This window comes from Tenacibaculum sp. MEBiC06402 (genome assembly GCF_049239625.1).
Taxonomy (GTDB): Bacteria; Bacteroidota; Bacteroidia; order Flavobacteriales; family Flavobacteriaceae; genus Polaribacter.
This window is the reverse complement of sequence record NZ_JBMKKT010000089.1, coordinates 115343-173013: the sequence shown is the minus strand read 5'-3', so window position 1 is coordinate 173013 and position 57671 is coordinate 115343. Positions and strand designations below refer to the sequence as shown.

The 57671-nt window shown below is 31.4% G+C and carries 55 protein-coding genes and 1 tRNA gene (2 of these 56 running past the window's edge); 28 read left to right on the top strand and 28 right to left on the bottom strand.

Annotated features, from left to right (window positions below; translation table 11 throughout):
• Together ACOSP6_RS05705 and ACOSP6_RS05700 are read right to left on the bottom strand one after the other, a co-directional pair.
• Positions 1–2534, bottom strand: the 5' portion of a protein-coding gene (locus ACOSP6_RS05705) for a CHAT domain-containing protein (protein WP_422094918.1). Its footprint begins 166 nt before the window's first position; 2534 of the gene's 2700 nt are visible here — the first part of the coding sequence; it begins with the start codon at positions 2532–2534; its stop codon lies beyond the left edge, outside the window.
• A 38-nt stretch (positions 2535–2572) separates the two neighbouring features.
• Positions 2573–3139 carry a DUF3109 family protein gene (locus tag ACOSP6_RS05700; protein WP_422094919.1) on the bottom strand — a complete coding sequence of 189 codons (567 nt, stop codon included), beginning with the start codon at positions 3137–3139 and terminating at the stop codon, positions 2573–2575.
• A gap of 83 nt (positions 3140–3222) precedes the next feature.
• On the opposite strand from ACOSP6_RS05700, the gene ACOSP6_RS05695 reads away from it, so the two are divergent.
• Both ACOSP6_RS05695 and ACOSP6_RS05690 read left to right on the top strand, forming a co-directional pair.
• Complete coding sequence (locus ACOSP6_RS05695; protein WP_422094920.1) at positions 3223–3804, top strand: MarC family protein; 582 nt, start codon at positions 3223–3225, stop codon at positions 3802–3804.
• Positions 3804–4415: an NAD(P)/FAD-dependent oxidoreductase gene (locus tag ACOSP6_RS05690; RefSeq protein WP_422094921.1), complete on the top strand. Its 612-nt coding sequence runs from the start codon at positions 3804–3806 to the stop codon at positions 4413–4415. Before ACOSP6_RS05695 ends, ACOSP6_RS05690 begins: the two co-directional genes overlap by 1 nt.
• A gap of 234 nt (positions 4416–4649) precedes the next feature.
• Here the strand turns inward: ACOSP6_RS05690 and ACOSP6_RS05685 are convergent, their stop codons facing one another.
• The 3 genes from ACOSP6_RS05685 to ACOSP6_RS05675 all read right to left on the bottom strand — a co-directional run bounded on the left by ACOSP6_RS05685 (position 4650) and on the right by ACOSP6_RS05675 (position 6698).
• A complete protein-coding gene (locus ACOSP6_RS05685) occupies positions 4650–4979 on the bottom strand; it encodes a hypothetical protein (RefSeq protein ID WP_422094922.1) in 330 nt (109 codons plus the stop codon).
• Between the two features lie 340 nt (positions 4980–5319).
• Positions 5320–6012 (bottom strand): LytR/AlgR family response regulator transcription factor, encoded by a 693-nt coding sequence (locus ACOSP6_RS05680; protein WP_422094923.1) that lies wholly within the window; start codon positions 6010–6012, stop codon positions 5320–5322.
• Positions 6009–6698, bottom strand: a complete 690-nt coding sequence (locus ACOSP6_RS05675; RefSeq protein ID WP_422094924.1) for a sensor histidine kinase — start codon at positions 6696–6698, stop codon at positions 6009–6011. Before ACOSP6_RS05675 ends, ACOSP6_RS05680 begins: the two co-directional genes overlap by 4 nt.
• 484 nt (positions 6699–7182) lie before the next feature.
• Here ACOSP6_RS05675 and ACOSP6_RS05670 point away from each other — a divergent pair, with 484 nt between their 5' ends.
• Both ACOSP6_RS05670 and ACOSP6_RS05665 read left to right on the top strand, forming a co-directional pair.
• On the top strand, positions 7183–8064 hold the full coding sequence (locus ACOSP6_RS05670) for a thioredoxin family protein (protein ID WP_422094925.1): 882 nt from the start codon (positions 7183–7185) through the stop codon (positions 8062–8064).
• Between the two features lie 16 nt (positions 8065–8080).
• On the top strand, positions 8081–8467 hold the full coding sequence (locus tag ACOSP6_RS05665) for a DUF1573 domain-containing protein (protein ID WP_422094926.1): 387 nt from the start codon (positions 8081–8083) through the stop codon (positions 8465–8467).
• A 51-nt stretch (positions 8468–8518) separates the two neighbouring features.
• Here ACOSP6_RS05665 and ACOSP6_RS05660 read toward each other — a convergent pair whose 3' ends face one another.
• The 5 genes from ACOSP6_RS05660 to ACOSP6_RS05640 all read right to left on the bottom strand — a co-directional run bounded on the left by ACOSP6_RS05660 (position 8519) and on the right by ACOSP6_RS05640 (position 14378).
• Entirely contained in the window at positions 8519–9643 is a 1125-nt protein-coding gene (locus ACOSP6_RS05660) for a DNA helicase PriA (protein WP_422094927.1), read from the bottom strand.
• 20 nt (positions 9644–9663) lie between these two features.
• A complete protein-coding gene (locus ACOSP6_RS05655; RefSeq protein ID WP_422094928.1) occupies positions 9664–10776 on the bottom strand; it encodes an SPFH domain-containing protein in 1113 nt (370 codons plus the stop codon).
• Between the two features lie 127 nt (positions 10777–10903).
• Positions 10904–11650, bottom strand: coding sequence for a succinate dehydrogenase/fumarate reductase iron-sulfur subunit (locus ACOSP6_RS05650; RefSeq protein ID WP_422094929.1), 747 nt, complete (start codon positions 11648–11650; stop codon positions 10904–10906).
• Between the two features lie 10 nt (positions 11651–11660).
• Complete coding sequence (locus tag ACOSP6_RS05645) at positions 11661–13676, bottom strand: fumarate reductase/succinate dehydrogenase flavoprotein subunit (protein ID WP_422094930.1); 2016 nt, start codon at positions 13674–13676, stop codon at positions 11661–11663.
• Between the two features lie 12 nt (positions 13677–13688).
• Complete coding sequence (locus ACOSP6_RS05640; protein ID WP_422094931.1) at positions 13689–14378, bottom strand: succinate dehydrogenase cytochrome b subunit; 690 nt, start codon at positions 14376–14378, stop codon at positions 13689–13691.
• A gap of 220 nt (positions 14379–14598) precedes the next feature.
• On the opposite strand from ACOSP6_RS05640, the gene ACOSP6_RS05635 reads away from it, so the two are divergent.
• The 6 genes from ACOSP6_RS05635 to ACOSP6_RS05610 all read left to right on the top strand — a co-directional run bounded on the left by ACOSP6_RS05635 (position 14599) and on the right by ACOSP6_RS05610 (position 18474).
• Entirely contained in the window at positions 14599–15444 is an 846-nt protein-coding gene (locus ACOSP6_RS05635; protein ID WP_422094932.1) for a helix-turn-helix domain-containing protein, read from the top strand.
• Positions 15445–15606: 162 nt separating this feature from the next.
• Positions 15607–15933 carry a hypothetical protein gene (locus tag ACOSP6_RS05630; RefSeq protein WP_422094933.1) on the top strand — a complete coding sequence of 109 codons (327 nt, stop codon included), beginning with the start codon at positions 15607–15609 and terminating at the stop codon, positions 15931–15933.
• A gap of 175 nt (positions 15934–16108) precedes the next feature.
• A complete protein-coding gene (locus tag ACOSP6_RS05625; protein WP_422094934.1) occupies positions 16109–16312 on the top strand; it encodes a hypothetical protein in 204 nt (67 codons plus the stop codon).
• Positions 16313–16659: 347 nt separating this feature from the next.
• On the top strand, positions 16660–16803 hold the full coding sequence (locus ACOSP6_RS05620) for a hypothetical protein (protein ID WP_422094935.1): 144 nt from the start codon (positions 16660–16662) through the stop codon (positions 16801–16803).
• Positions 16804–17516: 713 nt separating this feature from the next.
• Positions 17517–18074, top strand: coding sequence for a carboxymuconolactone decarboxylase family protein (locus ACOSP6_RS05615; RefSeq protein WP_422094936.1), 558 nt, complete (start codon positions 17517–17519; stop codon positions 18072–18074).
• 37 nt (positions 18075–18111) lie between these two features.
• On the top strand, positions 18112–18474 hold the full coding sequence (locus ACOSP6_RS05610) for a cupredoxin domain-containing protein (protein ID WP_422094937.1): 363 nt from the start codon (positions 18112–18114) through the stop codon (positions 18472–18474).
• Between the two features lie 77 nt (positions 18475–18551).
• Here the strand turns inward: ACOSP6_RS05610 and ACOSP6_RS05605 are convergent, their stop codons facing one another.
• Together ACOSP6_RS05605 and ACOSP6_RS05600 are read right to left on the bottom strand one after the other, a co-directional pair.
• Entirely contained in the window at positions 18552–19145 is a 594-nt protein-coding gene (locus ACOSP6_RS05605) for a hypothetical protein (RefSeq protein WP_422094938.1), read from the bottom strand.
• Between the two features lie 30 nt (positions 19146–19175).
• Entirely contained in the window at positions 19176–20087 is a 912-nt protein-coding gene (locus tag ACOSP6_RS05600; protein WP_422094939.1) for an OmpA family protein, read from the bottom strand.
• Positions 20088–20334: 247 nt separating this feature from the next.
• Here ACOSP6_RS05600 and ACOSP6_RS05595 point away from each other — a divergent pair, with 247 nt between their 5' ends.
• The gene (locus ACOSP6_RS05595) at positions 20335–20718 is read left to right on the top strand and encodes an ankyrin repeat domain-containing protein (protein WP_422094940.1); all 384 of its coding nucleotides are present in this window, start codon (positions 20335–20337) and stop codon (positions 20716–20718) included.
• A 91-nt stretch (positions 20719–20809) separates the two neighbouring features.
• On the opposite strand, the gene ACOSP6_RS05590 is transcribed toward ACOSP6_RS05595, so the two are convergent.
• Both ACOSP6_RS05590 and ACOSP6_RS05585 read right to left on the bottom strand, forming a co-directional pair.
• On the bottom strand, positions 20810–21385 hold the full coding sequence (locus ACOSP6_RS05590) for a 50S ribosomal protein L25/general stress protein Ctc (protein ID WP_422094941.1): 576 nt from the start codon (positions 21383–21385) through the stop codon (positions 20810–20812).
• A 17-nt stretch (positions 21386–21402) separates the two neighbouring features.
• Positions 21403–22344 carry a ribose-phosphate pyrophosphokinase gene (locus ACOSP6_RS05585; protein WP_422094942.1) on the bottom strand — a complete coding sequence of 314 codons (942 nt, stop codon included), beginning with the start codon at positions 22342–22344 and terminating at the stop codon, positions 21403–21405.
• 109 nt (positions 22345–22453) lie between these two features.
• Here ACOSP6_RS05585 and ACOSP6_RS05580 point away from each other — a divergent pair.
• The 3 genes from ACOSP6_RS05580 (at position 22454) to ACOSP6_RS05570 (ending at position 26614) form a co-directional block, all read left to right on the top strand.
• Positions 22454–22537, top strand: a tRNA-Leu gene (locus tag ACOSP6_RS05580).
• Positions 22538–22602: 65 nt separating this feature from the next.
• The gene (gene uvrC, locus ACOSP6_RS05575) at positions 22603–24396 is read left to right on the top strand and encodes an excinuclease ABC subunit UvrC (protein ID WP_422094943.1); all 1794 of its coding nucleotides are present in this window, start codon (positions 22603–22605) and stop codon (positions 24394–24396) included.
• 4 nt (positions 24397–24400) lie between these two features.
• Positions 24401–26614: a patatin-like phospholipase family protein gene (locus tag ACOSP6_RS05570; RefSeq protein ID WP_422094944.1), complete on the top strand. Its 2214-nt coding sequence runs from the start codon at positions 24401–24403 to the stop codon at positions 26612–26614.
• Between the two features lie 63 nt (positions 26615–26677).
• Here the strand turns inward: ACOSP6_RS05570 and ACOSP6_RS05565 are convergent, their stop codons facing one another.
• Positions 26678–28216, bottom strand: a complete 1539-nt coding sequence (locus ACOSP6_RS05565; protein WP_422094945.1) for an Rne/Rng family ribonuclease — start codon at positions 28214–28216, stop codon at positions 26678–26680.
• 290 nt (positions 28217–28506) lie between these two features.
• Positions 28507–28797 (bottom strand): HU family DNA-binding protein, encoded by a 291-nt coding sequence (locus ACOSP6_RS05560; RefSeq protein ID WP_100926201.1) that lies wholly within the window; start codon positions 28795–28797, stop codon positions 28507–28509.
• Positions 28798–28931: 134 nt separating this feature from the next.
• Between ACOSP6_RS05560 and mutY the strand changes: the two genes are divergently transcribed.
• From mutY to ACOSP6_RS05535, 5 genes are read left to right on the top strand one after another with little or no spacing between them, the layout of a single operon-like run.
• Entirely contained in the window at positions 28932–29975 is a 1044-nt protein-coding gene (mutY, locus tag ACOSP6_RS05555) for an A/G-specific adenine glycosylase (protein WP_422094946.1), read from the top strand.
• 38 nt (positions 29976–30013) lie between these two features.
• On the top strand, positions 30014–30442 hold the full coding sequence (locus ACOSP6_RS05550) for a single-stranded DNA-binding protein (protein ID WP_422094947.1): 429 nt from the start codon (positions 30014–30016) through the stop codon (positions 30440–30442).
• Between the two features lie 19 nt (positions 30443–30461).
• Positions 30462–31790: a gliding motility-associated protein GldE gene (gene gldE, locus ACOSP6_RS05545; RefSeq protein WP_422094948.1), complete on the top strand. Its 1329-nt coding sequence runs from the start codon at positions 30462–30464 to the stop codon at positions 31788–31790.
• Positions 31783–32334 (top strand): gliding motility lipoprotein GldD, encoded by a 552-nt coding sequence (gene gldD / locus ACOSP6_RS05540; protein WP_422094949.1) that lies wholly within the window; start codon positions 31783–31785, stop codon positions 32332–32334. Before gldE ends, gldD begins: the two co-directional genes overlap by 8 nt.
• Positions 32335–32347: 13 nt before the next feature.
• Positions 32348–33142, top strand: coding sequence for a hypothetical protein (locus ACOSP6_RS05535; protein WP_422094950.1), 795 nt, complete (start codon positions 32348–32350; stop codon positions 33140–33142).
• Here the strand turns inward: ACOSP6_RS05535 and ACOSP6_RS05530 are convergent.
• The gene (locus tag ACOSP6_RS05530) at positions 33134–34159 is read right to left on the bottom strand and encodes a COX15/CtaA family protein (RefSeq protein ID WP_422094951.1); all 1026 of its coding nucleotides are present in this window, start codon (positions 34157–34159) and stop codon (positions 33134–33136) included. The two genes, ACOSP6_RS05535 and ACOSP6_RS05530, sit on opposite strands and share 9 nt — an antisense overlap.
• A gap of 86 nt (positions 34160–34245) precedes the next feature.
• On the bottom strand, positions 34246–34800 hold the full coding sequence (locus tag ACOSP6_RS05525; RefSeq protein WP_422094952.1) for a cation transporter: 555 nt from the start codon (positions 34798–34800) through the stop codon (positions 34246–34248).
• A 90-nt stretch (positions 34801–34890) separates the two neighbouring features.
• Between ACOSP6_RS05525 and ACOSP6_RS05520 the strand changes: the two genes are divergently transcribed.
• A complete protein-coding gene (locus tag ACOSP6_RS05520) occupies positions 34891–35763 on the top strand; it encodes a DMT family transporter (protein ID WP_422094953.1) in 873 nt (290 codons plus the stop codon).
• Positions 35764–35815: 52 nt separating this feature from the next.
• Here ACOSP6_RS05520 and ACOSP6_RS05515 read toward each other — a convergent pair whose 3' ends face one another.
• Both ACOSP6_RS05515 and ACOSP6_RS05510 read right to left on the bottom strand, forming a co-directional pair.
• Positions 35816–37864: a M16 family metallopeptidase gene (locus ACOSP6_RS05515; RefSeq protein ID WP_422094954.1), complete on the bottom strand. Its 2049-nt coding sequence runs from the start codon at positions 37862–37864 to the stop codon at positions 35816–35818.
• 32 nt (positions 37865–37896) lie between these two features.
• Positions 37897–39210: a M16 family metallopeptidase gene (locus tag ACOSP6_RS05510; RefSeq protein WP_422094955.1), complete on the bottom strand. Its 1314-nt coding sequence runs from the start codon at positions 39208–39210 to the stop codon at positions 37897–37899.
• Positions 39211–39441: 231 nt separating this feature from the next.
• Between ACOSP6_RS05510 and rplU the strand changes: the two genes are divergently transcribed.
• Together rplU and rpmA are read left to right on the top strand one after the other, a co-directional pair.
• Positions 39442–39954 carry a 50S ribosomal protein L21 gene (gene rplU, locus ACOSP6_RS05505; RefSeq protein WP_422094956.1) on the top strand — a complete coding sequence of 171 codons (513 nt, stop codon included), beginning with the start codon at positions 39442–39444 and terminating at the stop codon, positions 39952–39954.
• Positions 39955–39978: 24 nt separating this feature from the next.
• Complete coding sequence (rpmA, locus tag ACOSP6_RS05500; protein ID WP_132791640.1) at positions 39979–40239, top strand: 50S ribosomal protein L27; 261 nt, start codon at positions 39979–39981, stop codon at positions 40237–40239.
• 187 nt (positions 40240–40426) lie between these two features.
• On the opposite strand, the gene ACOSP6_RS05495 is transcribed toward rpmA, so the two are convergent.
• Together ACOSP6_RS05495 and ACOSP6_RS05490 are read right to left on the bottom strand one after the other, a co-directional pair.
• The gene (locus ACOSP6_RS05495; protein WP_422094957.1) at positions 40427–41083 is read right to left on the bottom strand and encodes an HD domain-containing protein; all 657 of its coding nucleotides are present in this window, start codon (positions 41081–41083) and stop codon (positions 40427–40429) included.
• Between the two features lie 58 nt (positions 41084–41141).
• The gene (locus ACOSP6_RS05490) at positions 41142–42152 is read right to left on the bottom strand and encodes an aspartate-semialdehyde dehydrogenase (RefSeq protein ID WP_422094958.1); all 1011 of its coding nucleotides are present in this window, start codon (positions 42150–42152) and stop codon (positions 41142–41144) included.
• A 193-nt stretch (positions 42153–42345) separates the two neighbouring features.
• Between ACOSP6_RS05490 and ACOSP6_RS05485 the strand changes: the two genes are divergently transcribed.
• Complete coding sequence (locus ACOSP6_RS05485; RefSeq protein WP_422094959.1) at positions 42346–43395, top strand: rhodanese-related sulfurtransferase; 1050 nt, start codon at positions 42346–42348, stop codon at positions 43393–43395.
• A gap of 40 nt (positions 43396–43435) precedes the next feature.
• Positions 43436–44518, top strand: a complete 1083-nt coding sequence (gene dinB / locus ACOSP6_RS05480) for a DNA polymerase IV (protein ID WP_422094960.1) — start codon at positions 43436–43438, stop codon at positions 44516–44518.
• Here dinB and ACOSP6_RS05475 read toward each other — a convergent pair.
• The 6 genes from ACOSP6_RS05475 to ACOSP6_RS05450 all read right to left on the bottom strand — a co-directional run bounded on the left by ACOSP6_RS05475 (position 44515) and on the right by ACOSP6_RS05450 (position 51313).
• Positions 44515–46458 (bottom strand): tetratricopeptide repeat protein, encoded by a 1944-nt coding sequence (locus ACOSP6_RS05475; protein WP_422094961.1) that lies wholly within the window; start codon positions 46456–46458, stop codon positions 44515–44517. The genes dinB and ACOSP6_RS05475 overlap by 4 nt on opposite strands.
• 1 nt (position 46459) lies before the next feature.
• Complete coding sequence (locus ACOSP6_RS05470; RefSeq protein WP_422094962.1) at positions 46460–47203, bottom strand: LytR/AlgR family response regulator transcription factor; 744 nt, start codon at positions 47201–47203, stop codon at positions 46460–46462.
• Positions 47204–47362: 159 nt separating this feature from the next.
• Entirely contained in the window at positions 47363–48145 is a 783-nt protein-coding gene (locus tag ACOSP6_RS05465) for an enoyl-CoA hydratase/isomerase family protein (protein WP_422094963.1), read from the bottom strand.
• 3 nt (positions 48146–48148) lie between these two features.
• Positions 48149–49561 carry a sensor histidine kinase gene (locus tag ACOSP6_RS05460; RefSeq protein ID WP_422094964.1) on the bottom strand — a complete coding sequence of 471 codons (1413 nt, stop codon included), beginning with the start codon at positions 49559–49561 and terminating at the stop codon, positions 48149–48151.
• A gap of 51 nt (positions 49562–49612) precedes the next feature.
• Positions 49613–50158 (bottom strand): hypothetical protein, encoded by a 546-nt coding sequence (locus ACOSP6_RS05455; RefSeq protein ID WP_422094965.1) that lies wholly within the window; start codon positions 50156–50158, stop codon positions 49613–49615.
• 3 nt (positions 50159–50161) lie between these two features.
• Positions 50162–51313, bottom strand: coding sequence for an ATP-binding protein (locus tag ACOSP6_RS05450; RefSeq protein ID WP_422094966.1), 1152 nt, complete (start codon positions 51311–51313; stop codon positions 50162–50164).
• A gap of 124 nt (positions 51314–51437) precedes the next feature.
• On the opposite strand from ACOSP6_RS05450, the gene ACOSP6_RS05445 reads away from it, so the two are divergent.
• From ACOSP6_RS05445 to ACOSP6_RS05430, 4 genes are all read left to right on the top strand, one after another.
• Positions 51438–51683 carry a FeoA family protein gene (locus ACOSP6_RS05445; RefSeq protein ID WP_422094967.1) on the top strand — a complete coding sequence of 82 codons (246 nt, stop codon included), beginning with the start codon at positions 51438–51440 and terminating at the stop codon, positions 51681–51683.
• Positions 51670–53766, top strand: a complete 2097-nt coding sequence (feoB, locus tag ACOSP6_RS05440; RefSeq protein WP_422094968.1) for a ferrous iron transport protein B — start codon at positions 51670–51672, stop codon at positions 53764–53766. The genes ACOSP6_RS05445 and feoB overlap by 14 nt, the downstream gene beginning before the upstream one ends.
• A 303-nt stretch (positions 53767–54069) precedes the next feature.
• Positions 54070–57447 carry a hypothetical protein gene (locus ACOSP6_RS05435; RefSeq protein WP_422094969.1) on the top strand — a complete coding sequence of 1126 codons (3378 nt, stop codon included), beginning with the start codon at positions 54070–54072 and terminating at the stop codon, positions 57445–57447.
• Between the two features lie 179 nt (positions 57448–57626).
• Positions 57627–57671, top strand: the start of a protein-coding gene (locus ACOSP6_RS05430) for a DUF3575 domain-containing protein (protein ID WP_422094970.1). It continues 432 nt past the right edge of the window; 45 of the gene's 477 nt are visible here — the first part of the coding sequence; its start codon is at positions 57627–57629; the stop codon falls past the right edge of the window.

Below are 57671 nucleotides of genomic sequence, written 5' to 3'. Positions count from 1 at the left end.
TTTAAGTACTCTTTTTTTGCTAGTTGTAATGCCTTACTTTTTGATTTTCCTTTTTTCAAGTAAGCATAAAAAGAAGTCATAATAGTTGAAGTTTCCTTATCTGGAACTTTCCATAAACTTGAAACTGTTGAACCAACTCCAGAAAATGTAAATGCACGTTGTAATGAAATTGGACCTTTATAAGTTTTTGAGATATTTCCGTTTCCGGTATTACAAGCACTTAAAACAGCTAAGTCCGAATCTAGTTTTAATGCATATAATTCTTCAAGATACAAACGCTCGTTATTAAAATCGAAATAACTGACTTGTGGAGTTTCATTATTAATATTAGCATGCATTGCTAAATGAATCATAGAAGCATCTGGAGTGTTTTCAATAAAGTTTTTTTTCGATGATTTTTCTCCATTGAATAATTTATAATCGAAAAATTTTGTGATGTTTTCTATCTCTTCTTTTGTGGCAGATAGTTTCTTGGCCTCCGTATATTCAGGTGTGTAAACTTGAAGGAAGTTTGCTTTGTTTTTTTTGGTATTTAAAGAGTTTGACTTAATGAATATAAGATCAGAAGCATAAGAAATTTCTGTGTCATTTATTAGGTAATTTCCATTCCGTAAAACCAAAGTTTCAAAAGGCAAATAATATAAAATGTCATCAGGAACTACTATGATTTTTCCATAAGTATTTAGGTCAAAAGGGAGTAAAGTTTCTGTTAGTTTTGTGGCGCTGTCAATATCACTTTGTAAGTTTTTAATTGTACTGATATAATTTTTGATATCAGCCTCAAGAGTTTTGTCGAAATTAATATGTATAGTCTCAAGAGCTGATGAGGTAATTTTAAATATGTACAAATCATTCTTTACTCTCTTATACCTTAGTACCACTTCATTGGATTGTAGTTTTTTTTGGAAGTCTTCTATACTAAAAGATACTGACAGTGATTTAGAAATTTTAGGATAGTTACCTTCTAAATAAGAGCGATGTTTTTTTATTTGTTCATTTATGAGTTGTATTTCAGAAGATTCATTTTTCATCCTTGCTTTAATCAAAGCTGTTCTTAATACAAACTCTTTTTTAATGATAGAGTCTGGAATAGATTTTCGAGCATAATTTCTATTGTCTAAAAACTCTTTCCAAGCTAATTTGTTCTCAATGTTTTCTATTTCGTTTAAAATTTGCCTGTAACTTAAAGTTCCGTAACCAAGTTTTTTTGTTTGAAGCAAACCACTGATAATCGAGTTGTAATAGTTTTTAAGTTTATTGCTAAACTCTTTTCCTTCGTAGCAATTTTTAAATTGTTGAAGTCCCATCTTGAAAAATAGCGAAGCTTGTTTTTTTATTAAACTATCATTTGGGAATAACTCCAAGAAGGTTATTGAAGTTTCTACTAAAAGGCCTGTGTGGTTTAAATCAGTACTCGGACTAAAGTTGGTTCCGTCCTTTTTTAGTTTTTCTTTACCATTATGAATAAGGTTTGCTACATAGTTAAGTTCATTTATAGCTTTTTCTTTTTGTCCGCTTTCAGCAAAAATCAAACTTCTTTGCGCATGAAAAAAAGGAATTCTAAAATCACTTGAACCAGCCAATTCCATAAGGTTTTTATTCTCAATTAGAGCCTTTTTAAATTCTTTATTGTACCGTAATTGTTTAACAAGGTTAAACTTTATTTGAATAAGGTTGTCAGGATATTTTTTATGATCAAGATTTTTAAGAGCTTTCAATAAATACGTTCTTCCTTTTTGTAAAGGAGAGTGTTCTTTGAGGCTATCTTTAAAGTTTAAATAAAAATCTCCAACATGATTTAAAGAGATAGCGTAAAAACGTTTTTCAATAGCATTAAATTTGTTCTTTTGTTTTAGCTTTTCAAAGTATTTCAAAGAAGAAAGCATTTTTGTTTCATCACCTTTTCTGCTATATAAGTATATTAAATTATGATTTACAACTACTTCTTTTGAAGCTTGGTTGGACGCTAAGTTTTGTAATTTATCACTGTTTTGCTGATAAATTTTCAACCCTTTTTTTAAATAAAATTCGGCTTCATCAAAAAACCCGTAATAGGTTGCTGTACTGCTCAAGTCAGCATAAATTGAAACTAAATAGTCATGATCAGGTTCTTTTAAACTACTCAATAATTTTTCAGCTTCTTTAACGGTGTTATAAGACGTTTTATAACGTTCTAAAGCGTATTCTGAAAAGGCTTTATCAAATAAAATAATTCCTTTTAGGTTGAGGTTGTCTTCTTGTTGATTTAAAAAACGAATTGCTTCATTTGAAATGTTAATGGCTTCGTTATATTTCTGAACTTCATATAAAGCGTTTGCTTTTACATGCAATATTTTTGAAACCAATAAACTATCGTTTGTTGATGTAGGACTTAATTTGTTTTTAGAAAAGTTAGATGTTACTATCTCTTTGTAAAGCTTCTGTTGAAAATAGTTTTCATGTGTTTTAAAAACACTATCTAAATCAGTTATTTTAGATTGTCCAATTAGAAGAAAAGGGAAAATAAATAAGAGTAAGGAGGTTGATTTTTTCATATGTAATCTTTGAAGATTTACACATGCAATTTAAAAAATTATTTACGCTCCTCAGCCATTTTTTCTAATTCCATATACCAGTTCTCTCCAAACTTTCGTATCAAAGCTTCTTTTACAAACTTGTATACAGGAACCTGTAATTCTGCACCTAAAGTACAGGCATCATCACAAATATCCCATTTATGGTAATTTACAGCAGAAAACTCTGAATAGTCTTTTACACGAACAGGATATAAATGACAAGAAACGGGTTTTTTCCAGTCAACAATTCCTTTATTGTAAGCTTCTTCAATAGCGCACAAAGCTGTTCCTTTATCATCAAAAATAACATAAGCGCATTCCGCATGATTAACTAAAGGAGTTTCTAATTCACCAAAATCACTAGTTACCCAAGTACCGTTTTCTTCGATAGATTTAATTCCTTCTTCTCTTAAAAACGGTTTTACTTTAGAGTAAATCTCTTCTAAAATTTTAGTTTCTTCCTTTTCTAAAGGAGCTCCTGCCTCTCCTTCTACACAACAAATTCCTTTGCATGCAGATAAGTTGCACACAAAATCTTTTTCGATAATATCTTCTGAAACGATTGTTTTTCCTAACTGAAACATAGCGCAAAAATAAAGTTATTTTTATTACATTTAATTCATTTAAGCATACTTTTGCCATTTACTAATTAAAAAACAAACTAGAGATGAGTCTTGATTTCAATGAAATATTTACTGTTTTTATGGTGTTATTTGCCGTGATAGATATTGTTGGTAATATTCCAATTATTATTGATTTACGTAATAAAGTTGGACATATTCAATCTGAAAAAGCGTCTGTTATTGCTGGTTTTATTATGATTTTGTTCTTGTTTGTTGGGCAGCGTTTATTAGGGTTAATTGGAATTGATGTAAATTCCTTTGCGGTTGCGGGTTCTTTTATCCTATTTTTTATTGCCTTAGAAATGATTCTAGGAATTACTTTGTATAAAGATGATGAAGAGCAAGCTATAAACGCTACTGTATTTCCGTTAGCGTTTCCTTTAATTGCTGGACCAGGTAGTTTAACTACATTGCTATCATTGAGAGCGGAATTTGATTTAATGAATATCATTATTGCTGTTTTATTGAACGTAGTTGTAATATATATTGTACTAAAAACTTCATCAAGAATCGAAAAAATGATTGGTAAAAACGGTATTGCCATCATTAGAAAAGTTTTTGGAGTTATTCTTTTAGCAATTTCAGTAAAATTATTTGCGGCAAATATTAAAATGTTATTGGCATAATGAGTTTTGATACATTAATTGTTGGTGGTGGAGTTGCAGGAATGCAATGTGCCTTGGTATTAGGTTCTGCAAAAGACAAACCATATGCAAAAGATAAAAATGTCGGTATTATTTTACATCAAAGAGCCTCTCATTTACAAGATGCACTGTTTAATAATGTACTAGGACTACCGGCAGGAACATTGGGAAAAGATATTTTGTCTGATGGAAAAAATCACCTAAAAGATGTTTATCCTCATGTTCAGCAAATAGAAAATGAAAAAGTGACAGCCGTACTGGATGATGTTTTCGGTTATAAAGTGATAACCAATAAAAATGAGTACCTAGCTAAAAATGTTGTGGTTGCTTTAAATTATGCTAAGCCTTTTAATATTGCTGGACTGGATCAATATATTGAGAGACATTCTCGCGCGAATGCTATGAAGGACAGAATTCAACTTCGTAATTTTAATCACTTAATTAAAGAAGGTTTATATTGTTGCGGAACGATTGCAGGTTGGAGAAGTCAATTTGCGATTGCGGCAGGAAGTGGAGCAAGTGTAGCAACCGATATACTCACTTTATGGAATGATAACATACCCACAAAAGTTCATGATAAAAACAAAAGCTGAGTTTAATTACTCAGCTTTTTTAATTTCTGGTTAGACAAAACCACTTCATTCCCCCGAAAAAAAGGTTTACTAAACCGATTTAAAAGTACTATTGTTTGTTGTTGAATTCGGTGTAAAATTCCTTGAACGTAATTATTTCAGGATAAAAGATCTTTATTCAGTAATGAGTGATACAAAAAAAGCCATCATTTTAAATGATGGCTTTTTCAATATAAATTTGTTAAATGTAAACTCTTAAGCTTTAACTAATTTTAAAGGCATTTTGTAAATTTTACCTTTTACGATAAACTTATTAGAAATAGTTCTATAGTTTAATTTGTTTTTTACATAAGTTTCAACGTCTGAATTGTTTGTATCAACAGTTAAAACGATAACTTCTCCTTTGTTGTTGATCATGAATTCAACATCAGCAGTTAAATCTTGATTAAATTCAAAATTTGCTTTTCCTAATAATTTAATAATTTCAGTTCTAATCTCAGACTTTACTACTTCAGCTGGTCTTGAGTTGTTAGCAAAAATTGTAGTGCTTACTGTAATTGCTAATAATAAAAATAACTTTTTCATCTTAATGGTATTTTATTGTTTTGGGTTTGTTTTTTTGTTTATTAATTACATGCCAAAAGTACCACCACCTACCTTATTATTGACTATTAAAAATGTTAATAAATCATCTCATTTTTGATGTTTTTTGTTAAAGTTCTCTAAAAGTTTACAATTCATAAACATTGAATAATTCACAATAAAAACTAGGTTTAATTAATAATAAATTATAAAAAACAGCTATACAAACGTTTTTAGTATCATATATTCAATATAAAAAATATGAAAAATTCAAAAACAGGAGTTAATTTAAGGTTAGAATCAGTGAAAAAATGGACGTCAGATTTTGGATTTAACGAAGAAATTATCGTTCATTTTTTGGATTGAATTTTTTTATAAATTCTGATTTAAATGTTCGCCCAATTGGAATTTTTTGAGAGTCAATATTAATTTCATTTCCAGAAATGCGATCAATATGATTTAAATTCACAATATAAGATTTATGTACCTGTATAAAACTGTCGGTTAGTTTCGAATTCCAATTCTTCAGTGAATCAATAAAGACGTATTTTTTATTTGGTGTAACAAAGGTTAAGTAGTTTCGATCTGATTCAATGAATAGAATATCTTCGAGTGTAACTTTATGTAAGGTTTTATCAATATTAAGAAAGATATAATGGTTGGTTGGCTTCGTTTGAATTCTATTTAAAGTTTGCTCAACCTTATGAATTGACTTTAAAAAGCGATCAAATGAAAAGGGTTTTACTAAATAATCAACAATCGTATCCAGTTCAAAACTTTCGACGGCATAGTTAGGATATGCAGTTGTTATTATTATTTGTGGCGGATTCTTAACGGTTTTAATAAAGTCAATGCCTAATATATCTGGAAGATTGATATCTAGAAACAGGAAATCAACAGTATGTTCTTTTAAAAATTCATTTGCATCAACAGCCGTTTGAAAGGTTTTAACCAAATTTAAATCAGGAACTTTATCAATGAATATCTTTAAAAGATTTTGTGCTGGTATTTCATCTTCGAGTATAATACAATTCATGAATCCAGATTTAGTTGTAGCGAAACTTTAAAGGTATCTTTTTCCTGAACATTCAAATTATAGTTATTTAGGTAAAGAAGATCTAGTCGTTTCTTCAAATTTGATAACCCAATTGATTCGAGTGAATCCTTTTCTTTAGTAATGATAGCAATATCATTCTGTATAAAACATTCTAATGTATTTTCAACTACCTTAATATTAATGATGATCTCACTATTTGTTGGACTATGTTTAAAAGCATTTTCAATAATGGTAATTAACAGCAAAGGAGCTATTTTGTGTTGGTAGGAATCTATTGAAACATTATAAGAAATGTTTTTAATTCCTTGTGTTCTTATCTTTTGAAAGTCGATATAATTATCTATGTACTGAAGTTCTTTTTCTAAAGAAATATAGTCTTCTGTACTTTCATATAATACATGTTTGAGATTATCTGATAATTTTAAAATTAAATCTGGAGTTTGTTCAGGCTTTTCAATAGAATAAGAATAAACAGTGTTTAAGTTATTAAACAATACATGCGGATTAATTTGTGATTTTAAAAATCGTAACTCTAACTCAGTTCGTTCTTGCAAAGCCTTTTCAATTTCTTCTTCCCGTTCTAAATACTTAAAAAGAATCCATACGAAAGAAAAGAAAATTAGTGGCACGATGGTTTGCCATAAATAATCACTCAAGCATTTCATAAAAGAGCAACCACATTTTGTAAATACATTACAATACAATTGTGTGGCTAAGAATGATATTAGAATGAATAAAATTGCATATAAAACATATTGTTTTCGTTTTACAAAAAACGGAAGAATAATGAAATTGTTGGTATAAACAATAATTACTAGAATAGATAAGTATTGAAGAAAAGGATTCTCTGACCAATAATACTCCGAAAAAACAAAAAGAGATACAAAGGTGAATAGTATCCAAAATAAAAGATGTACTAATGCTTGTGATATATATTTTTTCAGTAATTCCATTTTCGTTCATGAAAATACATAATTATTAGTTTTTGACTTGTACTGAAAGTACAAAATGCACATACCACGTTACGAACTACACATTATACATATAAGATTGTCGTTGGTACTTCTTTACGAGTAACAGATCAAGTTATTTTTTATTCATTGTTTTTAGCTCTTACTTTCGAGGTATCAACTAATTAATTAACAGTTTATGTTTCGAATAGTACTACTTACATTTTTATATGGTTTAGTAACAGTGTGTAATGCACAATTAAATAACATTGTTTCCGATGAAAAGGGAAATAAAATGTTGTTGGGTAAAGTAAATAGAAAAGGATTTAATAACGGCGATTTCGCATGGTTTCAAAAGAATTATGATCAGTACTTAACAAATGATAAAATCATTGATCGATTAAAAAATAAGGTAAATGATTATGAAATAAAAGTATTCTTTGGCTCTTGGTGTGGCGATAGCAAACGGAACTTACCAATATTCTACAAGGTTTTGGAGGAAGCTAAATTCTCTAAAAATAATCTAGAAGTAATCGCGGTTGATATTAAAAAAGAGGCTTATAAGCAATCACCGAATGGAGAAGAAAAAGGTTTGAATATTCATCGTGTGCCGACATTTATAATATATAAAGAGGGTAAGGAGATTAATCGTATTGTGGAATATCCGAAGGAAACTTTTGAGCGTGATTTGTTGAAAATTGTAAATGGTGAAAAATATACTTCTAAATACAGTGCTATTACATTATTAAATAACCTGTTGAAGAATCCTATTGATAGTGTAGTAAAAATGGAAAAACAGTTATTGGCTTACTTACCAGAGGTAACTGTTGGTGCAAAGGAGCTTAATACTTACGGTAATGTACTATTGCGAAAGAAGCAGTATGATAAAGCTGAATATATTTTTAAAATGAATGCAAAGCTGTATCCAAATCACTACGTAACCTATAGCAGTTTAGGTACATTTTATCATGATCAAAAAAGGTATACAGAAGCTTTGGAAGTGTTATATAAATCACTAAGTCTAAATCCTAAATATCAAAAGGTAAAAGATTTAATAGATGAGATCAATAAAAGTTTATAATTTAAAATTAGTTTATATGAAATTACGAGTAACAGTATTAGTATTGTTTTTAACTAGTGTGTTAAACTGCGCTGCACAAGAGTTTAAATTCGAGAAAGAAATCATTGATTATGGTAAGATTGCACAAAGCTCAGACGGAGTAAGAGTGTTTGAATTTACGAACATAGGAGATGCGCCTTTAATAATTAAACATATTAAATCCTCATGTGGTTGTGCAGTTCCTCAAAAACCAGAAAAGCCAATTATGCCAGGTGAAAAAGGTCAGATTTCAGTATCCTATGATACAAAAAGACCAGGAGGTTTCTCAAAAGCAATTACAATTTTTTCGAATGCAAAAAGAGAACGATTAAGTTTAAAAATTAAGGGATTTGTAAATAGAAATACACCAAAAGAAAAAGTGTAGAATGTAGTTTTTGAAGGGTGAAATCTCTCCTAATGATATAGGAGAGGTTTTCTATTGACTATTTTTTACGATTAAAACTATGGATGCTATTAGAATTATTCCTAAAAGAACAGCAAAAAATATTTTCCAAAACGAATATGGTCTTTTTCCATAAATAGTACCTGATTGACCATTTATATAAAAGTAGTATTGTTTGTTCTTGTAAGTGTAAGAAGATATATAAATAGGAAGTAAAATATGTTTAAAAGTTTCTTCAGACAAATTAAAATTTAAGCTATGTACTCTCTGTGTATCTCCACCAATATCATTTCGTGCCCATCTATCGGCAATCCGCCTCGCTTCACCTTTAGATTCTAAATGTCCATTTTTTAAGGAAAGTGTGTACTTTTCAGTTACAAATCCAGCTAGATATTTAGAGTCAAATGTTTCTAACCTGTTTAAATTCCAATTATATACTCGAGAAGGAATTTTACCTTTATGTTGGTTAGATGCGTTGATTAATGTGTCATCGATAAATCCACTTATGTTTCCCGAAGCATATGACCAATCTGTTTTACGAACTTGTCTTGTCTTAGTTACACGCTCTCCATTTTCGTAGGTTGTATAACTTTCATCTTCATAATAATAATCACCTCGTTGTCCAATATAACTTCCATAAAGTTGTGCGTCAAATGTCCAGAAAGGAAGATATAATCCTTTTAATCTGTGAGCCTGCAAAGAAGTTTTTTTTAAGATGTTCGGTGCGAACCATAAACTTTTAATCCATTTTTGAAATATAATAACGGCTTGTTTATTAGAGAATTGAAATGGCAATATTGCGCCAGGTAAAATCCAATCCTCTTCAAAAGACTCTTCAGTAATTAAAGGCTCAGAGCAATAAACACAATGTAGTGATTTATAGTTTTCTTCTACATGTTGATTGGCGCCACAGGATTTACAGTTTAACAAGCTTATTTTTTCTGTATAAGATTGCGAACCCATCTGTTCTAGATAAGGATATAATTCCAGTTCTTGGAATTCGGAAATAGGCTCGGTAATTACTTCCTCATGACCACAATAATTGCATTTTATGTGATTGGTTCCAGGGTTGTATACTAAAGATGCACCACAGTTTACGCAAGCTTTCTTATGCTCAGATTGTTGTATTGTTTTCTGATGTTCTGAATGATCAGTCATTAAAAATCAATAATTTTAACTTATAGGTTAGGTAATGGTGGTGGAGTTGAGTTTAATAAACTTTGTAAATCAGGTATATTTTGTAACATAGACCAGTTAGTCATTCCTTGAGTCCAAATTAAAGTTTGGCCATTAATGGTATGACTAGTAATTAAACTTGCTAATGTTTCTTTTGTAACAGGACCAACTTGTTGGTTATTCACAGCATAAAAATAAGTCACATTAGTATTTGGAATTGGAGGAGGAGCTTGAGATCCTGAAGTATTGGATGTTTTACTAAAGGCGTTACTCATTTGTTGCGCCATTGCAAATCCCATTCCCATTCCCATTCCTTCGCTTGCGGTGGAAGTGTTGCTAGCCGCTTGCTCAATAGCTTTTGCTGCCTTGAATTTTGTGAGCTGATCTAAATCAATTTTATTTAACCTACTATATTCAAAAATCTCCTTCTTCAAGGTCTCTGGCATGGAGATATTCTCGATGAAAAACTTTTCAATTGAAATTCCTACAGATTCAAATTCAGGTTGAAGTACGTTTAAACACGCTTCTGATAATTCCGTTGTATTGGCAGCATACATTTCAATAGGTAAATTTGCTTCTCCTATTGTATCAGTAAAACGAGTAGAAATTAGACTTTTTAAATGTTCATTAATTTCGAAAGTTGTAAAGTCACTATCGGTTCCAACAATATTTTTAATGAATTTCCCGGCGTCTAAAACTTTAAATGTATAGGTTCCGAAAGCTCTAACTTCTACAAAACCAAAACGATCATCATTTAAGGTTATGGGGTTTTTAGTCCCCCATTTTTCATCTGTAAATAACTTAGAATTTATGAAGTATACTTCTGCTTTGAAAGGACTGTTAAATCCGTATTTCCATCCTTGTAAAGTTGAAAGAATAGGAAGGTTTTTAGTACCTAAAGTATAAGTTCCTGGTAAGAATACGTCCGCTAATTCTCCTTGATTAATGAAGACTGCGATTTGACTTTCACGAACGATTAATTGTGCGTTGTTCTTGATTTCATTTCCATATCGTTCGAAACGGTAGGCTAAAGTATCATTGGTGCTATCAATCCACTCAATAATATCGATAAATTCATTACTAAGCTTTTTTCTTATTTCGTCGAAGATTCCCATTTAATTTTTTTTGATGTTATGTCACTAATATAAGTATAACTTTGGAGTTCTTCGTTACAGTAGCAAAGCAAAAAAACTCAAGCAATTTGCTTGAGTTTTTTAATTTTTATTGTAAAAAAGATATGAATTATCCTTTTAAACTTGCTTTTAAGAATTCAGTATTCATACGAGCGATGTTTTCTAAAGAAATTCCTTTAGGACATTCAACCTCACATGCTCCTGTATTTGTACAGTTTCCGAATCCTTCATCATCCATTTGCTTCACCATGTTTAATACACGATCCGTAGCTTCTACTTGACCTTGTGGTAATAAGGCAAATTGAGAAACTTTAGCAGAAACGTATAACATAGCTGATGAGTTTTTACAAGTAGCAACACACGCCCCACATCCAATACAAGTAGCTGCATCAAAAGCTTTGTCTGCATTTTCCTTATTAATAGGAATAGCATTTGCATCTTGTGTGTTACCTGAAGTGTTAACAGAGATAAACCCTCCTGCATGTTGAATTCTATCAAAAGCAGATCTATCTACTACTAAATCCTTAATTACAGGAAATGCCTTTGCTCTAAATGGCTCGATGTAAATCGTATCACCATCTTTAAACTTACGCATATGTAATTGACAAGTTGTTACACCTCTATCTGGTCCGTGTGCTTCACCATTAATATATAAAGAACACATTCCACAAATTCCCTCACGACAATCATGATCGAAAGCTACTGGCTCATCACCACTTTCAATTAATTGTGTGTTCAAAACATCTAACATTTCAAGGAAAGACATATCTGGCGATACGTCGTTGATATTATAATCAACCATTTTTCCTTTATCGCTTGCGTTCTTTTGACGCCAAATTTTTAACGTTAACTTCATAATTCTTTCCTTATTTGTATGAACGTTGTTTTAATTCAATATCGTTAAACTCTAACTCCTCTTTGTGTAAAACAGCATCTTTAGGCTCACCTTTGTATTCCCAAGCAGCTACATAGGCAAATTCTTTATCGTTACGTAAAGCTTCACCTTTTTGTGGTCCGTCTAATTCAACAGATTCTTCTCGGAAGTGACCTCCACAAGATTCAGTTCTGTTTAAAGCATCCTTAGCGAATAACTCTCCTAATTCTAAGAAGTCTGCTACACGTCCAGCTTTTGCAAGCTCTTCGTTGAATTCATTAGCACCTCCAGGAACTCTTACATCACTATAGAATTCAGCTCTTAAAGCAGAAATTTCTTCGATAGCTTCTTTTAAACCTTGTTCGTTACGAGACATTCCAACTTTGTTCCACATGATTTTTCCTAAACGTTTGTGGAAATAATCTACAGATTTTGTTCCGTTATTATTAACGAACTTATCGATAGTAGCACGAACACTCTTTTCAGCCTCTTCGAATTCTGGAGTTTCAGTTGAAATAGGTCCGGTACGAATATCATCTGCTAAATAATCACCAATTGTATAAGGTAATACAAAGTAACCATCAGCTAATCCTTGCATTAAAGCAGAAGCTCCTAAACGGTTTGCTCCGTGATCAGAGAAGTTTGCTTCTCCAATTGCATATAATCCAGGAACAGTAGTCATTAAGTTATAATCAACCCAAATTCCTCCCATTGTATAGTGTACCGCCGGGTAAATCATCATTGGAGTTTCGTATGGATTCTCGTCAACAATCTTCTCATACATTTGGAATAAGTTTCCGTATTTATTCCTAACAACTTCCTGTCCTAATTTTTTAACTAAAGCAGCATCGTTTACATTTAATCCTTTGATGGTAGCTTGCTCTTTGCCGTAACGTTCAATTGCCGAAGCGAAATCTAAATAAACAGCTTCACCAGTTGCGTTAACTCCGAAACCAGCATCACAACGTTCCTTAGCAGCGCGAGATGCAACATCACGTGGAACTAAGTTACCAAATGCAGGATAACGACGCTCTAAGTAGTAATCTCTATCTTCTTCAGCGATTTGTGTAGGTTTTAAACTTCCTTCACGAATTGCTTTTACATCTTCCATTTTCTTTGGAACCCAAATACGACCATCGTTACGTAATGATTCAGACATTAACGTTAATTTCGATTGGTGGTCTCCAGATACTGGAATACACGTTGGGTGAATTTGTGTGTAACATGGATTTGCGAAGTAAGCTCCTTTTTTGTGAGCTTTCCAAGCAGCTGTTACGTTACTTCCCATTGCATTAGTCGATAAGAAGAATACGTTTCCGTAACCTCCAGTTCCTAATACAACAGCGTGAGCAGAATGGCGCTCAATTTCTCCAGTAACTAAGTTACGAGCAATAATACCACGAGCTTTTCCGTCAACAATAACAACGTCTAACATTTCGTGACGGTTATACATTTTGATTTTTCCACGACCGATTTGACGGTTCATAGCAGAATAAGCTCCTAATAATAATTGCTGTCCTGTTTGTCCTTTTGCGTAGAAAGTTCTTGATACAAGTACTCCACCGAAAGAACGGTTATCTAATAATCCACCATAGTCACGTGCAAAAGGAACTCCTTGAGCAACACACTGGTCGATAATATTTGCAGATACTTCAGCTAAACGATAAACGTTAGCTTCACGAGAACGGTAGTCTCCTCCTTTTACAGTATCATAGAATAATCTGTATGTTGAGTCACCATCTCCTTGATAGTTTTTTGCAGCGTTGATTCCTCCTTGTGCAGCAATAGAGTGCGCACGACGCGGAGAATCTTGAAAACAAAACGCTTTTACGTTATATCCTAACTCAGCTAAAGTTGCAGCAGCAGAACCTCCTGCTAAACCAGTTCCAACAACAATAACATCGATTAAACGCTTGTTAGCTGGGTTAACTAAGTTGATTTTATTTTTATGATTAGTCCATTTATCAGCAATAGGACCTTTTGGTATTTTTGAATCTAAAGTTGCCATATGATACTATTATTAATGGTGATTGAAATGGTGAAATAATGCAATGAAGATGAATCCTAAAGGAAGACCAATTGCATAAATTTTACTAAAAGTTTTCAATCCTTTAGTGTATTTATTGTTAGCTCCTACCGATTGGAATGCAGAGTTAAAACCGTGTAAAAGGTGTAATGCTAAGAAAACAAAACCTAAACCGTATAATGCTACTCTCCAAATTGGAACGAATTTTTCTTGTAATTCTTCGAAGTATCTGAAACCGCTTTCTGCATTACTTGGATCAATTAAACCAGACATGTCTCCTGCTACGTATTTCACATTCATTTCATGTACCCAAAAATCAATCATGTGAATGATTAGAAAGATTAAAATGAATAATCCGCTGTAAATCATGTTTCTACTCATCCAAGTAGAGTTTGCAGCCCCATTATTTTTCGCATATTTAACAGCACGTGCGCTGTTATTTTTGATTTCTAAAACAAATCCCATTGCAAAGTGAAATATTACACCGAAAATTAAAACGGGTTGTAATAAATATTGAACAGCCCAAAAAGTACCCATAAAGTGAGAAGCTTCGTTAAACGCATCTGCACTGAATACTGATAAGATGTTGATTGCAAAATGTTGTAATAAGAAAACCATTAGAAAGAGTGCCGAAAGTGCCATGGCAAACTTCCTTCCGATAGAAGATTTAAGTAATCCGCTCATTATTTTGATTGTTGGTTATAAATAATTACAAGCAAAGTTAAGACCTAAGGCTAATTTCTACAAGGATTAAAGTTTGTTTTGTTAAATATTTAGAATCGGTATAAATAAAACGATTTCGAACGGCATAATTTTGAACAGATTAGGAAGTTTTTTGACTACAATAAAATCATTTATGTTAGCAATTTACTTTTTTACGACCAATTGATAAACTAACAAAACTATGGCTATTCAAGATATTAAAACGTATAATTTTCAAGATGTGTTTTCCTTGCAATTGGTGCAATTTGAAAAGGCTTGTGTAGTTAACGAACCTAAACAGATTAACGACTACAAAATTTTTTGGATTAAAAACGGGGAAGGAACGTATAATATCGATTTTAAAAGTTATTCTTTTAACGGAAGTGTGTTGTTTTTTCTATCTCCAGGTCAGGTTTTTACGGTAGATTCTGAAAAAATAAAGGAGGCCTATCAATTAAGTTTTACTAGAGATTTTTATTGTATTCAAACTCATGATACGGAAATTGCTTGTAACGGAGTGTTGTTTAATAATGTGTATGAAACACCTTTTGTAATTCCTACCGAAAAAGATATTCGCAAGCTAGATTTTATACTTGAGAATTTGGTTGAAGAGTTTGATGTTGACGAAACAGCTCAGTATGATATGTTGCAATCGTTTTTAAAACAATTTATCATTTATTCGGTGCGAATAAAAAAGGAGCATTCAGAAATTAAAGAAGACACTGAAACTAAATTATTTAAAGATTTTAGTTTACTGGTTGAACAAAACTTCAAGAAGTTACATAGTGTAACAGACTACGCAAATCGATTGGCAATTTCGCCAAAGTCATTAACCAAACACTTTCAAAAAATAGGTTCTGAAACGCCTAGTGATTTTATTAAAAACAGAATTATCACTGAGGCAAAAAGACAATTATTATATTCTTCTGAAGCTATAAAACATATTGCGTTCGATTTAGGCTTTAACGATCCAGCCTATTTTTCTCGTTTTTTTACCAAAGGAACGGGATTTTCTCCTGCACAATTTAAAAAACAGTATAAAGGCTAATACTTAGTGTTTGCTTCCAAATTACTTTATTTAAAATAAATGATGTTTATCTTTTAAAAATCAGGTGTTTACCTCTTTTTTTTAGGTGGATTTCCTAGCCAATTATAGATTTCTGAGACTAACTTTATAAACCAGAAACTACATTATCTAAAACTTTACACAATGAGCAATAATGAAGAAAATTTTAGTTTAGAATCTATAAGCCTATTTAAAGGAATCCAAAAAATGTTTTTAAGTGCGTTCTTATTAATAGTTGTATCAGGACTTGTTATTTTCGCTGCGCTTCCACCAATAGTAATTGCCGCTATTATTTTAGCTATAGTTGCATTATTGGCAACAGGAGGATGTTTAGCTGTTAGAAATTTTACTGCTGGAATTAAAACCTCTTATGCTAATAACCCAGTCGCAGCAGCAGCCCGATATGGTTTTCCAACTTATGCAGCTTTAAGAGCAGCAATTCCTGCGCCAGCAAGATGGTGTGCGAGTTGATTTTTATTGGAATTTTACCTTTCTAATTTATTTCGTTTATTGTTGTTTAAGCTGATACTTGGGTAGATAATTTACGGTGTTGAACTTAAAATAGTATAATTTTTGTTATTTCTTATAGTAACAATTGAGTTAATTCTTAAACGTAAGTGTAGTATTAATCTTTAAATTTTATATTATGTTAAAATCAATTTCAAGTTTAGGTATTAGCTTAAGTAAAGACGAACAGGCTAGCATTTTTGCTGGTGTTACAGCATCTGGTATGTGTGGAAATGGAACAACATTTTCTATAAGAAATGCTGAAAATACTGGTGATGGTGGATACAGTCAAGCTCAAAGTATTTGTGGATCATCAGGTGTAGCCTCAGTTGTGTTTAGATAGTAATAATACAGCACAAGCTTTTTGTAGATAATGCATTATAATGTATAAGTAAAAGTGGGCTTGCCCACTTTTTTTGCTTTTTAGTTTATACTTAACTGCTGTTTTAAAGTTTGTATTTTTGACTTATGGTTTTATTTAATCTGCCATTAATTCTAACTATATCGATAATTTTGTTTCTATTGCATATTGGTTATAACTACTATCGAAAATGGAAAAACAACTAGAGAAACTACTGTTTGATTAATCATTCGTTTTTTGTTTTTTATCTGAACTTACATCTAGTTTTATCTGAAATTTTTAAATAATTAGATTTTACAAATTACCTTAAGTAAGTAAAATTTATAATTATGAAAGCTAAACCTATATTCATAAGACTTATTAAAGCATATGGAAATGAATACGTTATTAAATTTCCAAAACTTATTATTACCGTTGATAGATATTATTATACTAAAATGTCTAATAGTCCAGATGAGTATAAATTCATTTAATTACACTTTTAATTTATTTTGTTTTTGCTATTTTTATTGATTGAACAATAGCTATGAATAAATGGATTTAGAAAATATAGAATTAAGAAAAGTATCTCTAGGAATGAGAATATTCCTAATTTGTTTAATTATTATTTTTATAATAAATCCAATTTACAAATTTGTTCCTGATTTTATAAGCTGTACTTGTTGGGAGCCATTTACTTACAGACATATTAATTTTCCTGTTAATAATCATCCTTGTGATGTAGTGTTACATCATGTTGCTTTCTAGTTTATATATTTAGATGATGAGATCATTATTGATTTTATTCTAGATTTTCTTTCGAGCACTAAAAATGGTTGGAAGATTTTTCTCCTTTTAATAATTATCACTGTTATTTGTGTTATTGTAATTCCTTAGCTAGTATTTTTCAATATTAGTTATAATACTTTTTTAGCTTATTTTGTTTTTAAAAGGCAAATTTCCCCTCATTTCTTCCTCTTTTTCTTCCAAATTCTCAATTGTACAACTCTTAGGAACCTTTGTCCATTTTTGGAGGTCTATTCTCGTCGCATCTTTGTACCAGAAAGTTTTTAGAAACCCTATTAAAACAAAAACAACATGAATACAGAAAGATATCAATGCCCGAATTGTTGGGGATACCAAGAATACGAAGAGCAAAACGAATTATGTAACAAACAAGAGATTAATAATTAAAAAACCTAAAAAAATGAGTACAAGAATTGAAACATTAAACCCAGACACAACAACAGGAAAATCAAAAGAATTATTCGATGCAGTTCAAAACAAACTAGGATTTATTCCTAACCTTATAAAAGTATTTGGTAATTCACCAGCAACATTACAAAGCTATTTATCACTAGGAGAGTTAACAGCAAGCGGAAACTTTTCTAACAAATTTAGAGAGCAATTAGCATTGGCAATTGCTGAAGAAAATAGCTGTAACTATTGTTTATCTGCTCACACAGCCATTGGAAAGATGAACGGATTAACAGATGAGCAAACAGAAGAAAGCAGACAAGGTCGCGCTGAGGATGCAAAAGTTGAAGCTGGTTTACAATTAGCACAAAGCATCACAAGAAATAGAGGAAATATTTCAACAGCAGAAATTCAAGCAGCAAAAGCAGCAGGATATAACGATGGAGATATTTTAGAAATCGTATTAAATGTAGTTTCAAATACCTTAACAAATTACGTAAACCATATCGCAGAAACAGAAATTGATTTCCCAGCGGTTGAGGCAGGCAAGTTCGCAGTAAATTCATAATAATCCTTATCATAAATAAAAAAGAACAAAAACAATCATGAAAAAAGCAATAGCAATTTTAGTAGTAATCTTAGGTTTTTCTTTTAACGCAAATGCACAGGATGCTAAAACCGTAGCATTAGAACAAACTAAAGGAGAGTTCACTCAAAAATCGGTAACCTTATCGGAAGGAACCTATGTTTTTGAAATTACAAATAGTAATGTTGGAAAAGACGTTGGGTTTGTATTAGCTCCAAAAGGAAAAACAGAACAAAAAGATCATATCAAAGAAGCATATGTTACTTCATTAGCAAAGAATAACACAACTTCTTCATCTAAGAAAGTAACACTAAAAAAAGGAGAATATGTGTACTTCTGTCCATTGAACCCTACTCCTCAATATACTCTTATAGTAAAGTAGTAAAAGTTGTTAACTTAAAAAGCTCAGCATACCGCTGAGCTTTTTGTGTTTATGATTAGTTAAGAATTTTGCGATTATCAGGCTTTTCCGCCATCTAAATCGTCTTGCCATTTTTTCAATTTTTCCCATTTACCTTCTGCGGCAAGTTTCGCTTGTTTTGGCCATGTGTTAGGTTTGTGCATTCTATATCTGTCACCACCACTGTTTAATACTTCCTGGCATTTTTTAACAGAGGTTTCTCCAAGTGCTTTCCAGGTTTTAATTCCGAAATTATGGAATAAACCTTCAATTTTAGGTCCGATTCCTTCCACAACTTTTAAGTCGTCTTGTTTAATTTTTTTACCGAAAGCTGCTTTTGCGGCGGCTGCGTCAAAAGGAGTAGTTGTATCTGTTTCCACAGAAGTAGTTAGTGAACTAACTGTGGCAGAGCTGGTATCTATATTTTTTGAAGCTTCTCTGGCTAATTTTAAGTCAGAAGCTAAGCCTAATTTACTTTTCTGACAAGCATCTAATTCTGCCTCTAAAGAAGTTATTTTGTTTTGTAAAGCAATTAGTTCTGTGTTATTAGAATTCTTATTTTCTTCGGAAGTATTTTTTAAGTGTCTTCCTAATAAATAGCCTAGAAATGCTGATATCAGCCCGACTAAAATTGGTATGATAATACACGCCATAATATGTTATTTTGGTTATTTGATAGTTAGTTATTTAATAGTTATTACTGTTCTTCGGTTTTTGGCTTTCCCTTCCTTTGTAGTATTGTCTGCAATAGGTTCATTTTGACCTTGGGATAATGCTGTAATTTTATCGGCAGGAATTCCGTTGTTAACTAAATATTCTTTAGCAAAATCGGCTCTTTGTTGACCAATAGTAAGATTAGCATCAGAATCTCCTGAATTATCTGTATGACCTGTAATAATACAAGTTGCACCATCTACTTTATCCAAGTATTTAGCGATATCTGCTATTTCTTGTCGTTGTTCAGCTGTTAAATTTACTTGTGTTTCACCAGTTTTAAAATAAAGTACAAGTGGATGCTCTTTAATAAAATTACCGAGCTTTTCAAGTTCTTCAGAATTGTCTTTAAATTCCAAAATTGCAAAGTCGATGGGTCCATAAAATACTTTTAAAGAATCTGGAATCATTGTTTCTTTTAATTCTCCGAAAGTGTTCATTATTTTAGATGGGATACCTTTAGAACTTAAATAGTTCTTTACAGAAATAGCTCTTGCAAAACCTAGATTAGGATAAGCCGATTGGTTTTCTTCACTCTTTGTATAAAATCCAGTAATCGACAATGCTTTATCATTATTACCTATGAGGTGGGTTTTTAACTTTTCAATTTCCAGATCTAAGTTCGAGGTAACGGGACTAAGAAATTTGTATGCAGAGCTTTCAAAATTAAAGTTGTCTTTTGTAGATAATGAGAAATCTGCAGAGTTATCTTTTACAGAAAACGGATAATGTGTGGGAGGTTTTTGTTTTTGGGTTTCAGATACTACTGTTGTTGATTGATTTTCTATGGATTCATCAGGGCAACATAATTTATAACTGAAGTAAGTTCCGACTAAAATGGTAAGGAATATACCCAAAAGCAATAGGAGTCTTTTAGTCATGTTTTTTGATTTATGTTATTGATTGTTAAATTATTAAATTTTTTTTAAAGATTTAACAATCTGATTTCTAAACTGATATAATTTTAAATGTTTTTATTGGTTTTGTTTTGTAAAGTGTTGGTTTTCAGAATTGTTAAGAAAAATTTAAAAATGTTATTGTTACGTTAAACAGCTGGTTTTAGTGAAACAATTTTAAAATGGTGGCGTCTTTTAAGCAAATAACCTTTTTAACTTAAATTTTTAGAACATGAAAAAAATCATTTTAACCATCGCTTTATTTTTAGGAGCTTTCACTACAACTGTAAACGCAACAGAAACTCCAAAACCAGAAAAAATTACTGTAACTGAGTATACTGAAGTTTCACCTTTTTGTACATTAATTAGAGAAGGAAACTATGAGGCTGTTAAAGCTTTAATTAAAAGTGGAGAAAACGTAAACCAAAAATCAACAGGATTAACGCCATTAATGTTTGCTGCGCGTTATAACAGAGCAGACATTGCAAAATTATTAATAGCTAATGGAGCTAAATTAAAAACAAAATCTAAAAGAGGATTTACTGCTTTAAAATGGGCTAAGTTAGCGAAGGCTAATGAAACAGTAGCTGTATTAAAGCAAGCAATGGAAAGTTAAAATGCACATATATTATTGTGTAAATTGATTGAATTAAAAAAGACCTACAATTTTGTAGGTCTTTCTTTTTATCTTGGAAAAATAGTATTTTCTATCCTTCAGCTTCTGCAGCAGCTTTAGCAGCGTTACGAGACATACGAACTTGAGCAACCACAGTGTTATCTGGATGTAAGAAAGTATAGTTATCGTTTGCTAATTCAGTAACATAAAGTTTGTTGCCAATTTCTAATTCTGTGATGTCAGCTTCAATAAAATCAGGCAAGTTTGCTGGTAAAGCTTTCACTTTTAATTTACGCATGTTGTGACGTAAAGCACCACCAATCATAACCCCTTTAGAGTTACCAACTAATCTTACAGGAATTTCCATAGTTACCGCTTTATCCTCGAATAATTGATAAAAGTCGATGTGTAAGATTCTGTCAGTTACTGGGTGAAACTGGATGTCTTGTAAAACAGCCGCATAAGTTTGACCGTCAACTTCAATCGAAGCAGTATATACGTTTGGAGTATACACTAAGCTCTTGAACGCTTTTTCATCAGCTGAAAAGTGTACTGGCTTGTCTCCTCCGTATAATACGCAAGGAACCTGTCCAGCATTACGTAAGGCTTTAGTCGCTGACTTACCTACGCTTTCTCTTTGAGATCCATTAATCGTAATCGATTGCATTATTTATATATTTAAAATTACATTAAAAATTGATCGCTAATAGATGTATTCGTTTGAACTTTACGCATCACATCAGCGAATAAGGGCGCGCAAGATACAACTTTTATTTTAGAAATTTGCTTTTTCAAAGGAATTGTATCTGAGACAATTAACTCGGTTAATTTTGAGTTTTCTATTTTCTCATAAGCATTGCCAGAAAGTATTGGGTGTGTACAAATCGCTCGTACCGATTTCGCTCCTCTGTCTACCATTAAATCTGCAGCTCTCGTAAGAGTTCCTCCGGTGTCAATCATATCATCTACCAAAATTACATTCTTGCCTTCTACTTCACCAATAAGCTCCATATGGTCGATAACATTCGCTTTTTTACGTTGCTTATAACAAATAACAACTTCACTAGCCAGGTATTTTGAATAGGCATAAGCTCTTTTTGAACCTCCCATATCTGGAGAAGCGATTGTTAAATTATCTAATTGTAAACTTTCGATGTACGACATAAAAATTGTTGAAGCATATAAATGATCAACTGGTTTTTCAAAGAAACCTTGAATTTGATCAGCATGTAAATCCATAGTCATGATTCTTGTAGCACCAGCTGCTTGTAAAAGATTTGCAACTAATTTTGCTCCAATAGCAACTCTAGGTTTGTCTTTTCTATCTTGTCTTGCCCAACCAAAATAAGGCATTACAGCAGTAATATGACGTGCAGAAGCTCTTTTAGCAGCATCTAACATCAATAACATTTCCATTAAATTATCGGCACTAGGGAAAGTAGAGCCAATAATAAAAACTCGTCTACCTCTTACTGATTCTTCAAATGCAGGTTGAAATTCACCATCGCTAAAATGCGTAGTTTTTACATTTCCTAATTCAGCATTAAATTCCTTTGCTATTTTTTGAGCAAGCTCAGTGCTTTGAGAACATGCAAAAAGCTTTGGTGATAATTGTGTCGTTGACATCTCAGAATAATTTTTAGTATGTGTTGTTGTTTGGCAAAAGTAAAATTATTTTAAAGAGTATTAAAACGTTTTTATTTTAAATTGTTAGATTTGCACTTCCATAATTTTTGCCAAAGTGGTGGAATTGGTAGACACGTCGGATTCAAAATCCGATGCTCATTAGAGCGTGTGGGTTCGAGTCCCACCTTTGGTACTATTTCTTCAAGTAATTTTTTTGAAAACGACTGATGCAATTTGAAAAAATTGTAATTTCGTTCTATGCCAACATCTTTAGAACTTCAAGTAAAAACATTGCCCAATTCTCCTGGGGTTTATCAATATTTCGATAAAGATGATGTTATAATTTATGTAGGTAAAGCAAAGAATTTAAAGAAAAGAGTTTCTTCATATTTTACTAAGAATCATGAATATGGTAAAACAAGAGTACTCGTAAAAAAGATTGTTCGTATTGAACATATAGTTGTTAATACTGAGACAGATGCATTGCTGCTTGAGAACAATCTCATCAAAAAATATAAACCTAGGTATAATGTTTTATTAAAGGATGATAAGTCATATCCATGGATTTGTATTAAAAAAGAACGCTTTCCGAGAGTGTTTTTAACCAGAAGAGTTATTAAGGATGGTTCTGAATATTATGGCCCATATACTAGTGTAAAAACAGTTCATAATCTGCTTGATTTAATAAAACAACTTTATCCATTAAGAACTTGTAATTACGACTTAAGTGAAACAAAAATAAACGATGGCAAGTATAAAGTTTGTTTAGAATATCATTTAAAGAATTGTAAAGGTCCTTGTGAAGCTTATCAAGATGAAAAAGCTTACATGGAGAATATCACAAAAATTCGAAGTATTATTAAAGGAAACTTTAAAGATAGTCTTGAAAGTTTACATAATATAATGATGGAATATGCCGAAGCAATGAATTTTGAAGAGGCCCAGCTAATAAAAGAAAAGCTTGTTTCTCTGCAAAACTATCAAGCTAAGTCGACAATCGTAAATCCATCTATTAATAATGTTGATGTTTTTTCAATAACTTCTGATGAAACGCATGGTTATGCCAACTTCTTTAAAATAATGAACGGTGCAATTATTCAATCATATACCACTGAGATTAAAAAGAAATTGGACGAATCAGATAAGGAATTACTAGAGCTTTTTATTGTAGAAACTCGCCAACGTTTTAACTCTTTATCCAGAGAAATTTATGTGCCTTTTAAAGTAAATTTAGGTGATGAAATTAAAGTAACAGTTCCAAAATTGGGAGATAAAAAAAGGATTGTTGATTTATCACTAAGAAATGCAAAATACTATCGTCAAGAGCAATTCAAACAAATAAAAATAGTGGATCCAGATCGTCATGTGAAAAGAATCATGGCGCAAATGAAAAAAGATTTACGTTTAAAAGAAGAGCCTGTTCATATTGAGTGTTTTGATAATTCGAATATTCAAGGAACAAATCCTGTTGCAGCTTGTGTCGTGTTTAAAGATGGAAAACCAAGTAAAAAAGATTACAGACATTTTAATATTAAAACTGTCGAAGGTCCAGATGATTTTGCTTCAATGGAAGAAGTAGTATATAGACGATATAAAAGATTACTTCAAGAAGATAAACCATTACCTCAGTTGATTGTAATTGATGGAGGAAAAGGACAGTTATCTTCTGCATTAAAAAGTTTAGATGTTTTAGGGTTAAGAGGAAAAATTGCCATTATTGGAATTGCCAAAAGACTTGAAGAGATTTATTACCCTGGTGATAGCGTTCCGTTATATCTTGATAAGAAATCTGAAACATTAAAAATTATTCAACATCTTAGAAATGAGGCGCACCGATTTGGAATAACATTTCATAGAAATAAGCGCAGTAAAAGTGCAATTCAATCTGAATTAGAACAGATTCCAGATGTAGGTAAACAAACCATAACAAATTTGTTACGTAAATTTAAATCAGCTAAAAGAGTAAAAAATGCTACATTAGATGAGTTAATTGAAGTGGTTGGCAATGCAAGAGCTCAAAAAATTTACAAATATTTCCATGACAAAGAATAGCGGTATGAAAAGTAAGCTAACGTTATTGTTGCTAATCTTTTTTTTATATAGCTACTCGCAAGAGCGACCAAAAGTTGGTTTAGTATTAAGTGGCGGTGGGGCAAAAGGATTTGCTCATATAGGCGTTCTTAAAGAGCTTGAAAAAGCCAATGTAAAGATTGATTATATAGGGGGAACAAGTATGGGGGCTATTATCGGAGGAATGTATGCTTCTGGTTACTCAGCTGATCAAATTGAAAAACTTATTAGAGAAATTGATTTTTTATCTGTAATTCAGGATAATGTTCCAAGAGAAGAAACGCCTTATTTTGAAAAAGTGTTTTTAGGAAAAACTGCTGTTACTCTTCCAGTCAAGAATGGAAGTATAGGCTTGCCTTTAGGACTATCAAAAGGTCAAAATGTATTAAATCTTTTGACGGAAATATTATCGCCAGTAGATGAGATTTCGGATTTTTCAAAACTCCCTATTCCATTTTTTTGTGTTGGTACAGATATAGAAACGGGTCAAGAAGTGATTTTGGAGAATGGGTCATTGCCACTAGCATTAAGAGCAAGTGCGTCTTTTCCTACGTTATTAAATCCAGTTGAGGTAAAAGGAAGATTAATTGTTGATGGAGGAGTAGCAAATAATTTTCCTGTCGATAGAATGAAGGAAAAGGGTGTAGATATTATTATTGGAGTTAATGTGCAAGGAACACTTTTAAAACGAGATGAATTAACTTCAGTAGCATCACTATTGAGTCAGATTGTGAATTTTCAAATGTATCGCAAATCAGACGAACAAATAGAAAAGTTAGACATTCATATTCATCCAGATATTAATGAATACACAGTAGTTTCTTTTGATGATAAAGAGGCTATTTTGAAAGAAGGAAATAGAAAAGCAAAGCAATTTCGAAGTGTTTTTCTGGAGATAGCAAAGAAACAAGGTGTTCAAAATAATCAGAAACAAACAATTAATAGTAAACCCAGAAATAAGCGATTTTTAATTGACAGAATTATTTTAAAAGGGAATAAAAATTATACCCAAGATTATGTTTTAGGTAAGTTGAGGTTGAAAGAAGGAGATTCTGTTTCCTATAATGAAATTTCAAAAAAAATTAACGCATTAACGGCTACCAAAAATTTTCAAAGAGTAGATTATAGCCTTGAGAAGTCTTTTGAAGGAAAAAAAATAAATATTACTGTAAAAGAGAATGACATCAAGACTTTTTTAAGTTTTGGTCTTCATTATGACAATTTATATAAAACAGGGGTTTTGCTAAATTATAATCACAAAAAGATGTTTTTCAAAAATGATGAACTTTCTTTTGATGTGGTGATTGGTGATAAAATTAGATATGATATAGAGTATTTAATCGATAATGGTTATTTATTGAGCTTTGGAATAGCTTCGAGATATAACTCTTTTAATTCTGGAGTGCTATTTAACGAGAACAATTTGAATAAGATTAATGTTTCTTATCGAGACTTTACAAACAAAGCTTATTTTCAAACAACATTTAGTAAGAAAACAGCTTTTGGAGCTGGAATTGAGTTGAAAACCTTAAGAGTTTCATCAGATACATTCCTTACTAATGGAGAGGAAACATTGTTTGATGAAAGTGTATATTTCAATCCTTTTGCATTTTTACATGTAGATACTCATGATAAAAATGCCTTGCCAACTAAAGGGTTTTCAATCAGCACAAAGTTTAGGTGGTTTTTACTGTCGAACAGAAATGAGAGCTTAAGTAATTTTGCTCCTGGAAGTATTGGTTTCAATCAATATTCTCAAATAGATGGTAGATTAAGCTTCGCAAAAACGTTTTATAATCGATTAACATTTCAATTTATATCTGAGGCAGGTTTCACGTTGGGTGAGGAGGATTCTGAAATATTTGACTATCGTTTAGGAGGATATAACCAAAATTATATTAACAATTTTATTCCTTTTTATGGTTATGAAATTTCTTCTTTAAGCGATCAATCTTTTCTAAAGTCTGAGTTTCATTTTCGTTATAAATTATTTGAAAATCATCATTTAGGTGTCTTAGCGAATTACGCAAGAGTTGGTAAAAATGTTTTGAACAGAGGAGAATTGTTAAACGAAACGAAATCTGGATATGCAGTAGGGTATAGTTTAGAAACCTTATTAGGTCCTATTGAACTTAAATACGCTTGGTCTCCAGATCACAACGACCGCTTCTGGTTGTTCAACTTAGGTTTCTGGTTTTAAATAAAAAAATCCTGCTAGTAATGAAACGAGCAGGATTTAATTTCTTAATAAGAAAATGCCTTGTTATTTATTCTTTTTTCTATAAGAAAAATGATATTGTAAATACTGATAAGCATCTCTAGGTATAATTTTAATCCATCTTTTGTGTTGAAGTAACCATTTAAAGCGAATAGATAATAAATTCTTGGTAAGGTATGCTGCAATAAATGGATGAACATTTAATGTAATATCAACATAGTCTACATCGCTATTTAAAATACGGTCTAATTCAGCTTCAATCTCATCAATTAATACAATTGGAGCTTCAACTTCACCATTTTTATTAGGATTCGGTTCACGAGTTTTTATTTCGAGTTCAGGTCTAACTCTTTGACGTGTAATTTGTACTAACCCAAACTTACTTGGAGGTAGTATCTTGTGTTTAGTTCTGTCTAAAGACATGGCTTCTTTTAAGTGTTGATATAACTTTTGCCTATTCTCGGCAGTTTTCATATCTATAAAATCAACTACTATAATACCACCCATGTCTCTTAATTGTAATTGTCGTGCAATTTCTGTTGCAGCAATTAAATTAACTTCTAACGCTGTTTCTTCTTGGTTTTTTGCTTTATTGGATCTGTTACCACTATTTACATCTATAACATGTAAAGCTTCTGTGTGTTCGATAACCAAATAAGCTCCTTTACTCATAGATACGGTTCTTCCGAAAGAAGTTTTAATTTGTCTTTCAATACCGTATTTTTCAAAAATTGGAACGTTAGATCTATGGAGCTTAACTATATTTTCTTTCTCAGGATATATCTTTTGCAAGTACTCCTTGATTTCTATTTTTAAACTCTCATCATTAGTTATAATATTAGTAAAAGAATCGTTCATAACATCTCTTAAAATTGAAGATGCTCTATCTAACTCACTCAACACTTTCGTAGGAGTGTTGGAATTTGCAATTCTTTTGCATAATGTTTTCCAACGGTCTAGCGAGTTTTGTAAGTCCTTATCTAATTCAGCTACTCGTTTTCCTTCAGCAACTGTTCGTAAGATAAGTCCAAAACCTTTCGGCTTAATACTTTTTGCTAATTTCTTTAAGCGTTCTTTTTCTTTATTATCGGTTATTTTCTGTGAAACCGATACTCTGTTTGAAAAAGGAACTAAAACTAAAAATCTACCGGCGATAGAAAGCTCTGAGCTTATTCTAGGGCCTTTAGTAGAAATAGGTTCTTTTACGATTTGAACTAATAAATTTTGACCTGATTTTAGTACGTCGTTAATACCTCCGTTTTTATCGATATCTTCTTCTGAACGGAAGTTTTTTAATGTGAACTCTTTAAATTTACCTGTGCTTACTTTCTTTATAAATTTACTTAATGACAGTACTTGTGGTCCTAAATCATGATAATGTAAGAAACCATCTTTTGGATATCCAACATTTACAAAAGCGGCGTTTAATCCAGTCATTACTTTCCCAATTTTGGCCAGGAATATATCTCCAACTGAAAATTTATTGTCGCTTGTTTCTTTGTTTAATTCAACAAGTCTACCATCTCTTAATAAGGCAAAATCAATATCAGAAGAATTGGAACGAATTATTAATTCTGTTTTCATCTGAATAATTTTTGTGTTTACATTAGTGTATAATATAAACGGATTAAGATTTTGTAAGCAGGTATTTTAAAATACCAATGAGGTATTATAACCTCAATTTCAAAGAACTTTGTGCTTCTTTAAGCAAGCGAAAAAAGTAAGTAGAAACTACTTACTTTTTCTTGTGACGATTTGCTCTTGCTCTTTTCTTTCTTTTGTGTGTAGAGATTTTAGCTCTCTTTCTTTTTTTACCACTTGGCATAGTTAATAATGTTTTATAGACTCTTTTAAAAAGAGTGAGTTAATATTGTTTACTTAACAGCAACTTTAGCTTTTACACCTTCTGTAAATGTTTTAGCTGGTTTAAAAGCTGGAATGTTGTGAGCAGGGATTTTGATAGTTGTATTCTTAGAAATGTTTCTACCAGTTTTTTCAGCTCTTGTCTTAATAATAAAACTTCCGAAACCTCTTAAATATACATTATCTCCACTTTCTAATGAATCTTTAACTTCAGTCATGAATGCCTCAACAGTAGCTAATACATCAGCTTTCTCTATTCCTGTTTTGTCTGAAATTTTCGATACGATATCTGCTTTTGTCATTATATATATATTTTATATGTGAATTTTGTTTTTACGAGCGTGCAAATATATGATAATTAATCAATTCGTAAAATAATTGTTCTTAAAAAAAGTATAAATTAATTGCTGTATTTTCGAAAACCTAAATTTAAGAAATGTTTTTTTATAAAACTCTGATAAACTGGTATTTAAAAAATAATCGAGATTTACCTTGGCGAAAAACTAAAAACCCATACGAAATTTGGCTTAGCGAAATTATGTTACAACAAACTCGAGTGGCGCAAGGTTTGCCTTATTTTTTAAAGTTTACCGAGGCATTTCCTACGGTTTCGGACTTAGCAAATGCCGAAGAAAGTGAGGTTTTAAAACTATGGCAAGGATTAGGGTATTACTCTCGTGCTCGTAATTTACATTTTACAGCAAAATATGTTGCCAATGAGCTAAATGGAGTTTTTCCAAATTCATATAAAGAGTTACTCAAATTAAAAGGAATTGGTGATTATACAGCATCGGCAATTGCTTCTATTTGTTTTGATGAAGCGGCGGCTGTAGTAGACGGAAATGTATATCGAGTATTAGCACGTTTTTTTGGTATTGATAAACCGATTAATTCAACAGAAGGAATTAAAGAGTTCAAAGCGCTAGCGCAATCTATAATTCAAGAAGAGCAACCAGGCAGATATAATCAGGCAATTATGGATTTTGGTGCGTTGCATTGTAAGCCTCAAAATCCACTTTGTAATGAATGTCCACTAGCAAGTAATTGTGTTGCGTTTGAGAAGGACATTGTTAGCGAACTTCCTGTGAAGCTTAAAAAACTGAAGGTAAAGAAGCGCTATTTTAATTATGTGGTAATTATCACAAATGATGACAAAACCATCTTTACCGAACGAACCGGAAAAGGAATTTGGCAAGGCTTATATCAATTTCCTTTAGTTGAAACACAGAAAAGTGTTTCTGTAAAAGAGTTAATTACTAATGATGATTTTTTAAAGTTGATTCCAAATGATGCCGAAATATCACTTTTCAACAAAGAAGAAATTATCCACAAATTATCGCACCAGCATTTGTTCACAAAGTTTTGGATTATAAAAGTAAATACCATTAACGAGGATTTAATCGATTGGAGAACTATTGAGCAATTTCCAACATCAGTATTAATCAGCAATTTTTTAAAAGATTATACAAAAACGAAATAAGTTAATTTGTATATTTGGAATTACACAACAATTAAAATATGTCAGGAACAATCAATAAAGTAATTTTAATAGGTCATTTAGGTGATGAGGTTAAAATGCATTATTTCGAAGGAGGAAATTCAATAGGAAGATTTCCTTTAGCTACGAATGAGACATATACCAATCGTCAAACTGGTGAAAGAGTATCTAATACCGATTGGCATAATATTGTTGTAAGAAACAAGCTCGCTGAAATTTGTGAAAAGTATTTGACAAAAGGAGATAAAGTTTATTTGGAAGGAAGAATCAAAAATCGCCAGTATGAAGTAGATGGACAGAAAAGATATTCTACTGAAATTCAGGTTCAGGAAATGACATTTCTTTCAACAAAGAAAGAACTTAATGCTCCTTCTAATATGAATCAGTCTCAACCGATTCAAAACACAAATCCTCCTGTTTCTAATGAAGAGGATGATTTACCATTTTAGTTTAATTAAAATTTAAAATTTGGATCCAGAACCCTATTTTTTATTCATAACTAACGCTACATTTATAACAACATCTAGTTTAATTGCTCTATTTATTCTATTAATATGCTCTGCTTTAGTTTCAGGAACAGAAGTAGCTTTTTTCTCGCTTTCTCAAACTGATTTAGATGAGCTAAATGAAGAAACAAAAGGGAAAAGCATTGTTGTTAAACTATTGGAAAAACCTAAAAAACTCCTAGGTACAATATTGGTAACCAACAACTTTATTAATATTCTAATTGTATTAATTTTTGCTTCTTTAGAAGATTATATGTTCGGAGGTTTAAATTTTTCATTAGAGTTAGGTTTCATTGCTATTCCAGCTTCAGTGGTTAAAGTTTTTATTCAAGTAGGATTAGTTACGTTTTTAATTTTGCTTTTTGGAGAAGTGCTGCCAAAAGTTTATGCAAGCAGGAAATCATTATTATTTGCCAATTTTATGGCAAAACCAATATATGTTTTAAATACTATTTTAACTCCTTTAAGTTCGCCTTTAATAGGTCTTACAAATAGTATAGAAAGTAGATTAGGTAACAAAAACAATAATCTTTCTGTCGAAAAATTATCGCAAGCTCTAGAGTTAACTTCAGAAGATTCAACAACTAAAGATGAGCAAAAAATACTTGAAGGAATCGTAACCTTTGGAAACACCGAAACAGTGCAAATCATGAAACCCAGAACTGATGTTTGTGCGATTTCGGATGATAAACCTTATGAAGAGGTTTTGAAAATTATCCTCGATAATGGATATTCGAGAAACCCTGTATATCATGAAAATATCGACAATATTGTTGGTGTTTTATATGCGAAGGATTTATTAGCACATCTTAACAAGAAAACTTTTAATTGGCAAAATTTATTGAGGGAACCGTTTTTTGTTCCAGAAAATAAAAAGTTAGATGATTTGTTGAAGGAATTTCAAGATAAGAAAAACCACCTAGCAATTGTAGTTGATGAGTATGGAGGAACAAGTGGAATTGTGACACTTGAAGATGTTATTGAAGAAATTGTAGGAGATATTAATGACGAGTTTGATAACGACGACTTAAGCTATTCAAAAATAGATGAGAACAACTTTGTTTTCGAAGGAAAAATTACCGTGAGAGATTTATGTAGGGTATTAGATGAAGACGAAGCGGTGTTTGAAGATGAAAAAGGAGAGAGCGAAACCTTAGCAGGTTTTATATTGGAGGTTTCGGGTAAATTTCCAAGAAGAGCAGAGAAAATATATTTTAAAAATTACGTTTTTACTATAGAAGCTCTTGATAGAAAAAGAATTAAACAGGTAAAAGTTACGAGAAATGTATAGGTATATTTTGATGTTGTTGATATTGGTTATTGTAAGTTGTGGTGGTGAAGTAATACCAAAGCCAAAAGCATATCTTAGTTTACAATACCCTCAAAAAGAATATAAGAAGATAACTGAGAAAAGACCTTACACTTTTGAAATTCCGGCATCAACAAAAATTGAAAAACTTCCTAAAAACTGGTTGAAAATTAGATACCCAAAATTGAGAGCGTCAGTTGATATAACTTACAGACCCATTCAAGATAATTTAAAAGAGTTGTTAATGGAAGCTGATAAATTGGTGTTTGAACATACCATTAAAGCTGATAATATTTCTTCGAGAGATTATTCAAATGATGAAAAAAAGGTTTACGGAAAGTTATATGATATCTCCGGCAATGCAGCATCACAGGTTCAGTTTCATGTTACCGATAGTGTAAAGCATTTTTTAAAAGCATCTTTGTTTTTCTATTCAAAACCAAATTATGATAGCGTGCTTCCCGCTGTAGATTATATCAAACAAGATATGATTAAGATGATGGAATCCTTGGAGTGGAAGGAGTAATTTTAAAAGAGATATGAATGTTTTTAAAATTGCACTTCATTTAATTTTATTCCTTTTTTTAACGGTATTAACCCAAATAGGAGGTTTTATCTATCTAGCTGTAATTTTAGCCCTTAGAAAAAGAACTAGAAAGATAAGACTCATTTATTTTTCTGTTACTTATTTAGCGTTTACCTGTTTTGTAATTCCTGTGGTTTCTCCATTTTTTGGAAGAGAAAAAATTTCCAATTCGGAAAACCTTCAACCTAGATCTTTTTTCTACACACTTACCAATAGAAACTATGTTGTTCCGAAGATGAATGAAATTTTACAATCTGTGGCGCAGGATTTTGAAAAGAGAAATACCGGTATAAAATTGATTTATTTGGATGCAAATTTTCCTTTTTTTAATGGTTTTCCGTTGCTGCCACATTTAAGTCATAATGATGGAAAAAAAATCGACTTGGCTTTAATTTATGAGGATGGAAATGGTAAATTAACGAACAGAAAACCTTCCGTAAGTGGTTATGGTGTGTATGAAAATCCAATTGCTCATGAGTACAATCAAATTAGTATTTGTAAACGAAAAGGATATTGGCAATATGATTTTCCAAAATACCTGACTCTTGGTCGAATTAATCGAGATTTACAGTTTTCGAATAAAGCAACCAAAGAGCTCATCAATATACTTTTAAAGCACAAGGAAGTAGAAAAAATATTTATTGAACCTCATTTAAAAAGTAGAATGAGATTAAGCAATTCAAAAATTCGATTTCATGGTTGTCAAGCTGTAAGGCATGATGATCATATTCATCTACAATTACGCTAAACGTCTCACTTTTCTACTTTGTAGCCATAGGTAAAACTGTAATCCAAATAGAATAGCGCCAGCTAATAAATGCACTGCTTGAGTTCCAATTGGAATTTCTGCATAGTACATTAAAATTCCGGTAATGGTTTCTAAAAAGATTAAGAAAACAATCCAATTTACCAGTTTATAACCTAGATTTTTTACTTGATTTAAATAAAACATCCCAGCGTTTACCAAAATAATTGCTATGGTAAAAGACCTGTGGAAATAAAACTTAAAACTAGGGTTCATTAAACTGTATTGTTTGTTTTCAAATCCAAATTGTTTTACTTGTTCATCAATAAATTGACGAACCTGTGTTCCCATCGCAATCTGAATTAAAGAGAAAACAACTGATACTATCAGTAGTCGATTGAACAAAGTATCGAATTTATAAGTGTTGTTTTTTTCGGTAACAATAAAACGTAGATATAAAAGTAAAGCAACAATAACTAAACCAATTACCATGTGAATGGTGATGATGGTTGGTTTCAAATTAGTGTCTACAACTGTTTTACCTAACCATGCTTCAAACAGCATTAAAAAGAACGCAGCAAACGAAATAATTGTAATTGTTTTGTTTTCTTTTCGAAATTGCAAAGCACCATACAGTAGAAATAGAAAAACAAAACCTGCTACGACAGATACTAAGCGATTTATGTATTCGGTCCAAGTGTGATATTTGTTAAACTTAGCGTAATCATGCTTTGTATATTTTTCCCAATTTGCAATATTGAAGTCAGAAGAAGTTGTTAAATCTTTTTGAGCCACATAAAGAACTTCGTCTTTTACTATAATCATTCCTTCTTTAAACTCTTTGTTAGGTTCCCAAGTAATTTGCTCTTCTGAAGTAGGAGGAATATAATATCCAAAACATTTCGGCCAATCAGGACAACCCATTCCAGAGCCAGTCATACGAACGATGGCTCCAGCTAAAAAAATTAAGTAAACAGAGATTAAGGTAATTTTTACAACTCGAGGAAAGTGTTTTTTCATCAAAAAAATGTTTTTGCAAAGATAAGTTAAAAGCATAAAAAAAGCGCCCTACAATCTAGGACGCTTTTCTTTAAAATAAATTTAAATTATGCTTTTTTTGCAGCACAATTTTCTTTTTTGCAATCTTCCACACAAGCTAGTTTGTTAGCTGTATCCTTACAGCAGTCTTCTTTACTGTCAGAACAATTTTTAGCTTCTTTTGCAGTACAGCATTCTTTTTTACAATCTTCCGCACAAGCTTTTTTATCAGCTTTAGTGCAGCATGCCATTTTACAGTCACTAGCACATGCCATTTTTCCAGACTCGCTAGCCTTATAGGTATGACCATCACCAACTCCTTCTACGAAAGCAATTAAGCTGGCTTTGTCGATTTTTTCTGCATCATATTTTATAGTTGCTAAACTATCAGCAAAAACAACTTTAGCCTCTAAAACACCTTCTTTCTTAGCAAGTTTAGATTCTATTGTTTTAGCACATCCTATTTCACAAGACATACCTGATACGTTTAAAGAAAGCATCTCTGCTTTAGCAACGGTAGTTTCTTTATTTTCTTTCGTCTCCTCCTTTTTTGCTTCAGATTTACAGCTAGTAACGATAGAAGCCATTAAGAATAAGACGATTACTGATTTGAATAATTTCATTATAAACATCTATTAAATTATTACGCAAATTTATCAAAAAAAGATTCTAATGTATTTAAAATAGACGAATTTTACGTTTTAAACGACGAGATGAATAAAAATCAATTTAAGTGGGTAGTTTTAGTAATGCTGTCCTTAATATGGGGAAGTTCTTTTATCTTAATGAAAAAAGCATTGTTAGGTTTAACTCCACTTCAAGTAGGAGCTTTGCGAATTTTAATTACGGCTTCTTTCTTGTTAATAATTGGTTTTAAAAGTTTGAAAAAGATTAAGAAGGAACAATGGAAATATGTTTTTCTTAGTGCACTTTTAGGAACTCTTTTTCCTTCTTTTTTGTATGCCTTTGCTATCGATAAAATTGACAGCTCAATTGCTTCTATACTGAATTCACTAACTCCGTTTAATACACTTATTGTTGGAACTTTAGTCTTTGGTTTCTTATTTCAAAAAAAACAAATTATAGGAATTTTGGTAGGTTTAATAGGAACACTAATTTTAATTTTAAAAGGAGCAGATTTAAATCCGAATCAAAATTATTGGTTCGCATTATTGCCTATAGCTTCTTCTATAGGTTATGCTTTTAATGTGAATATTATAAAAAAACACTTACAAGATTTAGACGCAATTGCAATTACAACTGGTAATTTTATTTTAATTATAATTCCAGCATTATTGATTTTAACTTTTACAGGGTTTTTTAGTTCTTTTGAATTAACTGAAACGACAAAACCGGCATTGCTTTATATTACTATTTTAGCTTTGGTAGGAACAGGATTTGCTAAAATTATGTTTAATAAGTTAATTCAAATTTCCTCTCCAATTTTTTCTTCTTCAGTAACATATTTAATTCCGATTGTAGCTGTAATTTGGGGAATTTTAGATGGCGAAAAACTGAGTGTGATTCAATTAGCCGCAGGGGTAATTATTTTGGTTGGTGTGTATTTGGTAAATAAGAATAAATAAAAAAGAGCCGAAATAATATTCCGACTCTTTTTAATATTGATATTAACTTTGATTACTGAAAATCTGCATCAGTAACTCCTTCGTTAATTTTAATTTCTTTAACCTCAAAATTCAAGTCCATTGGTCCTTGTTTTACAACAGTCTTGTGTGGAAATTTGATTCCATTAACTTCTTTGTAATCACTAAAAGTTGTAGGAACTTTCATTTCTCCTTGTGGTCCTTTTGCTGTTCTTAATGTTTTGATCTTTAATCCCGATTTCATATCATAAAAAATCTCGGTATCATTATACTTAATAACATATGCATTATTACCATCAACAGGTTCAATTCTATCAAGTTTTCCAGCTTTATAAACTTCGTCTTGGAAAGGATATTTTTTAGCTTTAGCTTCCTCTAAGTCTTTTCCTTCTAAATCTTTTCTTCTTCCTTGCGCTTCGGCATAACCTTTAGTTCCATCAAAAATTTGCTTACTAAAAGTTTGTCCCATTCCAGAAATCACTACAGAAGCTTTATTTGGAGCTGCTGTTTTACTCGTTAATGTAATTTCAATTCCTTGAACTTTAGCGTTAGAAACAGTCATTACTGTTTTTACCGCAGCAACTTTATCTTTACCGCCAATAGCTTCAAAATACTTGTCAACAACTGTGCTTGCAGTAACTCCTGCAGGAATCGGTAAACTCATTTTTGGTTTAGTAGTAGCGTTTCCTTTTTTATCGAAATACTTAATAGCATAATCAGAAGTTTTCTCTAAATTTTTAAGAACCTCAATTCCTTTACCAGTAATAAAAATTCTGGCCTTATCTCCTTTAAAATATTTGATAGCTGCATTTTGAACATCATCTAAAGTAACTGCATTAATGTTTTCTAAATATTTCTCATAGAAATCATTAGGTAAGTTATAACGAGCAATATTTAATGCGAAATTTGCTACAGTTCTAGGTTTTTGAACATCCATTACGAAATCTCCAACATACTTAGCTTTTGCATTTTTTAATTCCTCTTCAGAAACTTTTTGATAACGAATTTTGTTGATTTCCTTTTGTAATTCAACCATTGCGCTATCTGTAACCATATTACGAACACTAGCAGTAGCTCTAAAAGTTCCTGCATATCTACTTTGGCTTAATCTAGAGTAAGAACCGTATGTGTATCCTTTATCTTCTCTTAAGTTCATAAATAAACGAGCAGTACCACCACCACCTAAAATGTTGTTTGCTAATAAAGCAGCATAATAATCGTTATCTCCTAAAGTTAAATCAATATTATTTACAACGGCAATTTCAGATTGAACTGCGTTTGGCATATCAATAAAGTTGATTTCTGTCGTTTCTGGATTAGTAGTCTTAGGCATTGTATAATCAGGAATAGCTCCTTTTTTCCAATCACCAAATAATTTTGTAACTAATTTTTTAATTTCCTTAGGATTAATATCACCAACAACTACTAAATAAGCGTTGTTCGGTTTGTAGTAAGTGTTATAGTTATTCTTTACATCCTCTAAAGTGATGTTTTTTACAGACTCTGGAGTAGTGTATTCACCAAAAGGATGGTTTTTTCCATAAGTTAAGTAATCTTCAACTCTACGAGCGATAGCTGTAACATTCTTTTCGTTGTTTTTTAAACCTTCTAAAGTTCTTTCAACTTCTTTGTCGAACTCCTCTTTAGAAAAAACAGAATTCTTTACTCCATCAGCCATTAATCCTAAAATCTCTGGAAAGTATCTCTTTAAAGACGAAGCGAATGCTCCACTTCTAAAGAAGCTTACATTAGCTCCTAGGTAATCGATTTTTTCATTGAAGTCATCTTTAGATATTGATGTTGTACCATTACCTAATAAACTCCCCATCATATTAGATAAACCAGCTTTATCTCCTTCAAAAACAGGTTTGTTATCAATAGTTAAACTTGCAGAAGCTCTAGGTAATTTGTGGTTTTCAACCATAATTACTTGTAAACCATTAGGAAGTTTGAACTTTTCTGGTTTCCCAAGCTTAATTTTTGGTGCAGGTCCAGGTTTCGGTTGTTTGTTTAAATCTCTTTGAGCATTTACAGCAAAAGACATTGCTAAAATTGCTATGAATGATAATATTTTTGTTTTCATGATTGTTGTTTCGTTCTTTTTAGATATTGAAATTATTTCTTCGATTCTGGTAAATATTCCATCACTAATCTCTGATTAGGATTTAAATATTTTCTTGCAACATCTCTAATATCTTCTCTTGTAATAGATCTGAAAATATCAATTTCAGTATTAATCAAATTAGTGTCTCCGTAAAGAACATTATAACGAGCAAGTGAATTTGCAATTCCTTCTAAACTTGCGTTAGAGTTTACGAATCTGTTTTCAAACTGATTCTGTAATTTTTGGAAATCTTTTTCAGAAATTAACTCATTCTGAAGTTTTACAATTTCAGCATCAATTTCTTTAGTTAAATCAGCTAAAGCAACTTTTCCTAATGGCAATGCATATAAAATATAAGTTCCATAGTCTTCTTGACTTAAGTTAATTGCACCAGCTTGTAAAGCCATCTTTTTGTTGTCAACTAACTTCTTATATAATACAGAGCTTCTTCCTGTACTTAAGTATGAAGAAATCATGTCTAAAACTCTAGAATCCTTTGTTTTCATTGAAGGGGTTCTATAGGCTTGCATAATTGCAGGAATTTGAATGTTCGGGTCATAAGCCTTAGCCTCAATTTGTTTTGTAATAGGATCTTCTTTTGGAAAATCTCTAGTTACTTCTTCGCCTCTTGGAATTCTTCCAAAGTATTCTTTAATTAACTTTTTAGCTTCTTTCACATCTATATCACCAGCTACAACTAAAGTTGCGTTGTTAGGTGTGTAGAACTTCTTGTTGAACGCTAAAAATTCTTCCAAAGTGGCTGCATCTAAGTGCTCCATTTTTCCAATAGTAGTTCCTTTATAAGGGTGCTTCTTGAAAATATTTTTCTTTACATTTTCTAAAAAGCGAGAATACGGCTGGTTGTCTACACGTAATCTTTTCTCTTCTTTTACTACTTCATTTTGAGTGTCAACACCGTCTTGTTTAATAATTGGGTGTAATAAACGCTCAGATTCCATCCATAAACCTAATTCTAAGTTGTTTGATGGAAAAATTTCATAATAATAAGTTCTATCATCGGTAGTGTTTGCGTTATTTCTACCTCCATTAGAAGAAACTATTTTAAACCAGTCACCTTTTTTGATGTTTTTAGTTCCTTCAAAAAGTAAATGCTCAAAGAAGTGAGCCATTCCTGTTCTGTTCGGTTGTTCATCTTTAGCACCTACATGATACATTACAGAAGTTACTACTACTGGTGCAGAATTGTCTTTGTGTAAAATAACGTGCATTCCGTTATTTAAATCATATTCTTCAAAAGCTACTTGTTGAGCTTGAGCAGAAAAAAAAGCAGCCACAGCAGTAAGCGTTAATATGGTTTTTTTCATCAGTCTTGATTTGATTATTTAATGATTTTTTGGTTTGACGCACTTAAGTGTTATTTGTTACAGAAATATTACTTAAACACGAAAAAAATTTCTTCAAAAATAAGAATTTAAAAAGGGTTAAATTATTTTATGTTTAAAGTGTTGTTTTACAGTAAAAAAACGTATATTTGCACCCGCATTTTAGTTAAAATGCTGTATATAATTAAAGTATAAAACGCAAAACAAATTAGTATGTACGCAATCGTAGAGATAGCAGGGCAGCAGTTTAAAGTAGCAAAAGACCAAAAAGTTTACGTTCACCGTTTACCAGAAGCAGAAGGTTCTAAAGTAACTTTTGACAAGGTAATGTTAATTGAAGACAAAGGTAATGTAACTGTTGGCGCCCCAGCTATAGAAGGTGCAGGAGTAACTGCAAAGATTTTAGGTCACTTAAAAGGAGACAAAGTAATCGTTTTCAAGAAGAAGAGAAGAAAAGGTTACAAGAAGAAAAATGGTCACCGTCAATACTTAAGTGAAATTCAAATCGAAAGTATTGCTGCTTCAGGTGTAAAGGCTACTAAGAAAGCTGAACCAAAAGCAAAAGCAGAAACTAAGAAAGAAGCACCAGCTAAAGAAGCTAAAGCTGAATCTAAAGATTTAAGTTCAATGACAGTTGCTGAATTAAAAGCTCTAGCTAAAGAAAGAGGTATTACTGGATACACTTCTTTAAAGAAAGCTGAATTAATTGAAGCATTAAGTAAATAATTAACCTTTAAAAAACTATAAAAGATGGCTCATAAGAAAGGTGTCGGTAGTTCGAAAAACGGTCGTGAATCGGAATCGAAACGATTAGGAGTTAAAATTTTTGGAGGACAAGCTGCTATCGCAGGTAACATTATTGTTCGTCAAAGAGGAACACAACATAACCCAGGTGAAAATGTTTATATGGGGAAAGATCATACTTTACACGCTAAAGTTGATGGTATTGTTCAATTCCAAAAGAAAAGAGATAACAAATCATACGTTTCAATAGTTCCTTTCGAGGCTTAAGAAACTAACTGATAGATTATAAAAAAAACGCTCAATATTTACATTGAGCGTTTTTTTGTGTATAAGGGGATTATTAAAAATAGGGTTTCAAATCTATAACAATGTCAGTTTTGACATGTTCATTACAAATAAAGCAACATTTTCGTAACATTTAATTAACATAGGTTAATTATTGTGTTAAAAAAGATTATTTTTTAGAATCCCACTCGTTGAAAAACTGAGTTAAAAATTGTTCCATAAATTGATGTCTTTGCACGGCAATCTCCTTTCCGCTTTTAGTATTCATTTTGTCTTTCAATAATAATAGCTTTTCATAAAAGTGATTTATTGTTGGAGCAGTTGACTTTTTGTATTCTTCTTTAGTCATATTTAAATTAGGCTTTACTTCAGGGTCGTATAAAGCTCTATTTTTAAATCCACCATAATTAAAACATCGAGCTATTCCAATAGCTCCTATGGCATCTAATCGATCTGCGTCCTGAACAATATCAAGTTCGAGTGATTTGAAATTTTGCTTGAAATTCCCTCCTTTAAAAGAAATATTTTCAATGATGTTTTTTACGTGCTCAATACTTTGAGAGTCTACATTATGAGATTTTAAAAATTCAGTAGCGACTTTTGGTCCGATGGTTTCATCTCCATTATGAAATTTGCTATCTGCAATGTCATGAAGTAACGCTCCTAGTGAAACAATAAATAAGTCAGCGCCTTCCTCTTTTTCAGCAATAGTTAAGGAGTTTTTGTAAACTCTTTCTATATGAAAATAGTCATGACCACCTTCAGCATTTTTCAATGTTTCTTTTACGAAGTCAATGGTGTTTTGGATTATTTCTGATTTGTTCATATGCAAAAATAAAAAATCCCGCTTTGCAGCAGGATTTTCAATTTATAAACAAGGTAACTTATATTGATAAGGTAGGACTTTTAATTAAGTTCTTTGAAACTAAATATTCTGCAATTTGAATTGCATTGGTAGCAGCACCTTTTCTCAAGTTATCTGATACAATCCATAGGTTTAATGAATTGGGTTGAGATAAGTCTCTACGAATACGACCAACAAAAACTTCATCTTTACCATGAGCATTTAAAGGCATTGGATATTCGTTGTTTTCAATATTATCTTGAACTACAACTCCTGGAGTTTCCGATAAAAGAGTTCTTACCTCTGATAGTTCGAAATCATTTTCAAATTCAATATTTACAGATTCAGAATGCCCTCCAACCACAGGAATTCTTACAGCAGTAGCTGTAATTCCAATACTCGCATCATTAAGTATTTTATGGGTTTCACGAGTTAATTTAAGTTCTTCTTTTGTATAGCCTGCTTCTTCAAAAACATCACAATGAGGTAAAGCATTTTTATGAATAGGATGAGGATATGCAGTTTCTCCATCGACTCCATTTACTTCGTTTTCCAACTGTTGAACAGCTTTTACACCGGTTCCAGTAATTGATTGGTATGTCGAAATAACCAATCTCTTCATGTTGTATTTTGAATGTAAAGGAGCTAATGCCATAACCATTTGTATGGTAGAACAGTTTGGGTTGGCAATAATTTTATCATTTTCAGTTAATTCATCAGCGTTAATTTCTGGTACAATTAACTTATTATTAGGGTTCATTCTCCAAGCAGATGAATTATCAATTACAGTAGTTCCAACTTCAGCAAACTTCGGTGCCCATTCTAATGAAGTACTTCCTCCAGCCGAAAATAAAGCAATATCTGGTTTTAAATTAACCGCATCTTGTAAACCAATTACTGTATATGTATTTCCGCTAAATTCAATCTGTTTACCTACCGAACGTTCAGAGGCAACTAAATATAATTCGCTAAATTTAAAGTTACGTTCTTTTAATACTTGTAACATTACGTTACCTACCATTCCAGTTGCTCCTACTACAGCTACTCTCATAACAAAATGTGCTTATTTATTCGTTAATATTAAATTATGAGCTACAAATTTCAAGAAAAAAAGTTTTGCAACCACTTAGAAATTAGAAAATTTCACAAAATGTTTAATTTATAACAAATTGTTGTTTTGTAATTAAAAAACTAAAAAACTACCTTTGTCGCTTAAAATATTGTTTAACTTAAAAAGGTATAGCATGCAACTGTACAACAAGTTAAGCGCAGAAGAACGCGCTAAATTAATTGACGAAGCCGGAAAAGACCGTCTTACTATTTCATTCTATCAATATTACAAGATAGAAAATCCACAACTCTTTAGAGACAAATTATTTATTGAATGGGACAAGCTTGATGTCCTTGGAAGAACATATGTTTCTTACGAAGGAATCAATGCTCAAATTTCTGTTCCAGCTGAGAATTTTTTAGCGTTAAAAGAGCAACTAGATAATATTTCTTTCCTGAAAGACATTCGTCTGAATGTAGCTGTAGAGCAAGACAATAAATCTTTTCTTAAGCTTAAAATTAAAGTGAGAAATAAAATTGTTGCTGATGGTTTGAATGATGAAACTTTTGATGTAACAGATAAAGGTGTTCACTTATCAGCCAAAGAATTTAATGAAATGTTAGCTAATCCTAATACGGTTTGTGTTGATATGCGTAATCATTATGAAAGTGAAATTGGTCATTTCAAAGGAGCAGTTACACCAGATGTTGATACGTTTAGAGATTCTTTAGATATTATTGAAGAGGATTTAAAAGAGCATAAAGAAGATAAAAACCTTTTAATGTATTGTACAGGAGGAATTCGTTGTGAAAAGGCTTCCGCTTACTACAAGCATAAAGGATTTAAAAATGTGTTCCAACTAGAAGGCGGAATTATTGAATATACACGTCAGGTAAAGGAAGAAGGAATTGATAATAAATTTATTGGAAAGAACTTTGTGTTTGATCACAGAAGAGCTGAGAGAATCTCTGATGATGTAGTATCAAATTGTCATCAGTGCGGGAAACCTTGTGATACACATACAAACTGTGCAAATGAAGGTTGTCATTTATTATTTATTCAATGTGATGAGTGTGCCGAGAAAATGGAGAATACCTGTTCAACAGAATGCCAGGAAATAATTCATTTACCTTATGAAGAACAAAAAGCTTTGCGAAAAGGTAAGCATGCAAGTAATAAAATCTTCAAGAAAGGAAGATCTGAAAAGTTAAAGTTTCAAAAAGGGAACACATGTAATGCATAAATAGGAGCGCTCATTCGAGCGCTTTTTTTAATTTTATAGAATGGAATTACAACCTCCTTTTCGTAAAATTATTCATGTTGATATGGATGCTTTTTATGCGTCTGTAGAACAATTGGATAATCCTGATTTGAGAGGAAAACCTGTTGCTGTTGGTGGAAGTGAAATTCGCGGAGTGGTATCAGCGGCAAGTTATGAAGCAAGAAAATTTGGAGTTCGTTCTGCCATGAGTGGCGTTTTGGCCAAAAGAAAATGTCCTCAAATCATTTTTGTAAAACCGAGATTTGATCGATACAAAGAGATTTCAACTAAAATTCGTGAGATTTTTTATGATTACACAGATTTGGTTGAACCATTATCTCTAGATGAGGCCTATTTAGATGTTACCGAAAATAAGTTAGGAAATCCATCAGCTAGTTTAATTGCCCAAGAAATAAGAGATAGAATTTGGAATGAACTGGAATTGCGTGCCTCAGCTGGAATTTCTATAAATAAATTCATAGCGAAAGTAGCTTCTGATATAAACAAGCCTAACGGACAGAAAACAATTAACCCAGATGAAGTACTGGCTTTTTTAGAGGAGTTACCAGTAGGAAAGTTTTATGGTGTTGGAAAAGTAACAGCTTCTAAAATGCATAATCATGGTATTTTTAATGGTGCTGATTTAAAAAAAAGATCTTTAGAAGAATTAGTGTCTTTATTCGGGAAGTCTGGAAAACATTATTACAATATAGTTCGAGGAATACATAATAGCGAAGTAAAGCCAGATAGAGTTCGAAAATCAATTGCAGCAGAAAGAACATTGAATGAAAACTTGTCTTCTGAAATTTTTATGCTAAAGAAGTTAGAGTTTATAGCTGAGGAATTAGAAAGAAGAATGATTCGTTCTCAAACTAAAGGAAAAACAGTTACTTTAAAAATAAAATACAGCGATTTTACACAACAAACCAGAAGTAAAACAGTAGATAATTACTTGCAGAAAAAAGATGAGTTTTATCCTTTAATTAAAGAATTATTGATGCAAGAACGGCTGAAAAATTCTGTCCGGCTATTAGGTATTTCTTTGAGTAATTTAGACACAGAGAAAAAAGATCCAGTTTGGATACAGTTAAGGTTTGAATTTTAAGCAACAGGAAATCTTAGTGAAACTTTCGTTCCAGCCGGAGAACCGTCTTCATTTGTTAAATCATGATATGTTAACGAAAACTCATCATCATAATCTTCTGAAAAGGTTTTTAATCTTTCTTTAGTTAAATCGATACCAACCGACTTACGCTTTAGAGATTTTCCTTCCTTGATTTTTGCAGCTGCAGCTCTACCAATTCCGTTATCTATAATATTAACTTCAACAACAGAGTCCGATATTTTGCTGGCTGTTAGCGTAATTTTTTTATTACTTTCTTTAGAAGAAAGCCCGTGCCATAAAGCATTTTCTAAAAAAGGTTGTAAAATTAATGGAGGAACTTTAATGGTATCTGTATTCATATCTGGATTGATATCAACCTGATAATTTATTTCATTTGAGAACCGAATATTTTCAATACTCATGTATAAATCCATGGTGGCTAACTCCTCTTTTAAGCTTACCTCTTTAATTTTTGAAACATCAAGGATATTACGAATAAGTTTAGAAAACTTGTTCAGGTAATAAACCGCCTGTTTCTGTTCGTTGTTTATAATATATAATTTGATAGAGTTTAAAGCATTAAATATGAAATGAGGATTCATTTGTGTTTGTAACGCTTGTTGCTCTAGAAGTAATATTTTACGATCGTTATTTAGTAAACGTTGTCTGTAAATAGAATAAAGCGCAATACTTAACAACGCAATTGTAATCAAAGTAATAATTAAAATATTTCTATTGCGATAAAACTGTAAAGATTCAATTTCAGATTGTGTCTCTAAATAAGCAATTTCATTAATTTTTGATTGTAAATCGTGTTTTGAAATTAAGTTATTTACGTAAGCAATATTTTTCTGACCTACTGTTATTTTTTCTATTTCCGTTGATTTTTTGAAGTAATCAAAAGCTAAGTCAAACTTCTCCTGTTTTTCATATAATTTTGATAAGAAGGCAGTTGTAGCAATCTCACTTTTCTTGAAATTATATTTTTTTGATAATTCTAATCCTTCTTTTAATTTCAACTCGGCTTCCTCGAGCTGATTATTTTTAAGTAATGCTCCACCGTAATTACTGAGTGTTCTAGCTAGATAATAATTGTTGTTGTAATCGACAGCTTTCGGGTATATCTGTTCAACATATTCTAACGATTTCTTATAGTCTCCTTTTTTAAGATAAACACTACTCAAATTGTTATAACAAATTATGATTCCACGAGTAGAGTTTATATCTTGATTTACTTTTAGTGATTGTTCATAATTTTGAATTGCTTCATCAAATAACAATAAATTCTCTTGAGCAAAACCTATATTTTCATAGTTAATAGCTAAACCTAAAGAATTTTGAAGTTCTTTGGATATCTGGAGAGATTTTTCAAATTCATTTAAGGCTAAATTATATTGCTGTAATGCTAAATAAATATTACCAATACTATTTATTGAGATACTATTTATTTTCTTGTAATTTGATGATTCTTTTTCACTGTTCCTCTTTGAAATAGAAAGTGCTGCCTGATGACAATTCAGGGCATTTCTCACATCATCATTTCGACGATAACAAGCCCCTAATAAATTCAGCGTAAATGCTTCAATTTCATGAAGTTCATTTTTTTTTGATAATTCTATAGCCTTTTTGTAGTGCTTGATAGACATGTCAAAATTAGACTCTTGTCTTAAAATAAGCCCTAAGTTATTATGAGTTGCAATTTGACCAATTAAATAGCCATTTTTCAAGCTCAATTCCAGAAGCTTAACTGTTTTTTCTTTAGTTTGAAGTTTTTTATTTGTTTGGTTGTATAACAGAGAGTCAAGTTCAAAGTAATTATCAATTTTCTCTCTGAAATATTTAGAGATGAGTTCAGAAGTTGCAACGTCATTTTCTTTATCTTGAGAAAAGATGAAGAAAGGCTGTAAAAGAAAAAGAAATAATATACTTTTTTTGGTCATTTTAAAATTTATCTAGAAACTCAGTTTTTTTCTGTCTAGAAACAGGAATCTTATGATTCATTTCTAAAATTACATACCCATCTGTTTTATAATATTCTTTAACCTTGTTTAAGTTAATTATGTAAGAGTTATGAATTCTGAAAAACATATCTTCAGGAAGCAAACTATTTACTTCTTTAAGTTTTTTAGTAACTACTATTTTTTTAGCATCAATAGTATGGATAGAACTGTAGTTTCCATCAGATTCTACGCAAACAATTTCTTCTGGTTTAAGAAATATAAGTTTGCCATCGGCATTTATAATTACCTTTTTTTCTGATAAACGTTGGTTGAAGTTAAAAAGAATTTTTTCAAACTTTTGATCCGTTTCTACTTGAGAAATTCTTCTATTAAACTTAGACACTTTTTTTAAACATTGCTCTAAATCGTCAGTGTCAACCGGTTTCAAAAGATAATCAATGGCTTCTTTTTTTAAAGCTTCGATTGCGTATTCATTGTATGCAGTGGTAATAACTATGGCAAAATCTTTTCTTGGGAGTTTTTCAATAAATTGAAAACCATCCATCGTGGGCATTTCGATATCAAGAAATAAACAGTCTATGTGATTATTACTAATGAAGTTTAATGCCTTTTCTGGATTAGAAAAAGTATTCACTATTTCTACTTCATCATTGAAGTTAGACAGCTCCCAAGACAGGCTTTTGATAGCCTTATCTTCATCGTCAACAATTATTGCCTTCAGCATATTTACGAGAAATATATATTTTGTGCAATTTATACAAAAAAAACGACCATTCATACATTTTAGTCGTTTTTTTGTTAAAATTTTAAGGTAAAATTGAAAAAAGGGCAACTTTACCAATGTTTTTCATAAAAAAGGCTTACACAATGTAAGCCTTTAAATTTATTTGTTCGGAAAATCTGCTTTTCTTTTTTCTAAAAATGCAGTCGTACCTTCTTTAAAATCTTCGGTACCAAAACAATCGCCAAATTGTTTAATCTCAGATTCGAATCCATTGATGCCATCTTTAAAACCATCGTTTACAGCTTTGATAGCTTTACCTATAGCAACCGACGAATTTTTGGTGATTTTACTTGCTAATTTTTCACCTAATACAACTAATTCATCCTGAGAAACCACATAGTTTACTAATCCGTAATTTTTAGCTTCTTCTGCAGAAATCATACCAGCTGTCATAATTAGTTCCATCGCTTTTCCTTTACCTATTAATTGTGGTAATCTTTGCGTTCCACCATATCCAGGAATCACTCCTAAAGAAGTTTCTGGCAATCCCATTTTAGCATTATCAGAAGCAATTCTGAAATGACAAGACATAGCCAATTCTAATCCACCTCCTAAGGCAAATCCGTTTATCATAGCGATGACAGGTGTGCTAAGATTTTCAACAAAATCAAACAACAACTCTTGTCCTTTCGCAGCAAGCTTTCCTCCTTCATTCACTGAGAAATGAGCAAATTCCGAGATATCGGCACCGGCAACAAAAGCCTTTTCTCCACTACCAGTTAACAAGATAACTTTAACGTCTTTATTAGTTTCAAGACTTTTAAAAGCTTCATGTAATTCTTCAATAGTACTTTTATTTAATGCATTTAGTTTTTTAGGTCTATTGATAGTAACCTTTGCTAAATTACCCTCTACAGCAACGAGTATGTTTTCAAAGTTCATAAGTTAAGTTTTTGGTAAAGTTACAGTAAATACTGTTCCTACGCCATAAGTTGAAGAAAAAGTTATGGTTCCGTTGTAGGCTTCAATAATATTTTTAATCATAGGCAAACCAAGGCCCATTCCACTTGTTTTAGTTGTAAATTTTGGTTCGAAAATTAACTTTTTATTTTCTTCAACAATTCCTTTACCATTGTCAGACACCGTAATTATTACATTATCATCTTGTGATAAAACTTTCACCTCAATTTTCGGATTTGTTTCGTCCTCCTTCATTGCCTGGATTGCGTTTTTAACCAGATTTGTAATAATTCTAATTAATTGTGTTTTGTCTAAATATGCATGCAATTCAGATTCTTTTGGGATATAATGAATATAATCTTCATTAAATATATCAAGCGCGTGTTTTACAACATCAACAACATCAATATTTTCCTTACGCTGAGTTGGCATTTTAGCAAAGTCCGAGAAAGCTGATGCAATGGAGCTCATTACGTCAATTTGTTGAATTAAAGTTTCACTATATTCAGCTATTTTTGCTTTTATATTTGTATCGGTTGGGTCAAATTTTCGTTGGAAACTTTGCACTGTTAAGCGCATTGGAGTTAACGGATTCTTTATTTCATGAGCTACCTGTTTTGCCATTTCTCTCCAGGCTTGCTCACGCTCACTTTGGGCTAATTTTACAGCACTATCCTCTAACTGATCAATCATATTATTGTATGCATCAACTAAAGAGTTTATCTCTGAACTAGCAGCGTATAAAGTGATTTTTTCATTTTGCTTATTCAGTCGGGTTTCTTTAATTTTATTCGAAATCGTTTGGATAGATCGGGTAATATAACTCGATAGGAAATAAGCTAACGCGATGGCAGCAATAAACATTAAAATATATACCACTAACAAGCGCGACATGAACTCTTGTAATTCTTTTTCTTGCTCTTCATTATCCTGAGCCATTTTTAATTCTAAAACACCAATTCTTTTATACCTAAGATCATTTATGTAGGTATATGAGGATAAATAGGATATGTTTTTTTCATTTCTAGTTTTAAGTATTCTATGATTTGAATTATTGGCTAACTCATTTACGATTTCTTTTGATAGCGGAATTTCTTCAACTTTTTCAAAGTCATATGGAATAGAAGATTTTAGTGGGTTTCCATTCATGTCGTACATGGAAATGGTAATTTTATGAATTTCAGCTATTTCATATATTCTATCCTGAAATATTTTAGATAAGTTTTCTGTGGTAACAGGATAAGTTGTTTTTCTTTTTAATTCAATATCGATATTGTGTCTTGTTGCATTTTCTTTTCTACCAAAACGATGAATGTTGTAATCTTTTGTTTGTTCATCATATTGATAAATAGTTACACTAGCAATTAAGATGGATGCTAAAAGCACCAGTAGTATCATCGAGATGAATATTCGAATTCGAAGCGATATGTTGTTTAGACTAAGCAAGTATTATTCTAGTTTTTTAGATTTCATTATTAAAATATCATCAAACTCTTGATCATCATCCCAATCATAAATAACTTTACCGTCAAATCCTTCTTTAGTTTGTAAGATGTTATACCAAGCTTGAACTTGTTTTCCCAGATAAGGATAATCAACAAATAAACTATCTCCTTTTGTTTTCCATTTTCCTGTAGTTTCACCAACTCTGGTTCCGTCTGGCTGTTTAAACCAAGCTATAAAAGTTCCATCATTATTATACGTGGATTGTGCTCTACCTGTATTTGGATTGCTAAAATTGTCTTCAAAAACAAAAGAGCTATCTGCTTTTTTATATGTTGGATATTCAATTTTAATGTAAGAAGTTTCCCAATTCCCTAGCATATATTCTTTTAAAGATATTTTTTCTGTTTTCCGAGGTATTTCAGTTTCTTCAACTAGAGTTTCTTCAACTAGAGTTTGTTCAATAGTTTTTTCTGACTCTTTTTTTTCTGGTTTACAAGCAGCAAAAATTAGTCCAATTAATAAGATTGAGGTTAAAAAGTTAGATTTCATAATTTATGAGTTGATTTTTTCTTCTTTGGTATGTAATAATCGAGTCAATTTAATAGAAAGATCTAATAAAATAATTTTAGCATTACCATTTCTTTCGATATGATATTGAGCATCGTTCAATTCTTTTTCAATTGAAAGTATATTTCCGCTATGAATAAAAGGAGCAAACTTTTCTAGTTTAAAATTTGCCGTTTGCGGAGTTAAATAAACTAAATCTGGAGTTCCATAATTTAATAGTAAAGCCTGTCTGAAAAAGTGTAAGCAATATTGAATAAATTGTTTTTGAGTTTCTCTTCCCGATTTTGCAATTGCTTCACTCCAATTAATTAAATCCTGAATTACAGCAGCATTTCCCTTTGCTTTAAATGCGCTTCGAATCCAAGTGATAAACCATTCTTCGAAAATTAAATCATTAGAGTCGTTATGTAATAAATGTAATGCTTTGTTTAAGTTACCTTCACTTTGCTGAGCAATTCTTTTTGCTTCATTTGAAGAAACCTCATATTTACTCACCAATTCATTTTCGATATCACTTTCACTCAAAGCAGGAAAATGAAGGGCTTGGCAGCGAGATTTAATTGTGTTTATAATTTGACCTTCTTCTTCCGTAACTAAAAGGAATATTGTCTTAGCTGGAGGCTCTTCAATGAGTTTTAAAAGTTTATTTGAAGCAGCAATATTCATTTTTTCAGCCATCCAAATAATCATTACTTTAAATCCGCCTTCATATGATTTTAGAGATAGTTTTTTGACAATATCCTCTGCTTCATCAACTCCAATTTGTCCTTGCTTATTTTCTACACCAATACTTTTTAACCAATCGAATAAACTTCCATAAGGAGTATTAAAAATAAAATCTCTCCACTCTTCTAAAAATAAATTACTTGTAGGATGTTTTTTTACCGAGTCTGTTGTGGTTACTGGAAAAGCAAAATGTAAATCAGGATGCTGTAATTTTTCACATTTTATAGTACAAGATTCAGGGTCGTTAGATGAACTACACAATAATAGTTTTGCATATGCAACAGCCATAGCTAAAGTTCCTGAACCTTCTTTTCCTACAAACAACTGTGCATGTGGAATTCTACCATTTTCAGTTGAGGTAGATAAATGCTTTTTAATATGATCTTGACCAATGATTTTCTCGAATGTCATAGGACAAATATACTATTTATGTTAAGAGCGAGAAACTACTTCTTTAGAACCATTCTAATTTAGTATCTTTGCATTTCGCTGTGGTTTTTGCACATCTCAAACCACAGTTCTAAAAACCATTTCTTTGAGTAATATAGCATCATTAAAAATAGGAGAATCTGGAATTATCTGTGAGGATAATCAAAACTTAATTCCTTTAAAATTATTAGAAATGGGTTGTTTGCCTGGAGCAGAAGTTACGTTACTTCAAATAGCACCATTAAACGATCCGATGTACGTTGTAGTAAATGGTAGTCATTTAGCTATACGAAAAGAAATGGCTTCAAAAATAAAATTGATGAACCTAGAGACTCAAAATGGCGAAAGATAGTATTCAGATATCCTTAATTGGTAACCCTAATACAGGGAAAACTTCGTTGTTCAATAGGTTGACAGGATTAAATCAAAAAGTAGGTAATTACCCAGGTATTACAGTTGATAAAAAGCAAGGTAATTGCAAATTAACTTCTGAAGTAAAAGCCGTAATTACCGATTTACCCGGTACCTATAGTATTAATCCTACTTCATTAGACGAAAGTATTGTTCTTAAAGTCTTAAATGATACAGAGGGAAAGAATTTTCCGGATGTAATTTTAATGGTTGCTGATATTGAAAACCTAAAAAGAAATTTGTTGTTGTTTACACAAATTCAAGATTTAGGAATTCCAACCGTTTTAGCAATTAATATGGTTGATGAAATGGAGAAAAAAGGTATTTCGATTGATATTGACCAATTAGAGAAAGAGTTACAAACAAAAGTTGTTTTAGTTTCAGCGAAGAAGAGTATTGGTATAACAGAAATAAAAGAGGTTTTAGCTAATTATAAAAGCTTAAAATCGGGGTCAAATTTTGCTTCAATTGCGAGTAAAATTGATGAAGCATACTTTGCCAATCTGCAGAATGTAAATCCAGATTCTTCATTATATAAATTATGGCTATCTGTAACTCAAAAGAACTTTTTAGACAATTCAGAAGAAGATTTTTCGAGCTTTTTGGATGACGTAACTCAACTAAAAAAGTATCAACAAAAAGAAACGATTTATAGGTATCAGAGAATTAATGAAATTCTTAAAAAATCATATGTTCTAGATCCAACAAAAGCTAAAGATTTACGCAGTAGATTAGACCGAGTTTTTACACATAAGTTTTTCGGATACTTTATCTTCTTAGGAATTTTAGCACTAGTATTTCAATCTATTTTTGAATGGTCTTCTATTCCAATGGATTTTATTGATGGTTCCTTTGGAAGTCTTTCAGAGATGCTTAAAGAGAAATTACCAGAAGGCATGTTTACAAACCTTTTAACGGATGGAGTAATTCCTGGTATTGGAGGAGTTGTAATTTTTATTCCACAGATTGCTATTTTATTTTTCTTAATCGCAATTATGGAAGAGTCAGGGTACATGAGTCGTGTTGTATTTTTAATGGACAAAATTATGAGACGATTCGGAATGAGTGGTAAAAGTATTATTCCATTAATTTCAGGAACTGCGTGTGCGATTCCAGCAGTTATGGCAACAAGAACGATTACCAGTTGGAAAGAAAGACTGATTACAATTTTAGTTACACCATTTACTACTTGTGCTGCTAGATTACCGGTTTACGCTATTTTAATTGCGATTATTATTCCTGATCAAAAAGTTTTAGGCTTTTTTAATTTACAAGGATTAACATTATTAGGTTTATATGCCTTAGGATTTACAGCTGCTTTAACTGCTGCTTTTGTTTTGCATAAAGTATTGAAAATAAAGAGTAAATCTTTATTCGTAATAGAAATGCCGGATTATAAACTTCCATCCATGAAGAATGTGTTGTTATCGGTTATCGAGAAAACAAAGAGTTTTGTTTTTGATGCGGGTAAAATTATTCTATCGATTTCAATTATTTTATGGTTTTTGGCAACTCACGGTCCATCTTCATATTACGAAGTTGAAGAAAAAGTGAAAACTGAATTAGCTTCTCAAAATTTATCAGAGCAAGAGTTAGAACAACGAATTGCTTCAGTAAAAATGGAGAATTCTTTTATTGGAATTGCAGGTAAAACTATTGAGCCAGTTGTAAAACCAATGGGTTACGATTGGAAACTAGGAATTGGTTTAATCGCATCATTTGCTGCCCGTGAAGTATTTGTAGGAACATTAGCGACCATTTATAGTATTGAAGGTGTAGAAGATGAGGGAACAATTAAAGAAAGAATGGAAGCTGAGGTAAATCCTGAAACTGGAGGAAAACGATTTGATTTTGCGACAGGAATGTCGTTATTAATTTTTTACGTTTTTGCAATGCAATGTATGGCAACATTAGCCATTGTAAAAAGAGAAACGAAAAGTTGGAAATGGCCAATTGTTCAGTTGGCAGCAATGGGAGTAATCGCTTATTCATCAGCAACAATTGTCTATCAATTTTTATCATAATATGATACAGCAAATCATAACTTATACGATAGTAGCTTTAGCAGTTTTCTTTTTGGCAAAGAAGTTTTTTTTCAAGCCAAAAAGTAAAAATGGATGTGATACTAATTGTGGGTGTGGTTAGAAATATGTTATTACGAAGTTCTCTGAACTGAAGTAATCTTTTAGCTTATTTATTCTGATTTAAATTTAGGATATTCTATATACAGATTGCTTCACTCCATTTCATTTTGTTCTCAATGACGTTAAGTTTTGAAGGTTATAAAAAGAATAAACTATTTTTGATTCCATTACGTTTATGAAAGTATGACCAAAAAAGTATTCTTTTTCTTTTTTTTTATTTCCCTATTGGGTTTCGGACAAAAGAAACTTAAAGAATTTAGGTCAAAGAAAATAACTGTTAAAAGCGACACCATTCAAATTGATTCGGTAAGTATCAATCCGACTTTTTTTAAGTTATTTTCAAAAGACGGAAAGGAAATTTCTAAAGAAAACTATCAAGTAGACTTTGTAAAATCTAAACTAATCATAAAGTCAGATAGTTTTCCTGAAGTTACTATGGAATACTTGCGATATCCAGCCTTTTTAACTAAGAAATATTCTCCACTAGATAAAAGCTTAATTGTACCTAATTCAACAAATACATCTGAACAATTATATAGTTTAACAACGAATAAGAAAAGAGCAAAAAATGAGTTTTTCGATGGTTTAAAAACTTCAGGATTCATTTCTAGAGGTATCACTTCTGGAAACAACCAAAATGCAGTTACGAATGCAACTTTAGATTTAACTATTGAAGGAAAATTATCGAAGGATGTCTCGATAAGAGCTAATATTTTTGATACTAATTTTCCACTACAACAAGGTGGTTATTCTCAAAATATCACCGATTTCAACCGAGTTTTTGTAGAGTTATTTAACAAAAACTGGAAAGTAAAAGGAGGAGATGTTTCTCTTGCGAACAAGGATAGTTATTTTTTGAATTTCAATAAACAAGTTTCTGGATTGCAGGTTGAAGCGGATATCAGTAAAAACTTTCGAGCTTCTGCATCTGGAGCAATTGTTCGCGGTCGATTCACTGCTTTTAATTTTGTTGGAACAGAAGGAAATCAAGGTCCGTATAAAATATTTGGTCCGAATAACGAATCGGCTATCGTAATTGTAGAAGGGAGTGATGCTGTTTTTGTGAACGGGAATCGTTTAGAACGTGGGGAAAATAAAGATTATGTTATTGATTATAATTTGGCTGAGGTTCGTTTTAATACAAAATATCCAATAACGAATGATATGCGTGTTCGAATAGAATTTCAATTTTCAGATCGAAATTATACACGTTTTATTACTTATGAAAAAGCACAGTATAAAGGAGAAAAGTTTTCTATTTCGGGATATTTCTACAATGAAAATGATGCTAAAAGTCAACCGATTCAGCAAAACCTAACGAACGAACAAAAACAAATTCTAGCAAATGCAGGAAACGACATTACCCAAATGGTATCGCCAAGTGCTTTTATTGATGAATTTTCTCCGAATAGAATTCAGTATCGAAAAGTAGATATTGGTGGAGTTGAAGTTTTTGAGTTTTCAGCAGATGAGAATGAGGAATTGTATACAGTTACCTTTTCTAATGTTGGAACCAACAACGGAAGTTATGTAATTGATAGTACAATTGCCATTGGAACTATTTATCGATATGTAGGTCCGAATTTAGGGAGTTTTGAACCTTCTGTTCGATTGGTCGCTCCAACCAGTTTGCAAGTGGCTGTAGTAAATTCAAATTATAATCCATCAGAAAAAACCAATATTAGTGCAGAGTTAGCCTACAGTAATAATGATCAGAATTTGTTTTCTTCAATTGACGATGAAAAGAATCAACAAATTGCTTCCAAACTAAACTGGAAACAAACCATTTTGGATGGAAGTTGGAAGTTGAAAAGTAATTTGGATTATGAGTTTGTTCAGCAGAATTTTAGAACAGTACAGCGCTTTAGAACCGTTGAATTTAATCGTGATTGGAACTTGAGATCTGCAGTTGGAAATCAGAATCAATTAACAACTACGTTTAGATTAGAGAAAGAGAAAAATAATTTTGTTTCTTACGGTTTTAATCATTTAAATTTTTCCGAAAGTTTTAATGGAAATAAACATGAAATTCAATCTAGATTAAGTAACAAAAAGTCTGTTTTTAATTTAAAGGGAAGTATGTTGCAAAATACTTCTAACATTGAGAAAGATGAGTTTTTTAGATTGTATAGTAATTATGAAAAGCGTTTTAAGAAAACGTGGATTGGTGGTTTGGTAAATTTTGAAACGAATGAAATACGAGAAAGAAATACGAATACATTCAATACTTTAAGTCACCAATTTCAAGAGTATGAAGGATATTTTGGAATAGGAGATTCAACAAAAGTATTTGCAAAAGTAGGACTGAATTATAGAACAAATGACAGTATCAAAAGCAATTCATTTACAAGAATAAATAATAGAAACACGGTATATCTTGATAGTAGAATTATCCAGAACAAAACAACAAATTTGTCGGTTTATGCAAACTACAGATTTACTGATCAAAAGTTTACAGAAAATGAACAATCTTTAAATTCGAGAATAGTTTATAACCAACGATTTTTTAAAAACGGATTGACCATTGGTACGGTTTACGAAACATCATCAGGAAATATTGCTAGACAAGATTTTATTTATGTAAAAACTGAGCCAGGACAAGGGTTTTATACTTGGATAGATTACAATAATGATGGAGTTCAACAATTTGAAGAATTTGAAATCGCGCAGTTTCAAGATCAGGCAGAATATCTTAGAATTCCTTTACCAAACTTAACTTTTTTGCCAACGCAAAGAGCATCTTGGAAGCAATCCATAACACTGAATCCAAACCTTTGGAAAACCAAAAAAGGAGTTCGAAAATGGTTGTCTTATTTTTATAATCAAACCTACTTTTTAATTAATAATGAGCAAAGACGAGTTGGCGACAGTTTTAATTTGAATCCGTTTGATTTAAATGAAGATCAATTAGTTGGGTTGCAATTCAATTTCAGGAATAGCTTCTACTTCAATAGAAATCTACAAAATTATAGTTGGATTTATACGTTTGGTAAGTCGAGAAATAAACAGCAATTCACAATTGGTAATCAAGAGAATAATACGTTTACGCATCAACTAGATTTTACACATAAATTAGGGGAATTTTGGTTGTTTGAAGCTACATCATCCTTCTCGGAAAATAAATTATCAACCGAAAACTTTGCAAATAGAAATTACAACTTAAGAAATAAAGAGTTTAATCCGAAGCTGACTTATTTATATAATAAAGACCATAGGTTATCTTTATTTTATCATTTTAAGAACAAAGAAAACACCGTTGCTGGATTAGAGAGTTTGAGTCAACAAAAATTGGGTGTTGAGTATTATTATATAAATGAAAAACGAAATCAAATTTCTGCTAGTTTCAATATGTTTTTAAATAATTTTGAAGGAGATGCAAATTCCCCAGTTGGATATCAAATGTTAGAAGGATTACAAGTTGGAAGGAATTTTACTTGGAATGCTTTGGTGACCCAAAAGTTAAATTCGTTTTTAAATTTGAATTTGAACTACTTTGGCAGGAAAAGTGAAGAGTCTAAAACAATACATACTGGAATGGTTCAATTGAAAGCCATTTTTTAATAAAAATTGTCTGGTCGAGGGCAGTCGAGACCAATTTTTGATATTATGTTTATTGTTTACTTCTCGACTGCGCATCGAAGTGACGCTTTTACATATTTTAATTGAGATTAATTTTATTAGATAAATGATGTATTTTTGTTTAACAAATTAAGATGATAACAACCCAAAATATTTCACACATGAAAAAGACTTTAGCAATTGTAGCCGTTTTAATGAGTTTCTTT

Excerpts from the sequence above, each read along its gene's own strand:
- ACOSP6_RS05700 (WP_422094919.1), bottom strand. The coding sequence starts at position 3,139 with ATGTTTCAGTTAGGAAAAACAATCGTTTCAGAAGATATTATCGAAAAA.
- ACOSP6_RS05695 (WP_422094920.1), top strand. The coding sequence starts at position 3,223 with ATGAGTCTTGATTTCAATGAAATATTTACTGTTTTTATGGTGTTATTT.
- ACOSP6_RS05690 (WP_422094921.1), top strand. The coding sequence starts at position 3,804 with ATGAGTTTTGATACATTAATTGTTGGTGGTGGAGTTGCAGGAATGCAA.
- ACOSP6_RS05685 (WP_422094922.1), bottom strand. The coding sequence starts at position 4,979 with ATGAAAAAGTTATTTTTATTATTAGCAATTACAGTAAGCACTACAATT.
- ACOSP6_RS05680 (WP_422094923.1), bottom strand. The coding sequence starts at position 6,012 with ATGAATTGTATTATACTCGAAGATGAAATACCAGCACAAAATCTTTTA.
- ACOSP6_RS05675 (WP_422094924.1), bottom strand. The coding sequence starts at position 6,698 with ATGAAATGCTTGAGTGATTATTTATGGCAAACCATCGTGCCACTAATT.
- ACOSP6_RS05670 (WP_422094925.1), top strand. The coding sequence starts at position 7,183 with ATGTTTCGAATAGTACTACTTACATTTTTATATGGTTTAGTAACAGTG.
- ACOSP6_RS05665 (WP_422094926.1), top strand. The coding sequence starts at position 8,081 with ATGAAATTACGAGTAACAGTATTAGTATTGTTTTTAACTAGTGTGTTA.
- ACOSP6_RS05660 (WP_422094927.1), bottom strand. The coding sequence starts at position 9,643 with ATGACTGATCATTCAGAACATCAGAAAACAATACAACAATCTGAGCAT.
- ACOSP6_RS05655 (WP_422094928.1), bottom strand. The coding sequence starts at position 10,776 with ATGGGAATCTTCGACGAAATAAGAAAAAAGCTTAGTAATGAATTTATC.
- ACOSP6_RS05650 (WP_422094929.1), bottom strand. The coding sequence starts at position 11,650 with ATGAAGTTAACGTTAAAAATTTGGCGTCAAAAGAACGCAAGCGATAAA.
- ACOSP6_RS05645 (WP_422094930.1), bottom strand. The coding sequence starts at position 13,676 with ATGGCAACTTTAGATTCAAAAATACCAAAAGGTCCTATTGCTGATAAA.
- ACOSP6_RS05640 (WP_422094931.1), bottom strand. The coding sequence starts at position 14,378 with ATGAGCGGATTACTTAAATCTTCTATCGGAAGGAAGTTTGCCATGGCA.
- ACOSP6_RS05635 (WP_422094932.1), top strand. The coding sequence starts at position 14,599 with ATGGCTATTCAAGATATTAAAACGTATAATTTTCAAGATGTGTTTTCC.
- ACOSP6_RS05630 (WP_422094933.1), top strand. The coding sequence starts at position 15,607 with ATGAGCAATAATGAAGAAAATTTTAGTTTAGAATCTATAAGCCTATTT.
- ACOSP6_RS05625 (WP_422094934.1), top strand. The coding sequence starts at position 16,109 with ATGTTAAAATCAATTTCAAGTTTAGGTATTAGCTTAAGTAAAGACGAA.
- ACOSP6_RS05620 (WP_422094935.1), top strand. The coding sequence starts at position 16,660 with ATGAAAGCTAAACCTATATTCATAAGACTTATTAAAGCATATGGAAAT.
- ACOSP6_RS05615 (WP_422094936.1), top strand. The coding sequence starts at position 17,517 with ATGAGTACAAGAATTGAAACATTAAACCCAGACACAACAACAGGAAAA.
- ACOSP6_RS05610 (WP_422094937.1), top strand. The coding sequence starts at position 18,112 with ATGAAAAAAGCAATAGCAATTTTAGTAGTAATCTTAGGTTTTTCTTTT.
- ACOSP6_RS05605 (WP_422094938.1), bottom strand. The coding sequence starts at position 19,145 with ATGGCGTGTATTATCATACCAATTTTAGTCGGGCTGATATCAGCATTT.
- ACOSP6_RS05600 (WP_422094939.1), bottom strand. The coding sequence starts at position 20,087 with ATGACTAAAAGACTCCTATTGCTTTTGGGTATATTCCTTACCATTTTA.
- ACOSP6_RS05595 (WP_422094940.1), top strand. The coding sequence starts at position 20,335 with ATGAAAAAAATCATTTTAACCATCGCTTTATTTTTAGGAGCTTTCACT.
- ACOSP6_RS05590 (WP_422094941.1), bottom strand. The coding sequence starts at position 21,385 with ATGCAATCGATTACGATTAATGGATCTCAAAGAGAAAGCGTAGGTAAG.
- ACOSP6_RS05585 (WP_422094942.1), bottom strand. The coding sequence starts at position 22,344 with ATGTCAACGACACAATTATCACCAAAGCTTTTTGCATGTTCTCAAAGC.
- uvrC (WP_422094943.1), top strand. The coding sequence starts at position 22,603 with ATGCCAACATCTTTAGAACTTCAAGTAAAAACATTGCCCAATTCTCCT.
- ACOSP6_RS05570 (WP_422094944.1), top strand. The coding sequence starts at position 24,401 with ATGAAAAGTAAGCTAACGTTATTGTTGCTAATCTTTTTTTTATATAGC.
- ACOSP6_RS05565 (WP_422094945.1), bottom strand. The coding sequence starts at position 28,216 with ATGAAAACAGAATTAATAATTCGTTCCAATTCTTCTGATATTGATTTT.
- ACOSP6_RS05560 (WP_100926201.1), bottom strand. The coding sequence starts at position 28,797 with ATGACAAAAGCAGATATCGTATCGAAAATTTCAGACAAAACAGGAATA.
- mutY (WP_422094946.1), top strand. The coding sequence starts at position 28,932 with ATGTTTTTTTATAAAACTCTGATAAACTGGTATTTAAAAAATAATCGA.
- ACOSP6_RS05550 (WP_422094947.1), top strand. The coding sequence starts at position 30,014 with ATGTCAGGAACAATCAATAAAGTAATTTTAATAGGTCATTTAGGTGAT.
- gldD (WP_422094949.1), top strand. The coding sequence starts at position 31,783 with ATGTATAGGTATATTTTGATGTTGTTGATATTGGTTATTGTAAGTTGT.
- ACOSP6_RS05535 (WP_422094950.1), top strand. The coding sequence starts at position 32,348 with ATGAATGTTTTTAAAATTGCACTTCATTTAATTTTATTCCTTTTTTTA.
- ACOSP6_RS05530 (WP_422094951.1), bottom strand. The coding sequence starts at position 34,159 with ATGAAAAAACACTTTCCTCGAGTTGTAAAAATTACCTTAATCTCTGTT.
- ACOSP6_RS05525 (WP_422094952.1), bottom strand. The coding sequence starts at position 34,800 with ATGAAATTATTCAAATCAGTAATCGTCTTATTCTTAATGGCTTCTATC.
- ACOSP6_RS05520 (WP_422094953.1), top strand. The coding sequence starts at position 34,891 with ATGAATAAAAATCAATTTAAGTGGGTAGTTTTAGTAATGCTGTCCTTA.
- ACOSP6_RS05515 (WP_422094954.1), bottom strand. The coding sequence starts at position 37,864 with ATGAAAACAAAAATATTATCATTCATAGCAATTTTAGCAATGTCTTTT.
- ACOSP6_RS05510 (WP_422094955.1), bottom strand. The coding sequence starts at position 39,210 with ATGAAAAAAACCATATTAACGCTTACTGCTGTGGCTGCTTTTTTTTCT.
- rplU (WP_422094956.1), top strand. The coding sequence starts at position 39,442 with ATGTACGCAATCGTAGAGATAGCAGGGCAGCAGTTTAAAGTAGCAAAA.
- rpmA (WP_132791640.1), top strand. The coding sequence starts at position 39,979 with ATGGCTCATAAGAAAGGTGTCGGTAGTTCGAAAAACGGTCGTGAATCG.
- ACOSP6_RS05495 (WP_422094957.1), bottom strand. The coding sequence starts at position 41,083 with ATGAACAAATCAGAAATAATCCAAAACACCATTGACTTCGTAAAAGAA.
- ACOSP6_RS05490 (WP_422094958.1), bottom strand. The coding sequence starts at position 42,152 with ATGAGAGTAGCTGTAGTAGGAGCAACTGGAATGGTAGGTAACGTAATG.
- ACOSP6_RS05485 (WP_422094959.1), top strand. The coding sequence starts at position 42,346 with ATGCAACTGTACAACAAGTTAAGCGCAGAAGAACGCGCTAAATTAATT.
- dinB (WP_422094960.1), top strand. The coding sequence starts at position 43,436 with ATGGAATTACAACCTCCTTTTCGTAAAATTATTCATGTTGATATGGAT.
- ACOSP6_RS05475 (WP_422094961.1), bottom strand. The coding sequence starts at position 46,458 with ATGACCAAAAAAAGTATATTATTTCTTTTTCTTTTACAGCCTTTCTTC.
- ACOSP6_RS05470 (WP_422094962.1), bottom strand. The coding sequence starts at position 47,203 with ATGCTGAAGGCAATAATTGTTGACGATGAAGATAAGGCTATCAAAAGC.
- ACOSP6_RS05465 (WP_422094963.1), bottom strand. The coding sequence starts at position 48,145 with ATGAACTTTGAAAACATACTCGTTGCTGTAGAGGGTAATTTAGCAAAG.
- ACOSP6_RS05460 (WP_422094964.1), bottom strand. The coding sequence starts at position 49,561 with ATGATACTACTGGTGCTTTTAGCATCCATCTTAATTGCTAGTGTAACT.
- ACOSP6_RS05455 (WP_422094965.1), bottom strand. The coding sequence starts at position 50,158 with ATGAAATCTAACTTTTTAACCTCAATCTTATTAATTGGACTAATTTTT.
- ACOSP6_RS05450 (WP_422094966.1), bottom strand. The coding sequence starts at position 51,313 with ATGACATTCGAGAAAATCATTGGTCAAGATCATATTAAAAAGCATTTA.
- feoB (WP_422094968.1), top strand. The coding sequence starts at position 51,670 with ATGGCGAAAGATAGTATTCAGATATCCTTAATTGGTAACCCTAATACA.
- ACOSP6_RS05435 (WP_422094969.1), top strand. The coding sequence starts at position 54,070 with ATGACCAAAAAAGTATTCTTTTTCTTTTTTTTTATTTCCCTATTGGGT.